At 70.7% G+C, this 56,638-nt stretch carries 51 protein-coding genes (1 of these 51 cut by a window edge); 30 read left to right on the plus strand and 21 right to left on the minus strand.

Annotated elements, in window-relative coordinates; translation table 11 throughout:
- Window positions 1–276: 276 nt before the first annotated feature.
- The 4 genes from ACFU9P_RS25810 (at window position 277) to ACFU9P_RS25825 (ending at window position 3,977) form a co-directional block, all read left to right on the plus strand.
- Window positions 277–1,740: an MFS transporter gene (locus tag ACFU9P_RS25810; protein ID WP_376381517.1), complete on the plus strand. Its 1,464-nt coding sequence runs from the start codon at window positions 277–279 to the stop codon at window positions 1,738–1,740.
- 52 nt (window positions 1,741–1,792) lie between these two features.
- The gene (locus tag ACFU9P_RS25815; RefSeq protein WP_376381519.1) at window positions 1,793–2,272 is read left to right on the plus strand and encodes a DUF2771 domain-containing protein; all 480 of its coding nucleotides are present in this window, start codon (window positions 1,793–1,795) and stop codon (window positions 2,270–2,272) included.
- 68 nt (window positions 2,273–2,340) lie between these two features.
- Window positions 2,341–3,102, plus strand: a complete 762-nt coding sequence (locus ACFU9P_RS25820) for a futalosine hydrolase (protein WP_376381521.1) — start codon at window positions 2,341–2,343, stop codon at window positions 3,100–3,102.
- Complete coding sequence (locus ACFU9P_RS25825; RefSeq protein ID WP_384084979.1) at window positions 3,099–3,977, plus strand: 1,4-dihydroxy-6-naphthoate synthase; 879 nt, start codon at window positions 3,099–3,101, stop codon at window positions 3,975–3,977. The genes ACFU9P_RS25820 and ACFU9P_RS25825 overlap by 4 nt, the downstream gene beginning before the upstream one ends.
- Before the next feature lie 115 nt (window positions 3,978–4,092).
- On the opposite strand, the gene ACFU9P_RS25830 is transcribed toward ACFU9P_RS25825, so the two are convergent.
- Complete coding sequence (locus ACFU9P_RS25830) at window positions 4,093–4,476, minus strand: cold-shock protein (protein WP_046507938.1); 384 nt, start codon at window positions 4,474–4,476, stop codon at window positions 4,093–4,095.
- A 178-nt stretch (window positions 4,477–4,654) separates the two neighbouring features.
- On the opposite strand from ACFU9P_RS25830, the gene ACFU9P_RS25835 reads away from it, so the two are divergent.
- Window positions 4,655–4,912: a hypothetical protein gene (locus tag ACFU9P_RS25835; RefSeq protein ID WP_376381525.1), complete on the plus strand. Its 258-nt coding sequence runs from the start codon at window positions 4,655–4,657 to the stop codon at window positions 4,910–4,912.
- On the opposite strand, the gene ACFU9P_RS25840 is transcribed toward ACFU9P_RS25835, so the two are convergent.
- On the minus strand, window positions 4,891–5,610 hold the full coding sequence (locus ACFU9P_RS25840) for an HAD family hydrolase (RefSeq protein ID WP_384084984.1): 720 nt from the start codon (window positions 5,608–5,610) through the stop codon (window positions 4,891–4,893). The two genes, ACFU9P_RS25835 and ACFU9P_RS25840, sit on opposite strands and share 22 nt — an antisense overlap.
- Before the next feature lie 199 nt (window positions 5,611–5,809).
- Here ACFU9P_RS25840 and ACFU9P_RS25845 point away from each other — a divergent pair, with 199 nt between their 5' ends.
- From ACFU9P_RS25845 to ACFU9P_RS25855, 3 genes are read left to right on the plus strand one after another with little or no spacing between them, the layout of a single operon-like run.
- The gene (locus ACFU9P_RS25845) at window positions 5,810–6,844 is read left to right on the plus strand and encodes a FecCD family ABC transporter permease (RefSeq protein WP_384084987.1); all 1,035 of its coding nucleotides are present in this window, start codon (window positions 5,810–5,812) and stop codon (window positions 6,842–6,844) included.
- A gap of 20 nt (window positions 6,845–6,864) precedes the next feature.
- Window positions 6,865–8,004 carry a FecCD family ABC transporter permease gene (locus ACFU9P_RS25850; RefSeq protein ID WP_384084990.1) on the plus strand — a complete coding sequence of 380 codons (1,140 nt, stop codon included), beginning with the start codon at window positions 6,865–6,867 and terminating at the stop codon, window positions 8,002–8,004.
- Window positions 8,001–8,837 carry an ABC transporter ATP-binding protein gene (locus ACFU9P_RS25855; RefSeq protein ID WP_384084993.1) on the plus strand — a complete coding sequence of 279 codons (837 nt, stop codon included), beginning with the start codon at window positions 8,001–8,003 and terminating at the stop codon, window positions 8,835–8,837. Before ACFU9P_RS25850 ends, ACFU9P_RS25855 begins: the two co-directional genes overlap by 4 nt.
- A gap of 147 nt (window positions 8,838–8,984) precedes the next feature.
- Here ACFU9P_RS25855 and ACFU9P_RS25860 read toward each other — a convergent pair whose 3' ends face one another.
- Window positions 8,985–10,049 carry a hypothetical protein gene (locus tag ACFU9P_RS25860; RefSeq protein ID WP_384084996.1) on the minus strand — a complete coding sequence of 355 codons (1,065 nt, stop codon included), beginning with the start codon at window positions 10,047–10,049 and terminating at the stop codon, window positions 8,985–8,987.
- Window positions 10,050–10,245: 196 nt separating this feature from the next.
- Between ACFU9P_RS25860 and ACFU9P_RS25865 the strand changes: the two genes are divergently transcribed.
- Complete coding sequence (locus ACFU9P_RS25865; RefSeq protein WP_384084999.1) at window positions 10,246–13,119, plus strand: helicase C-terminal domain-containing protein; 2,874 nt, start codon at window positions 10,246–10,248, stop codon at window positions 13,117–13,119.
- Between the two features lie 21 nt (window positions 13,120–13,140).
- Here the strand turns inward: ACFU9P_RS25865 and ACFU9P_RS25870 are convergent, their stop codons facing one another.
- Together ACFU9P_RS25870 and ACFU9P_RS25875 are read right to left on the minus strand one after the other, a co-directional pair.
- Entirely contained in the window at window positions 13,141–14,970 is a 1,830-nt protein-coding gene (locus tag ACFU9P_RS25870) for a pectate lyase (protein WP_384085002.1), read from the minus strand.
- A gap of 128 nt (window positions 14,971–15,098) precedes the next feature.
- Window positions 15,099–15,668, minus strand: coding sequence for a VanZ family protein (locus ACFU9P_RS25875; protein ID WP_384085005.1), 570 nt, complete (start codon window positions 15,666–15,668; stop codon window positions 15,099–15,101).
- A gap of 240 nt (window positions 15,669–15,908) precedes the next feature.
- Between ACFU9P_RS25875 and ACFU9P_RS25880 the strand changes: the two genes are divergently transcribed.
- From ACFU9P_RS25880 to ACFU9P_RS25890, 3 genes are read left to right on the plus strand one after another with little or no spacing between them, the layout of a single operon-like run.
- Window positions 15,909–17,483, plus strand: a complete 1,575-nt coding sequence (locus ACFU9P_RS25880; RefSeq protein ID WP_384085008.1) for a hypothetical protein — start codon at window positions 15,909–15,911, stop codon at window positions 17,481–17,483.
- Complete coding sequence (locus ACFU9P_RS25885; RefSeq protein WP_384085011.1) at window positions 17,480–19,867, plus strand: tetratricopeptide repeat protein; 2,388 nt, start codon at window positions 17,480–17,482, stop codon at window positions 19,865–19,867. Before ACFU9P_RS25880 ends, ACFU9P_RS25885 begins: the two co-directional genes overlap by 4 nt.
- 56 nt (window positions 19,868–19,923) lie before the next feature.
- On the plus strand, window positions 19,924–21,567 hold the full coding sequence (locus ACFU9P_RS25890; RefSeq protein ID WP_384085014.1) for a DNA repair helicase XPB: 1,644 nt from the start codon (window positions 19,924–19,926) through the stop codon (window positions 21,565–21,567).
- Window positions 21,568–21,753: 186 nt separating this feature from the next.
- Here ACFU9P_RS25890 and ACFU9P_RS25895 read toward each other — a convergent pair whose 3' ends face one another.
- A complete protein-coding gene (locus ACFU9P_RS25895; RefSeq protein WP_376381545.1) occupies window positions 21,754–22,977 on the minus strand; it encodes a glycosyltransferase 87 family protein in 1,224 nt (407 codons plus the stop codon).
- 60 nt (window positions 22,978–23,037) lie between these two features.
- On the minus strand, window positions 23,038–23,238 hold the full coding sequence (locus ACFU9P_RS25900) for a hypothetical protein (RefSeq protein WP_384085018.1): 201 nt from the start codon (window positions 23,236–23,238) through the stop codon (window positions 23,038–23,040).
- Between the two features lie 335 nt (window positions 23,239–23,573).
- Between ACFU9P_RS25900 and ACFU9P_RS25905 the strand changes: the two genes are divergently transcribed.
- Complete coding sequence (locus ACFU9P_RS25905) at window positions 23,574–25,826, plus strand: HelD family protein (RefSeq protein ID WP_384085021.1); 2,253 nt, start codon at window positions 23,574–23,576, stop codon at window positions 25,824–25,826.
- A 21-nt stretch (window positions 25,827–25,847) separates the two neighbouring features.
- Here the strand turns inward: ACFU9P_RS25905 and ACFU9P_RS25910 are convergent, their stop codons facing one another.
- Both ACFU9P_RS25910 and ACFU9P_RS25915 read right to left on the minus strand, forming a co-directional pair.
- Entirely contained in the window at window positions 25,848–26,576 is a 729-nt protein-coding gene (locus ACFU9P_RS25910) for an SDR family oxidoreductase (protein WP_384085024.1), read from the minus strand.
- A gap of 141 nt (window positions 26,577–26,717) precedes the next feature.
- A complete protein-coding gene (locus ACFU9P_RS25915) occupies window positions 26,718–27,431 on the minus strand; it encodes a copper homeostasis protein CutC (protein WP_376381553.1) in 714 nt (237 codons plus the stop codon).
- Between the two features lie 298 nt (window positions 27,432–27,729).
- On the opposite strand from ACFU9P_RS25915, the gene ACFU9P_RS25920 reads away from it, so the two are divergent.
- The 5 genes from ACFU9P_RS25920 (at window position 27,730) to ACFU9P_RS25940 (ending at window position 37,654) form a co-directional block, all read left to right on the plus strand.
- Window positions 27,730–30,081, plus strand: a complete 2,352-nt coding sequence (locus ACFU9P_RS25920; protein ID WP_384085027.1) for a heavy metal translocating P-type ATPase — start codon at window positions 27,730–27,732, stop codon at window positions 30,079–30,081.
- Between the two features lie 83 nt (window positions 30,082–30,164).
- Window positions 30,165–30,878 carry an HD domain-containing protein gene (locus ACFU9P_RS25925; RefSeq protein WP_384085030.1) on the plus strand — a complete coding sequence of 238 codons (714 nt, stop codon included), beginning with the start codon at window positions 30,165–30,167 and terminating at the stop codon, window positions 30,876–30,878.
- Between the two features lie 185 nt (window positions 30,879–31,063).
- Window positions 31,064–32,251, plus strand: a complete 1,188-nt coding sequence (locus ACFU9P_RS25930; RefSeq protein WP_384085033.1) for a Cmx/CmrA family chloramphenicol efflux MFS transporter — start codon at window positions 31,064–31,066, stop codon at window positions 32,249–32,251.
- 56 nt (window positions 32,252–32,307) lie between these two features.
- Window positions 32,308–32,688, plus strand: coding sequence for a hypothetical protein (locus ACFU9P_RS25935; protein ID WP_384085036.1), 381 nt, complete (start codon window positions 32,308–32,310; stop codon window positions 32,686–32,688).
- A gap of 13 nt (window positions 32,689–32,701) precedes the next feature.
- Entirely contained in the window at window positions 32,702–37,654 is a 4,953-nt protein-coding gene (locus ACFU9P_RS25940) for a caspase family protein (RefSeq protein ID WP_384085039.1), read from the plus strand.
- A gap of 119 nt (window positions 37,655–37,773) precedes the next feature.
- Here the strand turns inward: ACFU9P_RS25940 and ACFU9P_RS25945 are convergent, their stop codons facing one another.
- The 4 genes from ACFU9P_RS25945 to ACFU9P_RS25960 all read right to left on the minus strand — a co-directional run bounded on the left by ACFU9P_RS25945 (window position 37,774) and on the right by ACFU9P_RS25960 (window position 40,014).
- Window positions 37,774–38,256 (minus strand): hypothetical protein, encoded by a 483-nt coding sequence (locus ACFU9P_RS25945; RefSeq protein ID WP_376381564.1) that lies wholly within the window; start codon window positions 38,254–38,256, stop codon window positions 37,774–37,776.
- Between the two features lie 115 nt (window positions 38,257–38,371).
- Entirely contained in the window at window positions 38,372–39,115 is a 744-nt protein-coding gene (locus ACFU9P_RS25950) for a DUF4328 domain-containing protein (RefSeq protein WP_384085043.1), read from the minus strand.
- A 213-nt stretch (window positions 39,116–39,328) separates the two neighbouring features.
- Entirely contained in the window at window positions 39,329–39,604 is a 276-nt protein-coding gene (locus tag ACFU9P_RS25955; protein ID WP_384085046.1) for a DUF4031 domain-containing protein, read from the minus strand.
- Complete coding sequence (locus ACFU9P_RS25960) at window positions 39,601–40,014, minus strand: hypothetical protein (protein ID WP_384085418.1); 414 nt, start codon at window positions 40,012–40,014, stop codon at window positions 39,601–39,603. The genes ACFU9P_RS25955 and ACFU9P_RS25960 overlap by 4 nt, the downstream gene beginning before the upstream one ends.
- Window positions 40,015–40,140: 126 nt before the next feature.
- On the opposite strand from ACFU9P_RS25960, the gene ACFU9P_RS25965 reads away from it, so the two are divergent.
- Together ACFU9P_RS25965 and murQ are read left to right on the plus strand one after the other, a co-directional pair.
- Window positions 40,141–41,064 carry a MurR/RpiR family transcriptional regulator gene (locus ACFU9P_RS25965; RefSeq protein ID WP_376381569.1) on the plus strand — a complete coding sequence of 308 codons (924 nt, stop codon included), beginning with the start codon at window positions 40,141–40,143 and terminating at the stop codon, window positions 41,062–41,064.
- Between the two features lie 70 nt (window positions 41,065–41,134).
- Window positions 41,135–42,136 carry an N-acetylmuramic acid 6-phosphate etherase gene (murQ, locus tag ACFU9P_RS25970; RefSeq protein WP_384085050.1) on the plus strand — a complete coding sequence of 334 codons (1,002 nt, stop codon included), beginning with the start codon at window positions 41,135–41,137 and terminating at the stop codon, window positions 42,134–42,136.
- A gap of 374 nt (window positions 42,137–42,510) precedes the next feature.
- On the opposite strand, the gene ACFU9P_RS25975 is transcribed toward murQ, so the two are convergent.
- Window positions 42,511–43,155, minus strand: a complete 645-nt coding sequence (locus tag ACFU9P_RS25975) for a nitroreductase family protein (protein WP_384085053.1) — start codon at window positions 43,153–43,155, stop codon at window positions 42,511–42,513.
- Window positions 43,156–43,228: 73 nt separating this feature from the next.
- Between ACFU9P_RS25975 and ACFU9P_RS25980 the strand changes: the two genes are divergently transcribed.
- The 8 genes from ACFU9P_RS25980 (at window position 43,229) to ACFU9P_RS26015 (ending at window position 48,519) form a co-directional block, all read left to right on the plus strand.
- The gene (locus ACFU9P_RS25980) at window positions 43,229–43,909 is read left to right on the plus strand and encodes an IclR family transcriptional regulator (protein WP_384085056.1); all 681 of its coding nucleotides are present in this window, start codon (window positions 43,229–43,231) and stop codon (window positions 43,907–43,909) included.
- A gap of 61 nt (window positions 43,910–43,970) precedes the next feature.
- Window positions 43,971–44,192: a hypothetical protein gene (locus ACFU9P_RS25985; protein WP_384085059.1), complete on the plus strand. Its 222-nt coding sequence runs from the start codon at window positions 43,971–43,973 to the stop codon at window positions 44,190–44,192.
- Window positions 44,193–44,405: 213 nt separating this feature from the next.
- On the plus strand, window positions 44,406–45,056 hold the full coding sequence (locus ACFU9P_RS25990) for a site-specific integrase (RefSeq protein ID WP_384085421.1): 651 nt from the start codon (window positions 44,406–44,408) through the stop codon (window positions 45,054–45,056).
- Window positions 45,007–45,804, plus strand: a complete 798-nt coding sequence (locus ACFU9P_RS25995; protein WP_384085062.1) for a hypothetical protein — start codon at window positions 45,007–45,009, stop codon at window positions 45,802–45,804. The genes ACFU9P_RS25990 and ACFU9P_RS25995 overlap by 50 nt, the downstream gene beginning before the upstream one ends.
- Before the next feature lie 8 nt (window positions 45,805–45,812).
- Window positions 45,813–46,520, plus strand: a complete 708-nt coding sequence (locus ACFU9P_RS26000) for a hypothetical protein (protein WP_384085065.1) — start codon at window positions 45,813–45,815, stop codon at window positions 46,518–46,520.
- A 51-nt stretch (window positions 46,521–46,571) separates the two neighbouring features.
- Complete coding sequence (locus ACFU9P_RS26005) at window positions 46,572–47,414, plus strand: helix-turn-helix transcriptional regulator (protein ID WP_376381584.1); 843 nt, start codon at window positions 46,572–46,574, stop codon at window positions 47,412–47,414.
- Window positions 47,395–47,613, plus strand: a complete 219-nt coding sequence (locus ACFU9P_RS26010) for a DUF397 domain-containing protein (protein ID WP_384085068.1) — start codon at window positions 47,395–47,397, stop codon at window positions 47,611–47,613. The genes ACFU9P_RS26005 and ACFU9P_RS26010 overlap by 20 nt, the downstream gene beginning before the upstream one ends.
- Before the next feature lie 99 nt (window positions 47,614–47,712).
- Complete coding sequence (locus ACFU9P_RS26015; protein ID WP_384085071.1) at window positions 47,713–48,519, plus strand: alpha/beta hydrolase; 807 nt, start codon at window positions 47,713–47,715, stop codon at window positions 48,517–48,519.
- Between the two features lie 22 nt (window positions 48,520–48,541).
- Here the strand turns inward: ACFU9P_RS26015 and ACFU9P_RS26020 are convergent, their stop codons facing one another.
- Window positions 48,542–48,946, minus strand: coding sequence for a VOC family protein (locus ACFU9P_RS26020; protein WP_384085074.1), 405 nt, complete (start codon window positions 48,944–48,946; stop codon window positions 48,542–48,544).
- 18 nt (window positions 48,947–48,964) lie between these two features.
- Window positions 48,965–50,206, minus strand: a complete 1,242-nt coding sequence (locus ACFU9P_RS26025; RefSeq protein ID WP_384085077.1) for an MFS transporter — start codon at window positions 50,204–50,206, stop codon at window positions 48,965–48,967.
- A gap of 56 nt (window positions 50,207–50,262) precedes the next feature.
- Between ACFU9P_RS26025 and ACFU9P_RS26030 the strand changes: the two genes are divergently transcribed.
- Window positions 50,263–50,844: a CGNR zinc finger domain-containing protein gene (locus ACFU9P_RS26030; RefSeq protein ID WP_384085080.1), complete on the plus strand. Its 582-nt coding sequence runs from the start codon at window positions 50,263–50,265 to the stop codon at window positions 50,842–50,844.
- An 86-nt stretch (window positions 50,845–50,930) separates the two neighbouring features.
- Here the strand turns inward: ACFU9P_RS26030 and ACFU9P_RS26035 are convergent, their stop codons facing one another.
- Entirely contained in the window at window positions 50,931–51,524 is a 594-nt protein-coding gene (locus ACFU9P_RS26035; RefSeq protein ID WP_384085083.1) for a TetR/AcrR family transcriptional regulator, read from the minus strand.
- Window positions 51,525–51,585: 61 nt separating this feature from the next.
- On the opposite strand from ACFU9P_RS26035, the gene ACFU9P_RS26040 reads away from it, so the two are divergent.
- Window positions 51,586–52,533 (plus strand): oxidoreductase, encoded by a 948-nt coding sequence (locus ACFU9P_RS26040; protein ID WP_384085086.1) that lies wholly within the window; start codon window positions 51,586–51,588, stop codon window positions 52,531–52,533.
- A 99-nt stretch (window positions 52,534–52,632) separates the two neighbouring features.
- Here the strand turns inward: ACFU9P_RS26040 and groL are convergent, their stop codons facing one another.
- From groL to thrC, 4 genes are all read right to left on the minus strand, one after another.
- Entirely contained in the window at window positions 52,633–54,255 is a 1,623-nt protein-coding gene (groL, locus tag ACFU9P_RS26045) for a chaperonin GroEL (protein WP_046501378.1), read from the minus strand.
- Between the two features lie 381 nt (window positions 54,256–54,636).
- Window positions 54,637–54,840: a cold-shock protein gene (locus tag ACFU9P_RS26050; RefSeq protein ID WP_005315736.1), complete on the minus strand. Its 204-nt coding sequence runs from the start codon at window positions 54,838–54,840 to the stop codon at window positions 54,637–54,639.
- 421 nt (window positions 54,841–55,261) lie between these two features.
- A complete protein-coding gene (locus ACFU9P_RS26055) occupies window positions 55,262–55,537 on the minus strand; it encodes a ubiquitin-like small modifier protein 1 (protein WP_046501379.1) in 276 nt (91 codons plus the stop codon).
- A 58-nt stretch (window positions 55,538–55,595) separates the two neighbouring features.
- Window positions 55,596–56,638 carry the 3' portion of a threonine synthase gene (gene thrC, locus ACFU9P_RS26060; protein ID WP_376381601.1) on the minus strand. Its footprint extends 244 nt past the window's final position, so the window shows 1,043 of its 1,287 coding nt (coding positions 245–1,287); its start codon lies off the right edge, out of view; it ends in the stop codon at window positions 55,596–55,598.

Below are 56,638 nucleotides of genomic sequence, written 5' to 3' on the forward strand. Positions count from 1 at the left end.
TTCTCGCCCCCCCACGAGCAGCTGCCGCGCCCGCGCGGCCCCCCCCCGGGCCGGCAGAGGTCCCGCCCGGCCGGCCTCGCCCCGGCCTGCGAAGGCACCCGGCCCGCCCCGCCGAAGACCCGGCCGACGACCTGCCCCACCGCCGAAGATCCGGCCGACAGCCCGGCCCGCCCCGCCGAAGATCCGGCCGAACGTCCGGCCCGCGCCGGACCCCGGCCCGCCCCACGGCCCCCGCTCACCCTCACTCCTCCGTCATGGCACCGTCACGGCCCCGTCATGCCCGGGATCGGTTCGCACCCCGGGCCCTTGGGGCACTATGACGGGGTGGCAGCCGCAAGGTCGTCCGACGACGCAGCCGGCCCGCTCCGCAGGACGGGGCGGGTCATCGGCCATGCCGTACGCGTGCCGGTCACCGGCACCGCCAAGGGCATCCGCCGCGCCACCCACGCACACGGCGCGGGCGAGTCGGGGCTCGGCAAGCTGATCGAGCTGCACGCCGTGAACGGCGCCGGCGATGTCATGATCACCGTCGCGCTCGCCTCGACCGTCTTCTTCTCCGTACCGACCGACGAGGCCCGCGGCCGTGTCGCGCTCTATCTCGCCATCACCATGGCCCCCTTCACCCTGCTCGCCCCGGTGATCGGCCCCCTTCTCGACCGTCTTCCGCACGGCCGCCGCGCCGCCATGGCCGGCGCGATGTTCACCCGGGCCGCGCTCGCGATCACGATGTCGGCCGCGGTGATCACCGGCGGCCTGGAGCTGTATCCGGCGGCGCTGGGCGTACTCGTCGCGTCGAAGGCGTACGGAGTGGTCCGCAGCGCGGTCGTGCCACGGCTGCTGCCACCGCGCTTCTCGCTGGTACGGGCCAACTCACGCGTCACCCTCGCCGGGCTGCTCGCCACCGGGGTCGCGGCGCCGATCGGTGCCGGGCTGCACCAGATCGGGCCCAAGTGGCCGCTGTACGGCGCGAGTCTGGTCTTCCTTGGAGGAACGTTCCTGGCGTTCACCCTGCCGCACAAGGTCGACTCGGCGAAGGGCGAGCGCAAGGCGCGCCTGGTCACCCACGGGGAGCGCGGAGAGCGCGACCAGCGCAACGGCGACCGGCGCAACGGGAAGAACGGAAAGCGCGGCGAGAGGCGGCCCGGTCTCCGTACCGTCGGCCCCTCCGTCCTGCACGGCCTCCAGGCGAACGCGGCCCACCGCGCCCTCTCCGGCTTCCTGATCTTCTTCCTGGCGTTTCTACTGCGCGAGCACCCGCTCCCCGGCCAGTCCGCGGCCGTATCCCTCGGAGTGGTCGGCGTCGCGGCCGGCGCGGGCAACGCGCTGGGCACCGCGATCGGCGCCTGGCTCAAGGCCCGCGGCCCCGAACTGATCATCGCCACGATGCTTGGGATCGCTCTCAGCGTCGCGATCCTCGCGGCACTGTTCTTCGGCGGCCTGCTGATGGCGCTGCTGTGCGCGACGGCGGGCCTGTGCCAGGCGCTGTCGAAACTGTCCCTGGACGCGATGATCCAGCGGGACGTACCGGAGGAGGTGCGGACGTCCGCCTTCGCGCGCTCCGAGACGCTGCTCCAGATGTCCTGGGTGGTGGGCGGCGCGATCGGGATCGCGCTGCCGCTCAACGGGGTACTGGGCATGTCCGTCGCCGCGGCGATCGTCGGTACGGGGGCGCTGACGGCCGTACGGGGACTGCTCACCGCGGCCAGACACGGCGGCGCCTCGCACCCGCGCGTGGCATGAGCCGCCGTACCCCCTCGCGAGCCCACCCGGTACGACCGATAGCCTTCGGCCCATGACCGTTGCGTTCTTCTCTGGCAGAGCCCGCAGGGCCGGCGTCGCCCTCGGTGCCGTATCCGCCGGGCTCCTCGTCCTCGCCGCCTGTGACAAGCCGACGCCGCTCGCGACCGTGACGGTCGGCGACAACTCGGTCAACACCGAGGCCGCCTGCTACAACGACGGCGGGGCGATCAAGCCGGCCGACATCCAGCCCTGCCTGAACAAGAAGGCCGAGAAGACCGTCGAGGTCGCGATGGACGACCAGGTCCACTTCGGTGTCGACCCGGTCATCGCCGAGCACGGCTGGACGCTGTTCATCGACGGCCAGCAGGCCGAGCAGGAGCCGTACAAGAAGACGTACCGTACGATCCCGGGCAGCGCGTTCTTCTCCAGCCAGACCGGCGAGACGACCAATGCCACGCAGGTCAGCATCGTGGAGACCAGCGGCAAGGAACTGATCGGCATCTGGCAGTTCGAGTTCAAGAAGACCTCCTGACCTCCTGACCGCAAGGCCTCCCGGCCTTCTCCTTCCGTCCCTCGACCGCGCCCCTGGAAGGCCCCCCGATGCGCGTACTTGTCGTAACGGCGGTGGCGGCGGAGGCCGACTCCGTCGTCGCGGGACTCAGCCGGTTCGCCGGCAGCGGTGTCCGCGAACTGACCGGCGGATACGAGATCGCGAGCCACGCCCAGTACACGCCACGCCCGGGCTCCGTGCAGATACCGGTGGTGGACGTGCTGGCCGGCGGGGTCGGCCCGACGGCGGCCGCCGTCGCCACCGCGACCGCGCTGGCGGCCTCGCCGTACGACCCTCCGTACCATCTCGTCATCTCGGCCGGTATCGGCGGCGGTTTCGCGCGGCGCGCCCCGGTCGGTTCGCTGGTGGTCGCGGACTCGATGGTCGCGGCGGACCTGGGCGCCGAGACGCCCGACGGCTACCTGCCGGTCGACGAACTGGGCTTCGGCCGCGGCGTGCACCGGCCTCCGGCGGAACTGGCGGCCCGGTTCGCCAAGATCCTGGACGCCGGACGGGCCGATCCGGAGATCCCCGCGGTCCTCGCCCCCGTCCTCACCGTCTCCACCACGACCGGTACGGCGGCCCGCGCGGCCGTGCTGGCGGGGCGTCATCCGCGGGCCGCCGCCGAGGCGATGGAGGGGTACGGGGTCGCGGAAGCCGCCGCCGTCCACTCCGTACCGTGCGCCGAGATCCGCGCGATCTCCAACGCCGTGGGACCGCGCGACCGCGCCTCCTGGCAGATCGGCCGGGCGCTGGAATCGCTGCGGCACGCCTTCACGCTGCTCACCCCGGTCTTCGAGGAGCCGTCATGACCGCGCAGACACCAGTGCCTGGGGCGACCCCCGTGCCGCCGCTCCGGATCGCCTACTCGCCCTGCCCGAACGACACCTTCGTCTTCGAGGCCTGGGCCCATGGCCGGGTGCCGGGCGCGCCGGATCTCGATGTCACCTTCGCGGACATCGACATCACCAACGGCATGGCGGAACGCGGTGAGTTGGACGTACTGAAGGTCTCGTACGCCGTGCTGCCCTGGGTCCTCGACGAGTACACCCTGCTGCCCTGCGGCGGCGCGCTCGGCCGCGGCTGCGGTCCGCTCGTACTGACGCGGCAGCCGGGCATGGACCTGACCGGCAAGACGGTCGCGGTGCCGAGCGAGCGGTCCACGGCCTATCTGCTCTTCCGGCTGTGGGCGGCGGATGTCGTACCGGACGGGGTGGGCGAGGTGGTCGTCCTGCCGTTCCACGAGATCATGCCGGCGGTACGGGACGGCAAGGTGGACGCCGGACTCGTCATCCACGAGGCGCGGTTCACCTATCAGAATTACGGGCTGCACTGCCTTGCCGACATGGGCGAGCACTGGGAGTCCACCACCGGCCTGCCGATCCCGCTGGGCGCGATCATCGCGAAGCGCTCTCTCGGCGCCGGGACACTGGAGTTGCTGGCGGAGTCGGCGCGCAGGTCGGTACGGATGGCCTGGGACGATCCGGAGGCCTCACGCCCGTACGTCCTGGAGCACTCCCAGGAGATGGACCCGGCGGTGGCGGACCAGCACATCGCGCTGTACGTCAACGAGTTCACCGCGGATCTGGGCGACGACGGTTACGCGGCGGTCCACGGGCTGCTCACGCGTGCCGCGGCCGAGGGACTCGTACCGCCCCTCGGCCGTGACGCGCTGCGTTTTATCTGATCCGACGCCCGATCACCCGGTCCGAAGCCGGAATTGTCCGGCCCGGAGCCCGAACCTGATCCGCAGCTTTTCGAACCTGTTCCGGATTCGGGCGACTTGCTGTGTCATACGTCCGTCATACGTCCAACTGGTCTGCAACCGCTCTCAGCAGGCCCGCGATCTTCGCGCCATGGACCTTGTCGGGGTAGCGGCCGCGCTCCAGCATCGGCGTGATGTTCTCCAGCAGGGTCGTCAGGTCCTGGACGATCGAGGCCAGTTCATCCGGCTTGCGGCGCTGCGCCGCCGCGACCGAGGGGGTCGGGTCGAGGACCGTCACCGAGAGTGCCTGGTCTCCGCGCTGGCCCGCGACCACGCCGAACTCCACGCGCTGGCCTGGCTTGAGCGCGTCGACTCCGGCAGGGAGGACCGACGAGTGCACGAAGACGTCGCCGCCGTCGTCACGGGAGAGAAAGCCGAAGCCCTTCTCGCTGTTGAACCACTTGACCTTGCCGGTAGGCACGTCTGTCCTCGTCCTCGTACTCGTTGGGGCGCTGGGGCGCGCACAAAAACGGCTCTGGATAGCACTACAGCGGGTCCACCGACCCGCCACCCCCAAGGCTAATGGTCCAGAGGCTGGTGACAAGACGTCGCCGGATGGTTCCTGTCCGCTGCTGTCCGCAGGGAACTACCCTGGTGAGGTGACTGCTACTCCTGCACCCCGTACCACGGACGAGCCCGGGCCCGGCGACGGACTGGTCCGTATCGGCGCGATCGTCTTCATCGTCGGCGCGATCGCGACGCTGATCACCGTGGCGCCACTGTTCCTGGGGACGGATCCGTTCCCGTCGTTCGCGTACGCCGTGTGCATGCTGATGGGGGTCGGATTCCTGATCGCCGGGGCGGGGGTGCTGCGTTCGATCGCGGCGCAGCGCCGTCAGGCGAAATCGGTGGCCTGATCAGTGACTGGCGTGACAGGCGTGACCGGAGCGACTGGGGTGACCGGAGCGACCGCCAAGTTGCCGGGCAGCACAGCCGCGTAGCTGTTCAGCCACTCCGGGAACGCTCTCAGGTCCGGGAGGATCACATCCGCGCCCGCCGCCCGTAGTTCCTCCTCGTCGCACGGTCCGGTCGGTACGGCGACCGAGAGCGCTCTCGCCGAACGCGCCCCGCGCACATCGCCGGTGTGGTCGCCGACGTACACCGTCGCGCCATGCGCGCGCAGCGCCTCGCCCTTGGCCTCCGCCCACAGCCAGCCGATCACCTCGTCGGGCTCGATACCGAGGTGGCTCAGATGGAGTCTGGCGTTCGGCTCGTGCTTCGCGGTGACGACGATCGCCCGGCCACCGAGCGCCTGCACCGCCGCGATCGCCTCGCGGGCGCCGGGCATCGCCGGCGTGGGGGCGATGGCGAATGTGGGATAGATCTCCCTGTAACGGTCGCCCACCTCCTCGATCCGGTCCTCGGGGAACCAGTGCGCGAGTTCCTCTTCGAGTGGCGGGCCGAGCCGGGTGATGGCGAGATCGGCGTCGATCGGGACCCCGGTCTCGGCGGAAAGTGCCAGGTAGGCGGCGTGAATACCGGGGCGGGAGTCGATGAGGGTCATATCGAGGTCGAAGCCGACCGTGGGCGCGTGACGGTCCGAGGAGGAAGCCATGGCACCCATTGTGCCCAGGGGGATGGCTTGAACCGGGTGCTTAGACTTAGCCAAGCCTAACCAGCCCCGACCTCAACCGACCCTGCCCGCACGCCCCATTCGTACGCCCGCACTCGCACCAGCCCGCCCCCGTACCCGTACGCCCGCACCCGCACCCGCACCCGCCCGTCAGAAACCGCTCTCGCCCCGATTGGTCCGCATGTCAGCCGCCGCCCCGCCGGTCCCCGGTGTCAGACGCGTCCTGGTCGCCCGCCGTATCGGCTGGACGGCGGCCGCCGTCGTCGCCGTACTGCTCGCGGTCCTCCTCAGCCTCGCGGTCGGCGCGCGCGCCGTCGCCCCCTCCGCCGTCGTCGACGCGCTGCTGCACGGCGCGCGCGGCGACGATGCCGAGGTCATCCGTCAACTGCGGGTGCCGCGCACGCTGATCGGGCTGATGGTCGGCGCCGCGCTCGCCCTCGCGGGCACCGTCCTCCAGGGCATCACCCGCAATCCGATCGCCGACCCGGGCATCCTCGGCATCAGCCAGGGCGCCTCGGCCGGAGTGGTGCTGGCCATCGCCTTCGCCGGCGTGCACACCCTCACCGGCTATGTCTGGTACGCGTTCGCGGGCGCGGGCATCGCCTCGGTGGCGGTGTACGCGGTCGCCTCCAGCGGGCGCGGCGGCGCGACCCCGGTCAAACTCGCCCTGGGCGGTGCCGCGATCAACGCGCTGCTCCTCTCGGTGACAACGGCCGTACTGACGACCGACGCGGCGGCGCTGGACGAGTTCCGTTTCTGGCAGGTGGGCTCGGTGGCCGGCCGGGACTCCGAAGTGGTGGCCCAGGTCTGGCCGTTCCTGCTGGTGGGCACGGTGCTGGTGGTCTCGGTGGCGCGCGGCCTGGACGCGCTGGCGCTCGGCGAGGACGTCGCGAAGGGGCTCGGCCAGAATGTCGCGGCGGTACGGGTCCTGGGCGGGGTCGGCGCGACCGTACTCACCGGAGTCGGCGTCGCGGCGGCGGGGCCGATCGCCTTTGTCGGCCTGGCCGTTCCGCATATCGCCCGCGCGATCGTCGGCACCGACCACCGCTGGGTGCTGCCGATGGCCGCGCTGCTCGGTCCTGTGATGCTGCTGGTCTCCGATGTGGTCGGCCGGATCGTGTTCCCGCCGGGCGAAATTCCGGCGGGGGTGACGACGGCGCTGCTCGGGGTGCCGTTCCTGGTCGCGCTCGTCCGCAGGAAGGCGGTGCCGGCATGACGGCGGGAGGCGGTGCCGGCATGACGGCCCGGACCACGACCGACACGGTGGACGCGACGTCCGCCGCCCGGACGACGGGCGTACGTCCCACCGGCTACACCCGCGTACGGATCGGACGCGGCTCGTTCCTGCTGCACCGGCGGGCGGCCGTGGTGGCCGGCGGGCTCGCGGTGGTGCTGGCGGCGGTGTGCGTCGCGTATCTGAGTGTCGGCGAGAGCTTCGTACCGCCCTCCGAGGTGGTACGGGTGCTGAGCGGGCAGCCGTCCGCGAACGAACTCGTCGTCGGCACGCTGCGGTTGCCGCGCATGATGACCGGGCTGTTCGTGGGGCTCGCGTTCGGCGTGGCGGGCGGGCTGATCCAGACCGTCGCCCGCAACCCGCTGGCCAGCCCGGACATCATCGGCATCAGCCAGGGTGCGAGCGCTCTCACGGTCGGCGCGATGACCTTCGGCGTCACGTCGTTCGCCGTCCTGCCGTATCTGTCGGTCGCCGGCGGGATCCTGGCGGCGGCGCTGGTGTACGTGTTCGCCTGGCGCGGCGGGCTGCACGCGACCCGGTTCGTGCTCATCGGGATCGGTTTCGCGATCGCGCTGCGCTCCGTGACCACGCTCTTCCTGACCAAGGGCGACTATCTGGTCGCGCAGCAGGCGCAGGTCTGGATGACCGGTTCGCTCAACGGCCGCGGCTGGGACGAGGCCGCCCCGCTCGGCTGGCTGCTGCTCGCGCTGGTGCCCGCGATGCTGTGGGCGGCGTACGCGCAGCGCACGGTGTCGGTGGACGACGACACGGCCACCGCGCTGGGGATACGGCTCGGGCGCGTCCGGCTCGGACTGGTCCTGCTCGGCGTGGTGCTGGCGTCGGTCGCGACGGGCGCGGCGGGGCCGGTGGACTTCGTGGCGCTGCTGGCACCGCAGATCGCGCGGCGGCTGACCCGTACCGCACAGATCCCGCTGCTCTGCTCGGCGCTGACGGGCGCGGTCGTCGTCGTACTGGCCGATCTGCTGGCCCGCAAGGTGCTCGCGCCGACGGAGCTGCCGGTGGGCGTGCTGACGGCCGCGGTGGGCGCGCCGTATCTGATCTGGCTGATCGTCCGGAGCCGTGCCGTGGGCGCGGGTGCGGGTACGGGTGCGACGGGGATACGAAAGGGAGGGACCGCATGAGCAGGCTCATGGCCCGCGAGCTGACGCTCGCCTACGAGGACCGTACGGTCGTCCACGAGCTCGAACTGGCCGTCCCCGACGGGCAGGTGACCGTCATCGTCGGGCCGAACGCCTGCGGCAAGTCGACAACCCTGCGCGCGCTCGGGCGCCTGCTGAAGCCGCGCGGCGGCTCGGTGCTGCTGGACGGTACGGAGCTGTCGAAGATCCCGACGAAGCGGATCGCGCGGTCGATCGGGCTGCTGCCGCAGTCGCCGGTCGCGCCCGAGGCGATCACGGTCGCGGACCTGGTGGCGCGCGGGCGCCAGCCGCACCAGCACTGGTGGCAGCAGTGGTCGGACGAGGACGAGCGCGCGGTGACCGAGGCGATGGCCCGTACGGATGTGAGCGCTCTCGCCGACCGGCCGGTGGACGAACTCTCCGGCGGCCAGCGCCAGCGCGTCTGGATCGCGATGGCCCTGGCACAGGAGACGGACCTGCTGCTCCTGGACGAACCGACGACCTTCCTGGACATCGCGCACCAGGTGGAGGTCCTCGACCTGGTGCGCCGCCTCAACCACGAGCAGGGCCGTACGGTCGTGATCGTCCTCCACGACCTCAACCAGGCGGCCCGCTACGCCGACCACCTCGTCGCGATGAAGTCGGGCCGCGTGATCGCGGAGGGCCCGCCGGGCGAGGTGGTGACGGCGGACCTGGTACGAGAGGTCTTCGGCCTCGAAGCAATAGTCATCCCGGACCCGGTAACGGGCTCCCCCCTGGTAGTCCCGGGCGCCCCCTTCAGCCCGGAGGCACCCTCGGCCCCGGCCGCAGGAAAACTCAGCCCGTCCGGCGGTTGAGGACAAGCCCGGGCGGCGGGCATTTTCAGCCCGTCCGGCGATTGAGGACAAGCAAGCCCGGGCTGCGGGCATTTTGAGCCCGTCCGGCGATTGAGGACAAGGCACCAGCGCCGGGCCCAGCGGCGCCGGCCCCTCGCGGCGCCGGCCCTAGCCGCGACGGCGCGCCCGCCAGATCAAGTACAGCGCCGACGTCACCGCCGCCGTGCGGAGTACCACCGGCCAGACCCCTGAGAGCGCTTCCGCCATGCCCGTGTCCGGGATCGGTTCGCCCCAGCGGCCGTCCATGCGGCCCCAGAGCCAGACCAGGCCGCCCGCCGCCGAGATGCCGGGCAGGCCGAAGACCGCCCACTTCGCTTCCGTACGGGAGAGCCTGCGCGAGGCGTACGCGAGGAGCCAGCCCAGGCCCAGGGCGATCCAGGAGCCGATCACCGCGCCCGCGACCAGCAGCACGGCGGCCACCAGCAGGAACGGACTGGAGAAGCCGCTCAGCACCCCGGGCTTCCCGGGCTTCCCGGGCTTCCCGGGCTTCTGGTCCGGCTTCGCCTCAGCCGGCTTCTCGGCCTTCCCGGCCTTCTCGGCCTTCCCGGCCCCGCCCGGCTTCTCGCCGACGCCCGCCACGCGCCGCAGCTTCACCAGCCACCCGCGCGCGCCACCCGCCTTCTCCCCCTCGCCGTCCTCCTTCTTCGTCTCTTCCGGATCCTCCGGCGGCGGTTTCAGTATTTCGGGGACCTCGATCCCCGCCCAGACCCCCCGGTCGCCCGCCGTCGGGTCCATCGGCCCGAGCTGGATCCGCCACCAGTCGGGCTCGCCGAATTCCGGGGACGGCGCCTCGCGCGGAGGCGGTGGCGCCGAAGCCCGCAAGACGTCCGCATCGACAGGTTCCGCCTTGCGCTGCCCCGGCACGGTCGGCCGCTGCGGCCACGGCTCCTCGGGCCCGTCCTCGAACACGGCTTCGTACGCGCTCTCGGAAGCGCTCTCAAACCCGCCCTCGGAAGCCGCCCGTACCACCGCGTCCGGCGTCCCCAGCCGCCCCAGGATCCGGCGCACCGCCGCCGGGCCGCCGGAGCCCGGTCTGCCGCGCTGCCGGTCGATCTCGTTCCGCAGCGTCGACACCAGCCGCATCCGCTCCCCGGAGGGGAGTTGCTGCTGCTGTGCCACATCCCCGACCCGGCTCAGATAGTCAAAGACGAGCTGGTCGCTCTCGATCCCCACACAGTCCTCCGCACCAGCGACAAGCGCTCACCGCCACCCGCGATGGTGTCGGAGTCATCCCCGAACGTCCACCCCGAACACGCGCGCCGTATGTCCGCTCCGGGCAGGGTACGGAGCAGACTCGGCACCACACCCGCCGCCGCCCCCGGGCCCCGCGGCGCGGGTGAAGCGCCCCTCAGGGGCTAACGTGGAACGGATGGGGACCCGTGGAAAGGCCGAGCAGGAGGCGCACGTGCCCGAAGGAACCGGCGGTACGCCACCGCGCACGCTCGCGGAGGCCCTGCGTACCCAGAGCGACAGTTCACTCGCCGCGCTGCTGCGTGCCAGGCCCGATCTCCTCACCCCCGTTCCCAGCGACCTGTCGCAGCTCGCGACCCGCGCGGGCACCCGCGCGTCGGTCGTACGGGCGCTGGAGCGGCTCGACCGGTTCACGCTGCAGGCCGCGGAGGCGCTGGCCGTGGCGCCCGAGCCCGCGCCGTACGGCACGCTGCGCGCGCTGCTGACCGGCGACGAGGGCGATCCGCGGATCGAGGAGGCGCTGCCTGTCGCGGTCCGTACGCTGCGGGACCGGGCGCTGATCTGGGGCGGTGACGACCGGCTGCGGCTGGTCCGTACCGCCCGCGAACTCCTCGCGCCCTCCCCCGCGCACCCCTCACCGACCGGGCTCGGCCCGACCGTCGCCGAGGCGACCTCGGGCATGTCGCCGGGCCGTCTCCAGGAGATCCTCGCGGCGGCCGGTCTGCCCTCCACCCACGATCCGGTCTCCGCCGTCGCCGCGCTGACCGGGCTCTTCACCGACCGCACGCGGATGGCGGCGCTGCTCGACACCGCGCCGATGGAAGCGCTCTCAGTGCTGGACCGGCTGGTGTGGGGGCCGCCGTACGGGGAGGTCACCTCCACACCCACCCCGCCCGTGCAGTGGCTGCGCGACCGGGGGCTGCTGCTGCCCGCGACCACCCGTACGGTCGTGCTCCCGCGCGAGGCCGCGCTGCATCTGCGCGCCGGGCGCGCACACCGTACGCCGGAGCCCTTCGCCCCCGATGTCGCGCCCCGCGCACCGGAGGCCGCCGGCGGGGCGCACGCCGGAGCGCGACCGCAGGTGGTGGACAGCGCGGCCGCCGCCCAGGCGTACACCGCGCTCGCCACCATCGAGGAACTGGCCAAGGACTGGAACGAGGGCGGGCCGAACGTCCTGCGCGCGGGCGGCCTCTCCGTACGCGATCTCAAACGCACCGCCAGTGCCCTCGGCGTCTCCGAGCCGGTGGCCGCGTTCTGGGTCGAACTCGCTTATACCGCAGGGCTGTTGGCCACGGACGGCGAGGCCGACGAGCGGTACGCGCCGACGCCCTCGTACGACGAGTGGCAGGAGCTTCCCTCGCCCGAGCGGTGGGGCAGGATCGCGACGGCCTGGCTGGCGTCGACCCGTACGCCCGGACTGGCGGGCAGTCAGGACAGCAAGGGGCGTACGCTCGCGGCGCTCGGCCCGGACCTGGACCGGGGTGCCGCGCCCGAGGTACGGCGACGGATCCTGGAACTCCTCGCCACCCTGCCCGAGGGCATCGCCCCCGACCCCGAATCGCTGCTGGCGCGGCTGCGCTGGGAGCGCCCGTTGCGCGGCGCGTCTGCCACCGGACGGGCGGACGATCTGCGCTCGCGGCTGGCGGCCTGGACGCTGAACGAGGCGGAGATGCTGGGGGTGACGGGCCGGGGAGCGCTCTCAACACACGGCCGGGCGCTGCTGGGCCCGGTGGCGGGGGCGGAGAGCGGCGGCCCCGGTTCACGTGCGGGCGCCGGAAACACCACCCGCACCACCGGCACCACCCGCACCACCGGCACCACCCGCACCACCGGCAGCACCCACACCACCGGCACCACCGGCACCACCGGCACCACCGGCACCGAATCAGGCGCCGCACTCGCCGCGGCCGCACTCGCCCCAGCCGCACTCAGCCCAGCCGGACCCGGCCCAGCCTCGCCCAGCACCGCCGCCTTCAGCACCACCGCCGCGTTCAGCCCCGCCGCCCTCAGTGCCGCAGGCCTCCGCGCCGCCGTGGCCCTCGCGCCCCATCTCCCCGAGCCGCTCGACCATGTCCTCCTCCAGGCCGATCTCACCGCCGTAGCCCCCGGCCCCCTCCTCCGCCCGCTCGCCGAGCTGCTCTCCGTCGCCGCCGATGTCGAGTCCAAGGGCGGTGCCACGGTCTACCGCTTCACCCCCGGTTCGGTACGGCGCGCCCTCGACGCCGGCCGGTCCGCCTCCGATCTGCACGACTTCCTGAAGGCCCACAGCCGTACGCCCGTTCCGCAGCCGCTCGCCTATCTCATCGACGATGTGGCGCGCAAGCACGGCCATCTCCGGGTCGGCTCCGCCTCCGCGTACGTACGCTGCGACGACGAGGCCGTACTCGACGAGATCCTCGCCGACAAGCGGTCGCAGTCCCTGCGGCTGCGCCGGCTCGCGCCGACCGTGCTGTCCGCCCACGCCGATCCGGCGGCCCTGCTGGACGGGCTGCGCACCATGGGGTTCGCGCCCGCCGCCGAGTCCGCCGAGGGCGATGTGATGATCACCCGCGCCCATGCCCACCGGACCCCGCCCCGGGCCGCGCCCGCGCCGGTCCCGGACGGCCCGCCCGTACCGGACGCGACGCTGCTGGGCGCGGCGGTACGGGCGATCAGGGCCGGGGACAGGGCGGCCACGGTGGCCCGCAAGCCGGCCCAGGCGCAGGTGCCGGAGCAGGTTCCGCCGTCCGTACCGGCCGCGCACGACGCGCCCTCGGGCAACGGAGCGCCCTCGGCCGACGGCGCGTCAATGATCGCGCTCTCACCGGACGGCCGGCTCCCCCGTACCACCTCCGCAGAGACCCTCGCGACAGTCCAGGCCGCCGCCATGACCGGCTCGGCGGTCTGGATCGGTTACGTCAACGCCGATGGCGCGGCCAGCCAGCGGGTCATCGCTCCGGTGCGGGTGGAGGGCGGCTATGTGACGGCGTACGACCACACCGCGGACGAGGTCCGTACGTACCCACTGCACCGGATCACCGGGGTCGCCGAACTGGCCGACGACCCCGCGTAAGAGCGTAAGAGCCCTGCCGTTTCAGGACCCGGCACCCGCCACGTACCCGATCAGCTTCGCCATGTTCGCCACATACGCGGCCGAACTGATGCACAGCGGCGGCTCGGTGGGCCGGTACGGCGGCTCCAGCGGCGGGTCCTTCGGGCTGTACGGCGAGGTGTCGCGCGGGTCGCCGACGTGCTTGCTCATATACGCGCGGCCGTCGTACGGCCGCGTCGAGCCCGGCCCCTGGTACGGGTTGGTGATCTGGTCGACCGGCGTCAGCCAGTGGTCGCGCGTGCCGAGGCCGTCCACGAGCGCCGCCGCCTCGGCGTCCGTCACGGTGGGCAGCGGCAGCGGGGCGTCCCGCAGCAGGTCGGAGAGTTGCAGATCGCGCGGCGAGAAGTAGCGCGGCAGCGGGATCCGGCCGCCGTGCGCGTTGGCGGGCGAGAGCGGTGAACGGGCGCGCAGGGCGGCGATCTGAGCGGGGGTCAGCGCGGCGAGTTCCTCGTACGTCGCGCGCAGACCGGCGAGATCGACGGAGCGGCCGCCGGAGTAGTGGCTGAGGGTGTCCTTGTGGTCGTAGTCGTTGTAGTACGCGCCGTTGCGGATGTTGGAGCCGAAGCGGTGGACGAACCGGGCGCGGTTGGTGCCGAGTTCGACGAAGGTCGGGTGGGTACGGCCGGCCAGCAGCGGGTTCTCGGCGATCTGCTCGCTCGTCAGCGCGCAGCTCTCCAGCCAGGCGAGGGCCTCGGGCACCCGGCGCAGATAGGCGCGGTCGCCGGTCAGCCGGAAGTAGTGGAAGAGTTGCTGGACATTGGTCTGGGTGGTGTGGGTGGCGAGGGCTCGCGGTTCGTACGAACGCGCTCCGGCGGGTGCCCCCGCGGGCCGGCCGCCCTTGGCGCGGGAGAGATGCTGGAGGCCCCAGCCGGCCTGGGGTGCGGGCTGCTGCATCCGGCGCAGACATTCCATGGCCCGCAGGACGGGGTCGATGAGATCGCGGCGGCCGAGGGTCGATATGCACATCAGCAGGAACTTGATGTTCTCGCCGAGGACATCGTCGTTGAAGGTGACCTGCTGGGTGTACTCGCCGTCCTCCATGCCGTGCCGTACATCGCCCGGCAGCCAGGGCGGGCGCTTGTCGGGCCAGGGGGTGCGGCTGACGGATCCGGCGAACGCGGGATAGCGCTGCGGCCAGCCGCCGTCGGCGACACCGCCCTTGAACTGCGAGGCGAGCAGGAAGCCGATGACCCGGTCGAGCGAGCGCTTGAAGCGGGGGTCGCGGCGCTCGGCGTACAGCCGGAGGATGAACTGGGCGGCGGACGAGGTGCCCGCGTCGTCGAAGGTGGCGTTGCCGTAGTAGTGCTGGAACTCCTCCAGCCGCCAGCCGTTGGCGCCGATCGTCTCGTACCAGTCGCGCAGGGAGTCCTCACCGGCGAAGTCATGGATGTAGTTCCAGCCGCCCACCGGGAGCTGGGCCTCGACGAGCGCGAGCCCGGTCCGCTCGGCGGCCCGCCAGCAGACCTCCTCGCCGGTGGCGTGGTACGCGTCGAGCAGGCTGTGGCCGACGGAGGGCGTACCGGGCGGCTGGACCCAGCACATGGTGCGCTTGGCCTCCATCTCGCCCCAGGTGACGGAGAGATCGGGCAGATAGTTCCAGACGTATCCACCTCTGTAGGAGACGGTCCCGTCCATGAACGCGACGGCCCGCTTCACGGCCCGTACGACGGTACTCCGCGACGAGGCAGGCGAGGCTCCCAACGTGGCCTGAGCCACCCCGGGCCGGAGCAGCGCGGGCCCCGCGAGCAGCGGAGTTACGGCGAGTTGACTGAATGTGCGGCGGTTCAAGGGCGTCTTCCAGGGCTTCTTCATGCGAGAAGTGCCTCCCTCGGCGGTGGCTGAACACGGGTGCCGCTGTCACCTCGGGAAGGTAGTGACCCCGTGCACACTCTTCAAGTATGTGGACAGCACTTTCGTATGAGAACGGGCCAGCCCTTGGATCAGTCCTTGGCGGCGCGCTTCTTCGGGGCTGCCCGGAAGAGGCGAAGGCGAAGGCCGCTGAGGCGGGCACGGCGGGTACGAGTACGGGTACGGCTACGGGCGCCGGCACGGCGGGCGCGGCGGCGGCCCACGCGGCGCCCGATCGCGCGGTACGCGGTGAGCGCGATCAGGTACGCGAGCAGCGCGCCGGTCGTGTTGAGGATCACATCGTCGATGTCGAAGGCCCGCCCCTCGACGATCGCCCCCTGGGCCAGCTCCACCAGCACCATCACCAGCGCGGTCAGCAGCACCACCCGCGCCATCCGCATCCTGCGCGGCACGAGCACCGGCAGCAACAGCCCGAAGGGCGCCCCCAGCAGCAGATTCCCGCCGATCTGCCGGCACGCGCCGAGGAACGTGTAGCTCTCCACGTACTGCCGCAGCGAATGCCCCGGCCGCAGATTGGCCCCCGCGATCTCCGCGGAGGCCGGGGACGGCGTCAGCGTGAGTCTCGCCAGTACGGCCGAGAACGCCACCAGCGCCACAAAGGCCACCGCCACCACAATCCCCCGCCCCACCCGGGCACCCACGCTCCCACCACCCATACCCCCCTGATGCCCCCACCCCGCCCCCGTACGCCCACCGACGGCCCCCGAACCCCCTCAACCACAGGGTTCCTCAACCCGCTTGTCGAGGGTTCCCGGGATACCGCAGTCGAGTCCGATGCGATGCGTCATCCTTGCTCCGGGGAGGGCGATGTGGGCAAAGCATCGAGGAAGAAGCAGGAACAGCGGGCACGGAGAGCGGTCTCGGCCACCTCAGCCAAAGCCATGGGCGGTGGCGACCCGCAAGCACTCGGCGAGGAGGCGCTCGGGCGGCTGTTGCGCTCGAACGCACCGGGGAAGCTCAGCCTGGCCGGTGCCTATGCGTTCGGTTACGTGTCGCTGGGGTACACCCAGCGGAAAGGAACCGACCCGGACTGGCACCAGGAGATCGACCCGCTGGACGCGCTCTTCCTAGGAGCGGCCTGGCCCGGAGCCTTTCGTGACGAGTTCGAGTTCGCCAACGCGCGTGACGCGTGGCTGCGCCTTCTGCAAGGCACCGTACACGGGAAGAGCCTCCAGCAATTCGTACGCGAAGTCGTCTCGGCTAGCGAGGAGCTGGAGCTCCCGGTGGACGAGGGGAAACTGATGCTGGCGGTCGCCGGCCGGCTTGAGGCGGCTGGCCTCGACCAGCGCCGTCTGCCCAGGCGGCTGCTGCCCGAGGCCGCCCTCCAGGGCTGCCGCACGGTCTACGGGCCGTCTCTGGACCTGCGGCTCCCCGACCCGCCGAAGGACGCAAGAGAACGGATCAGGCGGTTCTGGAAAAACACGGAGGAGTTGTGGGCCGACGACACGCCTGAGGCCATTCTCCGCGACGGGCTACGCCGGTTCCGCGATGCCGGACTGTCAGTGAAACAGGAATCCCGAGTGTTGTTGCCGGCCTTGTACGCGGCGCTCATGACGAAGCCTGGCGAGCTTCTGGAAGACGTGGTCGAACATGCCGCGGTGTGGGCTCTTTCCCTGGACGAGGCATCGACGCTGGTGCCGCTGCTCGACATCCTCCTTGTCGCTCCCGCGCTGGAGATGTCCGTCGCCGACACCCTCGGGCGTCTCTTCGCAGTGCCCGCCTTCACCGAGTCGATCCCCTCGGAGGCCCTGCTGTGGACCAGCTCTCCCGGCCTCGCCCTGCCGCGCCTGGCCTTTGAGCTGGGCATTCCCAAGGTTTCCACGCGGGAAGCAGTGATCACCCCGGACCTGCTGGACTGGGCGGGCATGCACGCCAGAATGCGCCTGAGCGCGGCCGCTCGCGAGGGCGCCGCCGATCTCGAGGAGGCGGCCAGCGCCGACATCGCGGACGGCACTCATGAGGAACCGGACGAGCGATGGGCCGAGCGGCGTGAGGCCGTGCGCGAGGCAGTGATGCACAAGGTCCGCACGAAGTCCGGCAGGACGGCAACCACGCGTCGCCGGTCCGACCGCCCTGTCGAGCGCATCTGGAACGCGGACGGCAGTTCCGTGATACGGATCTCGACCGACACCCTGCGCGGACAGGAGCTGATGGAAGGCATGGAAGGCCAACTGGACGCCTTCCGGGAGAAGTTCGGCCGTGAGCCGGGGCCGGGCGACCCAATGTTCTTCGACCCTGACGCCGACGAGCCCACCCCGCTCACCAAGGAGTACTTCGACGACATGCTGCTGAACATGGCAGAGCATGCGGTCGAGATGGGCATCGACCCCGCGTTCCTCCACGCCTGGCGCGAGGTCGGGTACGTGGTCACCGAGGAAACCAGAAGCCTGTTCACCGTAGCTGAGGTTCTCGCCTTCAGCAGGGCCGTCGCCCGGCACAGGCAGGCCGGGGAATGACCGGCAGAACCGAGAACCATATCAGCGGAGGAGTGTTCTTCGGCACCGTCGTCCAAGGGCGGACCGTGACCCTGACGCTCCCGGGCCGCCCGGACCCCGCGCTTGCCGGACTTCCCCGGCAGTCGGCGACCTTCGTAGGGCGCGGCGCTGAGCTGGAGCAGGTCCTCGCGGCCTTGGCGCCGACAGCGCCGGACGAGACGGCCGGCACTGTGGTGGTCACCGGGCTCGCCGGCACGGGCAAGACCGAACTCGTTCTCCAGGCCGCCCACCGAGCGCTGCGGGAAGAGGGCTGGTTCCCCGGTGGGGTTCTCTTCGTCGATCTGCACGGCTACGACGCGGAGGCCAAGGTGTCACCGAAGCGGGCCCTCGCCATCCTGCTGCGAGCGCTCGGCATCGCCCAGGAACACATTCCGCCCGGGATCGAGGAACGCGTACTCATGTACCGCTCCGCGCTCGACGCACTGGCCGCTGCCGGGCAACGGGTCCTGGTCGTCCTGGACGACGTACCGGCCACAGGCAAGATCCGCCATCTCCTGCCGAGTGACGGGAGCACGGCCACGCTCGTGTCCTCGCGGCACTCCCTCGCGGAACTGGACGCCCTGGCGCTGACCTTGCGGGAGCTGCCCGCCGACGAGGGGCGGGAGTTGCTGGGCGACGTCCTCCGCACGGCCCTGCCCGAGGACTCGCGGATGGCGGTCGAGCCCGGCGAGGCCGACCGGCTCGTCGCGCTGTGCGGCGGTCTGCCGTTGGCCCTGCGCATCCTGGCGTCCCTGCTCGTGGACGTGCCGCCGCGGCCCCTGTCCCTCCTCCGCCGAGACCTCGAGGACACGCACTCCAGACTCTCCGTGCTGAGCCGGGAGGAACGCGCCGTGACCGCGGCGTTCGAACTGTCCTACCGAAGGCTCACCAAAGACCAGGCCAAGCTCTTCCGGCTGGTGTCTCTCCACCCCGGACCGGACTTCTCCACCGAGGCCACGGCCGAGCTGTACGGCGAGAGCCTCAAGGAAACCGAACGGCTCCTGCTGGACCTGGCACGCCGACACCTGGTCGAGCCACGAGAACCGTACGGCCGCTGGCAGCAGCACAGCCTTGTACGCCTCTACTCCCGGGAGCGGCTCACGTCGGGCAACGACTCCTGGGGCGAGGGCCTCATGCGTCTGCTCGCCTACTTCCACAAGATGGCCACGCTGGCGTGCGAAACACTCTTCGGCCCTGTCGTACAGCGACCGGCGGCGGAGCCCTTCTTCTCCGACCGAACCTCGGCGCTGCAGTGGCTGGAGTCAGAACGGCACACCCTGGTCGCGGCCGCCATCTGGGCTCACAAGGCCGGCGACGATCTGATGTGTGTGGCCCTGGCGGTGCCCATCTCGCAATTCCTGATGGAAATGCGATACGTGGAGGACGCCGGGCGGGTACTGACCGCGGGCATCCGGTCTAGTCGAAGGCGCAAGGACGGTTTTCGCGAGGCATCTTTTCTGAGCTCCTTCGGTGTGGTGCTCCGGGACATGCGCAAGCTGCGAAAATCGGTTCGCACCCACTACAGGGCCGTCAAGATCTGCCGGAAGCTGAAGAAGCGCCAAGCCTTGGCCAGCGCGCTGAACAACCTTGGACTCTCGCTACATGAGCAGCACAAGTTCGAACAAGCCGTGGCGGCCCACACCGAAGCCGCACGGCTGTTCAAGCGCGGCGATCACCGGATCGGGAGGGCCCGCGCTCTCAGCAACATCGGCGAGACTCTGATCGAGATGGGCCGTGCGGAGGAGGCTTCCCGCGCCCTCCGCAAGGCCGCGAAAATCTTCCGGAAACAGGGCGACCTGCGCGGTTACTCCCAGGCTCTGGGCGGCCTCGCCAAGGCGATACGGAATGACGGCAAGGCCGAGCGGGCCATAGCCCTGCACAAACGCGCGCTCAACATGACCGACGGCCTGCTCATGCCCCATGAGAGAGCAATCGAGCTGTCCAACTTGGGTGGCACGCTGACCACCGCCGGGGAGTTCGAAGCGGCCCTCACCGCACAACAGGACGCTCTGGGCATCTTCCGGCGCCTGGGCGACCGCCGCGGCGAGGCCATGACCTTGGGCAACATGGCCCTTGTCCGCCAGGAGCAGGGCAAGTGGAACAAGGCTGTACGGCTGCACACCCTCGCCCTGGAGGCATTCCTCGAAGGCAAGGACGACCACGGTCTGGCCACCGAGTTCACGAATCTCGCGAGCGCGCTCCTTCAGCAGGACCGCAACACCGAGGCTCTGGAGAACCTGGAACTCGCCGCGGATCTGTATCACCAGATCGGCGAGACGGAGAAAGCCGTCCACACGCTCGACTTCATCGACCGGGCGCGAAGGCGGACCGGAGCCGGCATGCGAACCGTCGAGAGCCGGATGTGATCGCTCGTGCATGAGGCACACTGGACGTTTGGCCCGCGCGGAAGGGGTGCAGGTACGTGAACGGACCGCTCATCGTCCAGAGCGACAAGACATTGCTGCTCGAAGTCGACCACGAGCAGGCGGGGGCCTGCCGTCGTGCCATCGCGCCGTTCGCCGAGCTGGAGCGGGCTCCCGAGCACATCCATACGTACCGGCTGACTCCGCTGGGGCTGTGGAACGCGCGGGCCGCCGGGCATGATGCCGAGCAGGTGGTGGACGCGCTGGTGGAGTTCTCGCGGTATCCCGTGCCGCACGCCCTGCTCGTCGATGTCGCCGAGACGATGGCCCGCTACGGGCGGCTCGTCCTCTCCAAGCACCCCACCCACGGTCTCGTGCTGACGTCCACGGACCGTCCGGTGCTGGAGGAGATCCTCCGTTCCAAGAAGATCCAGCCGCTGGTCGGCGCCCGGATCGACCCCGACACCGTCGCCGTGCACCCCTCCGAGCGCGGCCAGATCAAACAGACGCTGCTCAAGCTGGGCTGGCCGGCCGAGGATCATGCCGGTTATGTCGACGGCGAGGCGCACGCGATCGAGCTGGACGAGACCGGCTGGGCGCTGCGCCCGTACCAGAAGCAGGCCGTCGAGGGCTTCTGGCACGGCGGCTCCGGCGTGGTCGTCCTGCCCTGCGGCGCAGGCAAGACCCTGGTCGGGGCGGGCGCGATGGCGCAGGCCAAGGCGACGACCCTGATCCTGGTCACCAACACCGTCTCCGCCCGCCAGTGGAAGCACGAGCTGGTGAAGCGCACCTCGCTGACCGAGGACGAGATCGGCGAGTACAGCGGTACCAAGAAGGAGATCCGCCCGGTCACCATCGCCACGTACCAGGTGCTCACGACCCGTCGCAAGGGCATCTATCCGCACCTGGAACTGTTCGACTCCCGCGACTGGGGTCTGATCGTGTACGACGAGGTGCATCTGCTGCCCGCGCCCGTCTTCAAGTTCACCGCCGACCTCCAGGCCCGCCGCCGTCTCGGGCTGACCGCCACGCTCGTACGGGAGGACGGCCGCGAGTCGGACGTCTTCTCGCTCATCGGGCCCAAGCGGTTCGACGCGCCGTGGAAGGAGATCGAGGCGCAGGGGTACATCGCCCCGGCCGACTGTGTCGAGGTACGGGTCAACCTCACCGACAGCGAGCGCCTCGCGTACGCGACCGCCGAGACGGAGGAGAAGTACCGGTACTGCGCGACGACCGCGACGAAGCGGCGGGTGACGGAGGCGCTGGTACGGAAGCACATGGGCGAGCAGACGCTGGTCATCGGCCAGTACATCGACCAGCTCGACGAGCTGGGCGAGCATCTCGACGCGCCGGTCATCAAGGGCGAGACCAGCAACGCGCAGCGGGAGCTGCTGTTCGAGGCGTTCCGGCAGGGCGAGATCTCGGTGCTGGTCGTGTCGAAGGTCGCGAACTTCTCGATCGACCTGCCGGAGGCGACGGTCGCGATCCAGGTCTCGGGTACGTTCGGCTCCCGCCAGGAGGAGGCGCAGCGGCTGGGCCGGGTGCTGCGGCCCAAGGCGGACGGGCACGAGGCGCGCTTCTACTCGGTCGTCGCGCGCGACACGATCGACCAGGACTTCGCGGCACACCGGCAGCGGTTCCTGGCGGAGCAGGGGTACGCGTACCGGATCGTGGACGCGGACGAGCTGCTGGCGGGGGACTGAGGGGTCTGCCGGCGGGGGACTGAGGCGGTTGCGGACTGAGCTGGTTGCGGACTGAGGCCGGCTGCTGGGGGCCGGCTGCTGGACGTGGTGGCTGCCCGGCTCGCTCAGGCTGCCGGCCTCCCCGGCGGCTGCGGCCCACGGGCCCCCGCTCGCCCGGGCCCTGCCCCGACCGCCTCGCCCGCCCCCTCACCCCGTCCCCGCCGACGTGCTCACGCCCGAGCCCGACTCCGTACGTGGCGACGGGACCAGTACCCCGCCCCGTACCGGCGCCGTGCCCGCCGTGGTGCAGACGCGCCAGACCGCGAAGGCCAGCAGGCCCAGGGCGCACAGCGCGTACGGCGAGGCCAGCGGCTGCTGCCACCAGGGCAGCCGGAGGTCCCGTTCACCCTCGTGCGGTACGGCCCAGAAGCTGCGGGCCGTCCAGACCACCCCGACCAGCGCCGCCGTACGGAACCGGCCCTCCGCGATCAGCACCGCCAGCAGCGGAACGCACCACACCCAGTGGTGCGACCAGCTGATGGGCGACACCAGCAGCGCCGTCAGCGCGGTGACCAGCACGCCCCAGCTCTCCGACCCGGCCCGTACGACCGCCCTGCGGGCCGTCCACAGCCCGGCCACCGCCGTGACCCCCGCCACCACCACCCACAGCGCATCTGTCTCCGGGGTGTGCAGGACACGCGCGAGCAGCCCCTGCAACGACTGGTTGTCGACGATCCACGGCTTGCCGACCCGCCCGGTCTCGAAGAGCCGCCGCGTCCAGAACTCGGCGCTGGCCGCAGGCAGTACGAGCACCCCCAGCAGCACCGTCCCGGTGAAGGCGGCGAGGGCGGTGAGGCCCGCCCGTACCCGCCCGGTCACCAGCAGGTACACGATGAAGACCGCCGGAGTCAGCTTGATGCCCGCGGCCACACCGAGCGCGAAGCCCTTCCCGATCGCGTGCTCCGGTCTCGACAGGTCCCACAGCACAAGACACGCGAGGGCGAGATTGATCTGGCCGAAGAGGACGGTCTGGAAGACGGGTTCGAGCCAGAGCCCGGCCGCGACGGCCACGAGCAGCGGTACGGGACCGGCCGGCAGCCCCGCGAAGCGCCAGGACAGCCGTACGAACAGGGCCAGCAGCGCGACATTCCCGATGACGAAGACAACCTTGAGGGCATCGACGGGCAGCCAGGTCGTGGGTACGAAGAGGATCGCGGCGAACGGCGGGTACGTGGCGGGAAGCTGCCACTGGGTGACCGTGAACCCGTAGAGGTCGGTGCCGCCGACGACCGCCGCGCCTTCCGCCCGGTAGACGAGCGTGTCGGCCATGGGGATCTGCCGCGCGACACAGAGCGTGGCGAACACGGCCAGCGACAGGGCGAGCGCGCCCACTGCGGCGAGTGAGCGGGGGGTCACGGTCGGGTAGGTCACGGCCGCGACCCTAGTGGATCAGGCGCGCCACACAGCGACGGAGACCATCGTAAGCGGTGCTCAGGGGGTACGGCGCCGGATGTCGGCCTCCTCCGCGTACTCCCCGAGGACCGCCACCCGGAACGCGGTGCTCACGAAGACCTTGACCGCGCGCAGCGCGTTGCCGACGTGGTGGGCGGGGTGGGGTGCGGTGCCCGAGGCGGTCGCGCCGGGCGGCGCGCCGTGCGGGGCGTGGGATGGGGTGAAGGCTGCTGTGCTCATATGTCCATGATGGATTCGCTGCACCGGCGTACGCATCGAACCATGGACGGAACCTCCCGGGCGGCGCGTACGACTCGGGGCGCGGTGGCCCGTACGACTCCCGGCATACGGGGTCTCCCCTACGGGACGGACACAGGGGCGTCGCGGGCCCGCCGCCGAGGCCCGCACCGGCACCGGCAGAAAAACCATTCGCCCGTCCCGCCCCCGCTGACTACAATCTCCCCTCTTGCCCGCCTCCCTCTGCGGAGCGCCGCCGTCCGGACGGAAACCGGACGGCCACCGCCATGATGTGATCCACGCCGACCGCCAGGGCCCGTCTGTCGACCGACCGGCTCGTGGCGTTTCGGCGTGCGTACTGCCCGGAGGCAAAGACCGTGCCCGCGTACGACCCCGACCAGACCCCCGACCTCGCCACCCTCACCGAACCCGCCGAACCCGAACCGGCCAGACCAGCCGCCCCTGCGGAAACCACCGGCTCCGACCCCGCCGCCCCCCTCGCCGCCGACCCTCTCTCCACCGAGCGCGCCCACCTCAGCGCCTCCCGCTCCGCCCTCCGCGCCATGCGCGAGGACGTCCAGGCGCTCGACATCCGCGATGTCACCGCGAACTGGGTCAACGCCGCCGTCCTGGAGTCCCAGATCGAGGAGCGCATCAAGGCGCTCGCCGATCTCTCCCACACCCCCCTATTCTTCGGCCGCCTCGACTATCTGCACGCCGTGGGCGCCGCCGAGGCCGAAGGCGCCGAGGGCGACCGCTTCTACATCGGCCGTCGCCATGTGCACGACGCCGACGGCGACCCGATGGTCATCGACTGGCGCGCCCCCGTCTCCCAGCCGTTCTACCGCGCCTCCAAGAAGGACCCGCTCGATGTCGCGCTGCGCCGCCGCTTCGGTTACACCGGCGGCGACCTCACCGCGTACGAGGACGAGCACCTCACCGATCCCGCCGAGGCCGTGCAGATCAGCAAACTGCTCCAGGCGGAAATCGAACGCCCGCGTGTCGGCCCCATGCGGGACATCGTCGCGACGATCCAGCCCGAGCAGGACGAGATCGTACGGAGCGGCCTCGGCGGTACGGTCTGTGTCCAGGGCGGTCCCGGCACCGGCAAGACCGCGGTCGGCCTGCACCGGGTCGCGTATTTGCTGTACGCGCACCGCGAGCGGCTGGCCCGTACGGGCACGCTGGTCATCGGGCCGAACGCGTCCTTCCTCCACTACATCGAGCAAGTCCTGCCCGCGCTGGGCGAGTTGGAGGTGAGGCAGTCGACGGTGGACGACCTGGTCACCGGGGCCGGCGGGGTCGCCGGGGCCACCTCGGCCGCCTCGGTCGAGGTACGCGGTACGGACCCGGCACCCGCCGCGGTGATCAAGGGCGACGCCCGGATGGCGGAGGTCCTGCGCCGGGCCGTACGGGCGCATGTGACCCTGCCGACGGAGGGGGTCGTGGTGGTGCGCGGCTCGCGGCGCTGGCGCGTGCCGGTGTACGAACTCGAAGAGATCGTCCGGGAGTTGCTCGCCCGGGACATGCGGTACGGCGCCGCCCGCGAGGCCCTTCCGCAACGGGTCGCGCACGCCGTGTTCGTACAGATGGAACGGGCCGGCGAGGCGCCCGACGACCGTGTGCAGGACGCGGTGGCACGGAACCCGGCGGTGAAGGCGCTGGTCAAGGCCGTCTGGCCGCCGGTCGATCCGGCGAAACTGGTGCTACGGCTGCTCTCCGACGCGGAGTTCCTGGCCGAGCACGCGGAGGGCCTGCTGACGGACGACGAGCAGCGGACGATCCTGTGGACGAAGCCGGCGCGCGGCCTCAAGTCGGTGAAGTGGTCGGCGGCGGACGCGGTGCTGATCGACGAGACGGCCGATCTGATCGCCCGTACGCACTCGTTGGGCCATGTCGTCCTGGACGAGGCGCAGGACCTGTCCCCCATGCAGTACCGCGCGGTGGGCCGCCGCTGCTCGACGGGTTCGGCCACGGTCCTGGGCGACCTGGCCCAGGGAACCACCCCCTGGGCCACGGCGAGCTGGGCGGACGCCCTGCGCCATCTCGGCAAGGCGGACGCGGTGGTCGAAGAGCTGACGGCGGGCTTCCGCGTACCGCGCGAGGTCATCGCGTACGCGTCGAGGCTGCTCCCGCACATCTCGCCGGGCCTGGCGGAGGTCCGGTCGGTCCGCGAGTCGCCGGGCTCGCTGGAGGTACGGGAGGTGCCCGGCGCGGCCGGCGGTACGGACGCCCTGGACGCGGCGGTCGTGGCGGCCTGTACGGAAGCCCTGGCCCATGAGGGTTCCACCGGCCTGATCGCTGCGGACTCCAGAATCCCGGCCCTGCGCGAGGCTCTCGCAGCGGCGGGCATGCCCTGGCTCTCCCCGGGCGAGGAGACGACGGCGGCCTCCCGACTCACCCTGGTCCCGGCCTCGCTGGCGAAGGGTCTGGAATACGACTACGTGGTCCTGGACGACCCCACGCTCGTCGTCACCGCGGAACCGGACGAACGCACCGGCCTGCGCCGTCTGTACGTGGCCCTGACCCGAGCGGTCTCAGGCCTGACGGTCCTGCACTCGGAGCCGCTCCCGCCCGAGCTTCGGGACTGATCCCCTGGCCGGACGAGCGGTTCAGGAGAGCCAGTCGGCGTAACGGGTGGGGGCGAGGCGGGCGTCCTTGTCGGTGAGGACGTCGCCCTTGACGGCGGCGAACATGCCGGCGGCGGGGTCGGTGACGACCGTACGGCTGTCGCCCCTGTGGGCCAGGGTGATCCGGCCCAGCTCGTCCAGGGAGAAGATCTCGGGGCCCGCGATATTGCGAATACCCCTCAGCGGGCTGCCCGCGGCGACGTCCGCCACCGCGTCGGCCACGTCCGCGGCGGCGATCGGCTGGATCGGCGTGGCGGGCAGCCGGACGGTGTCGCCGTCGGCGGTCCAGGACAGGACCGCGTCGATGAACTCCATGAACTGTGTGGCGCGGACGATCGAGTAAGGGATCGGCCCGGCCGCCAGGATGTCCTCCTGGAGCGCCTTGGCGCGGTAGTAGTCCAGCTCCGGCACCTGGTCCACACCGACGATCGAGAGGATCACGAAGTGACCGACGCCGCTCTTCCGGCCCGCGGCCAGCAGGTTGTCCATCGAGGTCCGGAAGAAGGCCGGGGAGGCCTCGTCGAAGGTCGGGGAGTTCGTCAGATTGACGATGACGTCCACCCCTTCCACCGCCGCGTCCAGTCCCCGGCCGCTGATGACGTCGATCCCGGTGGAATGCCCGTGCGGCACCGCCTCATGACCGGCGGCGTTCAGCTTCCTGACGACCTGCGACCCGATCAGCCCCGTACCGCCGATGACCGCGAACTTCATGACGCGCCTTTCGCTGGGAGTTGAGCGGGACTTCCGTGGGATATGTGCCCGAATATGACACATATCCCCTGCGCGAGCGCGGGAAGCTCCCTGCCGAGTGCCGATCAGGCGGACGGCGAAGCCCGCCCCGAACCGCCCCGATCAGCCGTCCAGCCTCAGCCGCCACTCCCGTACCGCCTCCGATGAAACCGGCGCCTCCCAGCCGCCCGGCCTGGCCGCGCCGCCGATGTGGAAGCCGTCGACGCCGGCGTCGACCAGGACCTCCACATGGTCGAGGCGGAGTCCGCCGCCGACCAGCATGTGGGGGCCGTAGCCCGGTTCGCCGCGGCCCGCCGCGCGGGCTTCCGCGAGGAGGGTCGGCAGGCCGTCGTCCACGCCCGTGGCCGAACCGGCGGTGAGGTACGTGTCGAGCCCCGGCAGATCCGCGAGCTGCTTGCGCAGCGCGTCGCGGTCGGCCGCGCGGTCGATCGCCCGGTGGAAGGTCCAGCGGCAGCCGTCCAGCTCCGCGAGCAGCCGTTCCACCGTCACCAGATCGGGCATCCCGGCATCGTCGAGAAAGCCGAGGACGAACTCGTCCGCTCCCTCCGCCCGCAGCCCGCGCGCCGCCTCCACCAGCGCGTCCGCGTCGCCGGGCGCGCCGGGCTCGGCCACCGTGAACCCGTCGGCCAGCCGCAGCATCACCCGCAGCGGGATGTCGACCGCCGCGCGGATCTCCGCGAAGGTCTCGCGGGGCGGGGTCAGCCCGTCCGCCGCCATGTCGGTGACGAGTTCGAGGCGGTCCGCGCCTCCGCGCCGCGCGGCGACCGCGTCCGCCGCGTCGAGGGCGATCACCTCCAGGACTGCACGCTTGCTCATGGGACCTCATTCATAGGGGGGTGGACTTCGGGGGACGGGCAGGGCAGCGCCCGGACGGGCGGGAACGCAGAAACACGGACAGCTACAGGTCTAGTCCAATGTCCAGCCTAAGGGGAGCCAAACCCCGGCGCACCGGCGCACCCGTACCGTGGGCCCCACAAGAATCGCGGCACACGAATAGAAATACCCCCAAGGGGTATGTTGAACTCATCGCCCGCCCGAGGTATACCTGAAGGGAAGAGATACCCCCAGGGGGTACGATGAAGATGTACGGGCCGACACCGAGGAGCCATCAGCCATGAGCCTCGCCCAGACCACCGGCACACCCGCCGAAGTCGAATTGGTGATCGGCGGGATGACCTGCGCCTCCTGCGCCGCCCGGATCGAGAAGAAGCTCAACCGGATGGACGGCGTCGAGGCCACCGTCAACTACGCGACCGAGAAGGCCAAGGTCGTCTACCGCGGCGCTGACGTCGCCGTACAGGACCTCATCGCGACCGTCGAGGCCACCGGTTACACCGCGCGGGAGCCCGCTCCCGTACGGCCGGAGCCCTCGCCCGGCGAGCCCCGCGACGACCGGCCGAGCGCCGAGGACCAGGCCAAGGACGCCGAGCTGCGCTCCCTGCGCCAGCGCCTGATCACCGCCGTCGTCCTCTCCGTACCCGTCATCGCGATGGCGATGATCCCCGCCCTCCAGTTCCAGTACTGGCAGTGGCTCTCCCTCACCCTCGCCGCCCCGGTCGTCGTCTACGCCGGCTACCCCTTCCACCGTGCGGCCCTCACCAACGCCCGCCATGGCGCGGCCACCATGGACACGCTGATCTCGGTCGGCACCATCGCCGCGTTCGGCTGGTCGCTGTGGGCGCTGTTCTTCGGTACGGCGGGGATGCCAGGAATGACGCATCCCTTCGAGCTGACGATCGCCCGCTCCGACGGCGCCGGGAACATCTATCTGGAAGCCGCCGCCGGGGTCACCGCATTCATCCTGGCCGGCCGCTACTTCGAGGCCCGCTCGAAGCGGAAGGCCGGCGCGGCCCTGCGCGCGCTGCTGGAACTGGGCGCCAAGGAGGTCACCGTCCTGCGCGACGGGCGCGAGACCACCGTGCCGACCGCCAGGCTCCAGGTCGGCGACCGTTTCGTCGTACGGCCCGGTGAGAAGATCGCCACCGACGGCACGGTCGTCGAGGGCTCCTCCGCCGTCGACGCCTCGATGCTCACGGGGGAATCCGTACCGGTCGAGGTGTCCGCCGGGGACGCGGTGACCGGGGCGACCCTCAACGCGGGCGGGCGGCTGGTCGTCGAGGCGACCCGTATCGGCGCGGACACCCAGCTCGCGCGGATGGCCCGGATGGTCGAGGAGGCCCAGAACGGCAAGGCCGCCGCCCAGCGCCTCGCCGACAAGATCTCCGCCGTCTTCGTCCCCGTCGTCATCGCCCTCGCCCTGGGCACGCTCGGCTTCTGGCTCGGCAACGGCGCCGGTCTGACCGCGGCCTTCACCGCCGCCGTGGCCGTGCTGATCATCGCCTGCCCCTGCGCGCTGGGCCTCGCCACGCCGACGGCCCTGCTGGTCGGGACCGGGCGCGGGGCGCAGCTCGGCATTCTGATCAAGGGGCCCGAGGTGCTCGAATCCACCCGCCGGGCGGACACGGTCGTCCTCGACAAGACGGGCACCGTGACGACCGGGAGGATGACCCTGCTGGCCGTGCACACCGCCGCCGGTACGGACGAGACCGAGGCGCTGCGGCTGGCAGGCGCGCTGGAACACGCCTCGGAACACCCCATCGCGCGGGCTGTGGCGACTGGGGCGGCTGAACGCCTGGCCGCCATGGCCGGTGCTGGTACAGCCGGTGCGGCTGGTACAACCGCCACGACCGGCACTGATGGCGCTCTTCCAGTGCCCGAGGACTTCGCCAACGTCCCCGGCCTCGGTGTCCAGGGCGTCGTCGAAGGCCACGCCGTCCTCGTCGGCCGTACCCAGCTCCTCGCCGAATGGGAGATCCGTCTCCCCGCCGCCCTGGAGCAGCGGAAGTCCGAGGCCGAGGCGGCAGGACGTACCGCCATCGCCGTCGCCTGGGACGGCGAGGCACGCGCCGTCCTCGAAGTCGCCGACGCCGTCAAGGACACCAGCGCCGAAGCGATCCGCCGGCTCCGCGACCTCGGTCTGACCCCGGTGCTCCTCACCGGCGACAACAAGGCCGTCGCCGCCTCCGTCGCCGCCGAGGTCGGTATCGACCCGGGCCAGGTCATCGCCGAGGTCCTGCCCCAGGACAAGGTCGACGTCATCAAGAAGCTCCAGGCCGAGGGCCGCAGCGTCGCCATGGTCGGCGACGGTGTCAACGACGCCGCCGCGCTCGCCCAGGCCGACCTCGGTCTCGCCATGGGCACCGGCACCGACGCCGCGATCGAAGCGGGCGACCTCACGCTCGTACGGGGCGATCTGCGCGCCACCGCCGACGCCATCCGCCTCGCACGCCGCACGCTCACCACGATCCGCGTCAACCTCTTCTGGGCCTTCGCCTACAACGTCGCCGCGATCCCGCTCGCCGCCGCCGGACTCCTCAACCCGATGATCGCCGGGGCGGCCATGGCGTTCTCGTCGGTGTTCGTGGTCGGCAACTCGCTGCGGCTGCGCGGGTTCAAGGCGCTCTGACCGCGCCGTACGGAGGCGTATGCGGAGACGGTACGAAGCGGCCCCCGGCTTCCCGGCCGGGGGCTCCCGCCTAAGGTCGTGCCATGCCCGCGCCTGAGCCGAACAGCCCCAGCCACGCCCCGGACCCCGCCCTCCGCGACCGCTTCGCCGCCGCCCTCGACACACTCCGTAACGCGGACGCAGGCGCAGGCGGCGCGCGCCCCGACCCGTACCCCTACGCCGACGACCTGCTCGCCCGCTGGGCCGAACCCCAGCGCCGCTACCACACCACCGCCCACCTGCTCGCCGTCCTCGACCACATCGACACCCTCGCCGAGTACGCCGAGGACCCCGATCTCGTACGCCTCGCCGCCTGGTTCCACGACGCCGTCTACCGCCCCGACCGCTCCGAGAACGAGGAGCGCTCCGCCCGCCTCGCTGAACGCGCTCTCAGCGAGGCCGGGCTGAGCGACGACCGTACGCGCGAGGTCGCCCGGCTCGTCCGCCTCACCACCACCCACGCCGCCGCCCCCGGCGACCGCAATGGCGCCGTCCTCTGCGACGCCGACCTCGCGATCCTCGCCTCGGGCCCGGAGGCGTACGAGGCGTATCAGGCCGCGGTACGGGAGGAGTACGGCTTCGTCCCCGACGCCGACTTCCGGGCGGGCCGGGCAGCCGTACTGGAGCAACTGCTCGCTCTGCCGGGCCTGTTCCGCACCCCCTATGCGGTACGGGAATGGGAGGCGCGCGCCCGCCACAACCTCACCGCGGAGCTGACCGGTCTCCGGGCGGAAGGCGCGGAAGGCGCGGAAGGCTAGGAGGCTCGGGCGGGAAACCAGGAGAAAGCCAGGAGAGAAGCCAGGAACGCGAGCCGGGAATGTAACGCCCAATTCCCGCGTTGGCACCTGTCATGCCGGACGCGCCCGACACCACCGCCCTCCTCGATACCTCCGCAAGCCCAGGCACAGAAGCCGACATACACGGCGGGATACCCCGCCCCCGCATGCCCCTCGCCGTCTACATCCTCGGCCTCTCCGTCTTCTCCCTCGGCACCAGCGAGTTCATGCTCTCCGGCCTCCTCCCGCCCCTCGCCGACGACATGAACGTCTCCATCCCCACCGCCGGCCTCCTCATATCCGCCTTCGCGATCGGCATGGTGGTCGGCGCCCCGCTGCTCGCAGTGACCACCCTGCGCCTCCCCCGCCGTACCACCCTGCTCGCCCTGATCACCGTCTTCGGCCTCGGCCAGGTCGTCGGCGCGCTCGCCCCGACGTACGAGATCCTCTTCGCGACCCGTGTCGTCAGCGCCCTGGCCTGCGCCGGATTCTGGGCCGTCGGCGCGGCGGTCGCCATCGCGATGGTCGCGCCCGGCGCCCGTGCCCGCGCCATGGCCGTGATGCTCGGCGGCCTCTCGATCGCGAATGTCCTCGGCGTACCGGGCGGCGCGTTCCTCGGCGAACACCTCGGCTGGCGCTCGGCGTTCTGGGCGGTCGGCGCTGCCTCGGCGGTCGCACTGATCGGTGTCATGACCCTGATCCCGCATATCCCGCGCCCCGCCGAACGGCCGCGTCTCAAGCGGGAGTTGACGATCTACCGCGACCGGCAGGTCTGGCTGGCCATCGCCGCCACCGCGCTCTCCGCGGGCGGTGTCTTCTGTGCCTTCTCGTATCTCGCACCGCTGCTCACGGATGTGGCCGGTCTGGACAGCGGCTGGGTGCCGACCGTCCTCATGCTGTTCGGGGTGGGCGCGCTGGTGGGTACGGCGCTGGGCGGCCGGTACGCGGACGCGCACCTCTTCGGCGTCCTGATCAGCGGCATCACCGCCTCCGCGGTCCTGCTCGTACTGCTGGCACTCACCGCCGCGAACCCGGTGGCCGTGGTCGCGCTGACCTTCCTGCTCGGCGTCTCGGCGTTCTACACGGGCCCGGCGCTGAACGCCCGTATCTTCAATCTCTCCGCCGCCGCCCCCACCCTCGCGGGCGCGACCACCACCGCCGCCTTCAACCTGGGCAATACGGGCGGCCCCTGGCTCGGCGGCGCGGTCATCGACGCGGACTTCGGCTTCGCCTCGACGGCCTGGGCGGGCGCGGCGATGACGGTGGCGGCGATCGCGCTGACGCTCGTATCGCTGCGGTACCACCGTACGAAGTCATACCCACGTGACACCTCGTTCGCGCCCGTCAGTCGATAGACGCCTTACACCGCACTAGAGTTGAGTCTCCATCAGCTTCAGGGGGCGTTTTCGGTATGACGGAGCAGACGGCGGACGGCATCGCGGACCACATCACAGATCAGGCCGAGGGCCCGACCCTCCCCTTCTGGGTCGACGTGGTCGAAGACGAAGACAGCGGCGACGGCAACGCCATGGGCGGCCTCTTCCGCCACGGCTCCGACGGCGAGACCGTCCTGCGCTCCGTCCCCCTCGGCCCCCTCCGCAAGAACCTCGCGGACACCGTCGACGCCCTCCAGAAGGTCTTCGAGGAGGTCGCGAACCGTGGCGGTACGCTCCCCCTCGCCGAGGCCCAGCTCTCCTTCCAGGTCACCGCGAGCGGCGGTATCCAGCTCATCGGCAGCGGCCAGATCCAGGGCACCCGCGGCCTGACCCTGACGTTCAAGCGCCCGTCGTAGCGGTTCCGCTCTCATGCCGCCGTCGCCCCGGTCATCACCCTCGCCCCGCTCCGGACCGTCGTCACGCCCGCGCCACAAGGCCCTGCTCATCGGCGCCAGTGAGTACGACGAACCGGCGATCCGGTCCCTCCCCTTCATCCGCGACGATCTCCAGCGGATGAACACCGCGCTGTCGGAACGCGGTTTCCAGCCCGTAGAGATCGCCGAGTCGCAGCGCGGCATCACCCCGAACGCCGTCAACCGCCACGTCCTGCGCTTCCTGCGCGAAGCCGGCCGCGGCGACACCCTGTTCATCCTGCTCAGCGGCCATGGCCTGCACTTCGAGGGCCGGGACTATCTCATCCCCGAGGACGCCTACTACGAGGGCGGCTCCTTCGCCGAGAGCTGTATCGAGATCGGCTGGCAGAAGGAGCTCGAAGACTCCCCCGCCGGCCAGGTCGTCTTCCTCATCGACGCCTGCCGCGAAGGAGCCGCACGCAAGGCCAAGGCCGCCCCGCCCCGGATGCCCGGCTGGGAAAAGCCCAAGATCGCGGCGGCCCTGCGCCGCAAGGTCGCCTACGTGTACGCCTGTTCCAAGGGCCAGTACGCGCTGTACGTGGACGAGTCCGAGGCCGTCGTCCGGAGCGAAGACGCTCATGGGACCGACATCGGCACCCAGCCCGGCGACTCCTTCAGCCTCTTCTCGCGCGCCGTCTCCGACATCGTGGCCGGCGTCCAGCACACCCTGCACATCGGCGAGTTCGCCGAAGCCGTCCAGCAGCGGGTGACCGAACTGCACACGGCGTACGGCAAGAAGCCCCCGGTCCAGCGGATCAGGGTCGAAACGGACATCCCCTGGCCCGAGTTCACCGTACTGCCGGGCCCGGCCCGCGACTCCTCCGAGCACCCCTGGGTACGGAGCACCGCCACCCATCCCGTCTGGGAGCGCACCGCCCCGGGCAGCGCCCGCGAAGCGCTCAAGGAGGTCTGCGGCACCCTCGCCGGGCGGCTCGCGGACGGGTACGAGAAGGCCGCGGCGGCCCTCCGCGACGACCCCTGGCACGACAGCGAACTGGCCAAGCGCGCGCAGGACCGTCTCGGCTTCCTCACCGACAAGCTGGCCCCAGGCACCCAGCTCTCGCCCAGCGAAGCCGCGCTGGCGGTCCTGCTGCCCCTGGTCAGCCAGGCCTTCTGGACGCACGAGGCCGCACAGCGCGCGGCCGTGGTCGCCAGAGGCCCCGCAGCCGGCGGCTCTTCCGGAGCCCGGGCCTCAGCTGTAGCCGGAGCCGCAGCCAGGACCGGGACCGGAGCCTTAGCCGGGACCGGAGCCGGAGCCGAGGCCGAGGAGACCACCCCCGAGCGCGACCGCTTCGGCAAGTTCGCCCAGGGCTTCCCGCGCCTCCAGCGCCGCCTCCGTACCCTCGAACAGCGCGGCGTCTCCGACGGTTCGGTGGAGCGCATCCGCTGGTGGCTCTTCCACCGCTGGCTGATCCGCCAGCCCGAGCTGTACGCGTCCCAGACCCTCAAGACCCTGCTCGGCCCGCCGCCCGGCGGCCCCGAATGCCCGGCCTGGGCCGCCGATGTGCTGTCCGGGGAGCGCTTCATGCGCTTCCTCCAGGAGCTGCGGGCGACCCCCTTCGCCGTACCCCGCCGTACCCCCCGGCCCGGCGACCACGACGAGTCCGACCACGATCTCGTCGCCGCCATGACCAGGGACGAGCACGAGCTGCGCGAGCCCCTCGTCGCCTCCCTCGCCAAGACCGCGCAGGCCTTCGCCGTCGACCCGCTGGACCTGCCCGAGATCCTCGTCGAGCACATCGGGATCTCCGACAGCGTCAAGCTCACCGATCTGCTGACGACGATCCGCGGCTCGAACTGGCCCAACTCCGGCCTGGGCCGCTCCCTCAAGGCCCTCTGCGAGCACCCCGCCGTACAGATCGCCCTCCGCGAGCACGCCCAGCGCGTCGACGCCCTCCTCCGCGACATCAACCGCTCCCCGGCCCCCGCCCTCGCCCCGCTGCGCTCCCTCCCGCCGTACGCCGACGCCGACCGCGTCCGCCTCAGCGGCAACACCCCCGCCCACCTCTCCGACGGCATCCGCTTCCAGCTCGCCGAGGACCGGGTGCAGGAGCTGCTCATGGGCGAGGAGCTGTACGGCGAACGCGAGCTGGCAATCCGCGAGCTGTACCAGAACGCCCTGGACGCCGTCCGCTACCGCGACCGCCGTACGGAATATCTGCGCCGGTCCGGACAGCGCCCGGAGGAGCGGTTCGAAGGACTGATCGAGTTCGTCCAGTCCGTGGACGACCAGGGGCGCCCGTATCTCGAATGCCGCGACAACGGCATCGGCATGGGCATCAACGAGCTGAGAAATGTCTTCTCCCAGGGCGGCGCCCGCTTCGTGGACCTCCCCGAGTACATCGAGGAGCAGACCGCCTGGGCCGAACTCGGCGAACCGCGCATCGAGTTGCACCCCAACAGCCGTTTCGGCATCGGTGTGCTCAGCTACTTCATGCTGGCCGACGAGATCGAGGTCACCACCTGCCGCATGGGCCGCGACGGCCGCCCGGGCCGCAGGCTCCAGGTCAAGATCGCGGGCCCGGGCAATCTGTTCCGTATCGAGGACCTGGGTCCGGGCACCGAGCCGGGTACGACGGTACGGCTGCTCCTCACCGAGCACAGAGAGCGCATCTCCTGCGTGGACACGCTTCAGAGAGTGCTCTGGCTGGCCCCGTACCGTACGACCGCCGAGCACGGCTCGCGTACTCACGAGTGGGAGCCCGGGCAGCTCTCCCTCAGCGGTCCTGAGCTGGCCTGGCTCGATGACGAGGAGATGTTTTCGCTCAGCGGCGCGAGCTATCCGTCCGACCACCCGGACGTGTGGTGGGTCGACGGTACGGGCTGGCTACTCAGCGATGGACTGCTTGCTTCCACGGTCAACAACGTGGACGAGCCGTACGGCGCCGTGGTCAACCTCGCCGGGGATCACCAGCCCGAGCTGAGCGTCGACCGCAAGACCATCCGCGTCTTCGACAGCAACTATGTGGACCGGCTGCTGGACGAGGCACTGCCCAGCCTCTTCTCGACCGCGCGCCCCCTGCTGCGGCCGGACTGGCTCGAAAAGGTCAGCACCGTGTCGGTGCGCTTCGCGGACGCCGTGGCCGAGCGGGCGCGGACCAGCGAGGTTCAATGGCCAATGGGGGATGCCGAACGGACTTTCGCGGAGCTGGGGTTCTTCCGCCCGGACCAAGTACTACTGCCGCTGGTCACCGGCCGGTATCCGGCGGGCCCTGACACCCATGTCGCCTCGTACATGAGCACCGTCCCCGCTCCCGTACTGCGCTGGAGGCTGCTCACGCTCTACCGGGCGGACCTCGGTGCCCCCCTCACCACGTCCGCGTGGACCAGTTCCGAACTGCCGTGCGCCCGGCCCTCGGACACACTCCTGCTCATCGACACCGGCTCGCCAAGCAATTGGGCCAGCGAGTACAAGTCCTGGCTGGAGGGGGTGAACGGGCTGCTGAGGTACGGTACCCGCCCCTCCAAGTTCGTACTGAACTCAGGCATTCTCAGCCTCAACGCCCTGCACGAGTGGCGCGACCCCGGAGAGCCGACGCCGCTCGACGAGATCCTGCCGCTGGTCCGAGCGACAAGGCTCAATGTGGGAGCGGTCGCGGGACGCCTGATCTCGCTGGGTTATTCCGTCGCCCCGCTGCCGGAGAGCGCCGAGCGGATCCAGCCGGGCGACCTGCTCCTCCTCCGCCCGCTCGGGCAGCCCGGATGGATCCAACCCGGTGATGAGTTGTCGCTGGCCCAGGTGTGCTACAGCGCGGCCAGGGCCGAATGCTCCCCGCGTGAGGCGGCCGATCGGCTCACGGAGTTGGGCTTCACCGTGCCAGAGGAGTCCCCGACGTACGAGGAGATCACGGCTTGGACCTCGGAGGAGCGCGTGATCCTCTTTACTCTGTGGGACTTCCATGCCGATCCTCTGTCTGCGGAAGAAGCGCAGGAGATAAACCACCCGCAGCTCATCAGTGTGGCGCGGTTTTGCGGTGTCACCCTCGACGCGGTGATCAAACTGCTGAAGCGGACGGGCTTCTCCCTGTCCGAGGAGTGCGCGTCGCGCGAGCACACCCCGCTACCCGACGACGACTGGGACATCATCAGCTACAACGACATCGCCCTCACCGTGGACCGCACGGTGCCGGTGCCCCATCTCGCGGGAGTCGCGTACCGCACCGGCAGGACTGTAGAAGGCGTCGCGGAGAAACTGAGCGCGCTCGGCTTCGAGGTCCCCGAACTCCCCCTAGGCCGGCCGCTGCCGAACAAGCAGGACCTCAACTTCTTGTGCGAACGGTATGTGACCGTCTCGCACGACGCCTGGCCGGATGAGGAGGAACCCCTCTGGGTCCAGGACATCGCCGAGCGGGCCTACTACTCGAATCTGTCGATGACGGAGGCGGCGGCAAAGCTGCGGTCACTGGGCTACGACTGTCCGCAGGACACCGAACTGCTAGACCGTTTCCAACAGTCGGACAGCGACGTGCTGCGGTTTGACACGCCGAGGAAGGTCACGGCGGTGCAGTCGTACGCGGTGGCAGACCATGTCGGACTGAGCCCGACGGAAGTGGCAGAATGGCTCAGCCTTTTCGGGTACGAGGTCGAGCCCGAGTCGGAGGCGGTGCGGCGGGACCGGAATGCGCAAGACCTGTTGGGGGCCGTGCTGGCGGGCGCACGGGAAATCCGCCTGTCCGAGCTTTCTGAGATGGCAGGCACCGAGATCTCCCTCCCCACCCTGGCCTCGGTCGCCATGCACCAGCGGCTGCCCTTCCGTACCGTTGCCCTCAAGGCGACGGAGCTGGGGCTGCGGCACGAGGCGGAGGAGTGGTTCGTGGCGGACGAGCCCGAGGAGAAGGCGGCCGAGGCCGAGGCTCCCGGCACGGAAGCGGCCGGGACCGAAGAGGATGGCGCTCAGCCCGCGGACTGAGCGCCACGCGCCGCCTCTTGGACAGCGGACGGCAGACGGCCCGGCCGGCAGTACGGGGCTGAAGCCCCACAGCCGGACCGGGCCTGCCGATGCGGAAGTGCCAGTGCCGGGCGTGCCGGTCAGTCGCCGGTGTTGGTCGCCCAGACAGGCTTGTTCGCGTTGTTGTAGACGACGACATTGCCGTCGTCCTGGACCGCCAGGTACCGGCCCTTCTGCCACGTCCCGGCGGCCCAGAGCGCCTTGCCGGCCTTGTTGTACACAACGAGGTTGCCGTCGCTCTGCATGACGAGGCGGTCGGCGTTGGGGTAGACGTTCGGGGCCTGCCAGACGGGACGGTTGTCCTTGTAGAGGACGACGTTGCCGTCGCTCTGGACGCGCAGGATGGCGCGTCCGTTGCCGGAGGTCCACGCCTGGTTCTTGCCGAGGGTGGCGGGCGCGTAGAACTTGGAGTCGCTCCGCAGCGTCTCCTGGAGCTGCGTGCTCTCGACGGTACGGACCGCACGGCCGCTCTCCACCGCGTCAGCGGCGGGAACGGCGGCCAGAACGGGCAGGGCTGCGAGGGCGAGCGCGGGAAGGCCGCGCCGCACGAGGTTTTTGATCACAACCCGGTTGTAGGCAGCCCGCGTGTGCCCCGAACAGCCCACCGGCCACGAACTCACCCGTACGGCCCAGCGTTTTCATCGCCGAAACGACTCTGCCTGCCCAGCGACCGTGTTCTTAAACCAACTCGTTCTTCGCGGCCGACTCATCCTTTGCGGCCGCCGTACGGAACGGCCCCTCGACCGCCTTGAGCCGCTGCATGGAGGTCAGTTGGACGGCGAAGTGTACGGCGGCAGCGGCGGCGAGAATGTGCAGCACGTCGGCGGCCATGTACAGCACCACCCCCTCCTCGATCTCGGTCAGCGTCTTGGCGGCCGCGTCATTCCTCCCGGCGTACGAGTTGAGCAGCATGCTGGAGACGAACAGCCCCCACCACAGGTTCACCGGCCAGACCCGCGCCCGGTACCGCTCGCCGTCGGCCGGCAGCGAAGTGGCGGCGCCCCACATGTCGAAGGCGATGCGGTACGGCATCCAGAAATTCGCCAGCGGAATCAGCCAGGCTCCGATGGCCCACCCCGGTCCCCTGCGGAACCGGTCCGGCGCCAGCGGCCCGGTTTTGCGGCGCATTTGGAAGAACCAGACGATGAAGACGATCGCGCAGGGCAGGTACACGACGGCCTGGTACCACGCGGCCGTGTCGTACAGCGAGGCGGCGGCATCCAGTTCCTGCTGCGGGGCCGTGGCGAAGCCGCCGTCTCCGTCGATCACCGACCGGAGCCGGACTTCGGTGAACAGGCTGAACAGATCGCTGAGGGCCGCGAGAGCGAGCCCCGCGACGGCCACGGCCAGAAGTCCGTGCGACGCCGCAGTCGGTTCTCCGGGCAGCGGCGGACGCGGACGCGGATCAGTGGATGCGGACATGACGATGAGAGCCCCCCACAGGCGAGAAACGGAACGGCCTGCGAAGGAACCCGCGGCCGAGTCACGATACGCCGGACATCAGAGTCCCGTCCATGACAATTCCGCAGGTGAGCCGGTGCGTCGACCCGAAACGATCAGTAAGCCTCGGGTCCAGGCCATGCCGCCGGGCCCGGACCCGAGCCGGCCCCGGACGCATGGCGCTCGGCCCGCTGCCTAGGCCGCTGGGGCCGGTCGTCCCTTCGGCCTTCTCAGGCCCGCTTCCGTGAGCCTCCGTACCAGTTCCTTCGAGCCGACCTCCACCGCGCCCCCACGCACCAGATCCCCGTACCGCTCCCCCGGCACGTCGTAGTGGTCGCGCTCGAAGGCCCGGCGCGGGCAGCCGGCCGCCGCCGCGAAGGCGTGCAGTTCGTCGAACGAGACATCGCTGACCAGGTGCGACCACAGCCGCCCGTGCCCCGGCCAGGTCGGCGGGTCTATATAGACCGTCACGAGCCGCCCGCCCCCGTTCCCGTCCCCGTCCCCGTCCCCGCCCTCAGCGCGCCCACCGCCGCGACCACCACGCCCGCCTCCGAGCAGACCCAGTGCGGATCGGGCCCCAGTTCGGGCTCTACATCGAGCGCGTGCGGCTCGGTCTCCACGCCCCCGGTCTCCGTACAGACCGGGCAGAGCGGCCACCGTCCGTACCGTTCCAGCAGCGCGTCCTGCACATCCTGGGCGACCAGCCCCGCCACGAACGCCGCGCCCTCGGGCCACTGCTCCACCCACCAGCGCCGGTGCGAGACCGACTCCTCCACCAGCGACACGACGTCGGCGCGCGCCACCCCGCCCGCCGCCAGATCGGCCAGGACCAGCGCCCGCGCCGAATGCAGCGCGCGCTCCAGCGGATCCACTTCATCCACCTCAAGGTCCGGGTCAGGTCCAAGGCCAGGATCGGGGTCGGGATCGTCGATACGGTCGCTCATTCCGCCATTGTCAGGGATGACCGGGGGTTGACGACCGGCGCGGGCCGAAAATATCTTTCAGAGGTGACCCAAGACGTGAAGGAAATTTTCAGCGGCGATCCGCCGCCCGCCCCCGCGGCACTCGCCGCCAAGGTACGCACCCTCGCGCCCACCATGACCCGCTCCATGCAGCTCGTCGCCGAGGCCGTCGCCGGCGACCCGGCCGGCTGCGCGGCGCTCACGGTCACCGGGCTCGCCGAGCTGACCGGTACGAGCGAGGCCACCGTCGTCCGCACGGCCCGGCTCCTCGGCTACCCCGGCTACCGCGATCTGCGCCTCGCCCTCGCCGGCCTCGCCGCGCAGCAGCAGTCAGGACGTGCGCCCGCCGTCACCGCCGACATAGCCGTGGACGACCCGATCGCCGATGTGGTCGCCAAGCTCGCCTACGACGAGCAGCAGACCCTCGCCGACACCGCCGCCGCACTCGACACCGTCCAGCTCGGCGCGGTCGTCGCCGCTGCCGCCGCCGCCCGCCGGATCGACATCTACGGCGTCGGCGCCTCCGCCCTCGTCGGCATGGACCTGGCGCAGAAGCTGCTCCGTATCGGCCTGATCGCGCACGCCCACTCCGACCCGCACCTCGCCGTCACCAACGCCGTCCAGCTCCGGGCCGGCGATGTCGCGATCGCGATCACCCACTCCGGCTCCACCGGCGATGTCATCGAGCCGCTCAGGGTCGCCTTCGACCGGGGCGCGACGACGGTCGCGATCACCGGCCGCCCGGACGGCCCGGTCTCGCAGTACGCCGACCATGTGCTGACGACCTCCACCGCCCGCGAGAGCGAGCTGCGCCCGGCCGCGATGTCGAGCCGTACGAGCCAACTCCTCGTCGTCGACTGCCTGTTCATCGGGGTCGCGCAACGTACGTACGAGACGGCGGCGCCCGCGCTCTCCGCGTCGTACGAGGCCCTCGCGCACCGGCACAGCCCCCGCAGCGCCACCCGCTGACCCGCCGCCCCGGCCGGCCTCCGGCACCCGCACCCGCACCGGTACCCCCAGCAGAAAGAGCCGCTTCTCCATGACCTCCCAGCACGGCGAGCACAACGGCGCGCAGCGCGGCGCCGATCGGCACAGCGAGGGGCGCGAGGGGTACGAGGAACTCCGCGCCCAGCTCGACACCCTCACCACCGAGGCCTTCCGCCCCGAACTGGCGGAGATCGACCAGCTCCCCACCCTCGACATCGCCCGCATCATGAACGGCGAGGACACCACCGTGCCCGCCGCCGTCGCCGCCCAGCTCCCCCGTATCGCCGCCGCCATCGACGCCACCGCCGAGCGCGCGGCCCGCGGCGGCCGGCTGATCTACGCGGGCGCCGGTACGGCAGGACGCCTCGGCGTCCTCGACGCCAGCGAGTGCCCGCCCACCTTCAACACCGACCCGGAGGACGTGGTCGGGCTGATCGCGGGCGGCCCGGGCGCCATGGTCACCTCCGTCGAGGGCGCCGAGGACTCCAAGGAGCTGGCCGCCGCCGACCTCACCGCCCTGAAGCTCACCGCGGCCGACACAGTCGTCGGGATCTCCGCCTCGGGCCGCACCCCGTACGCGGTCGGCGCGGTCGAGCACGCCCGCTCCCTGGGAGCGCTCACCATCGGTCTGTCCTGCAACGAGGGCAGCGCGCTCGCCGCGGCGGCCGAGCACGGCATCGAGATCGTCGTCGGCCCCGAACTGATCACGGGTTCCACCCGCCTCAAGGCCGGTACGGCACAGAAGCTCGTCCTCAACATGATCTCGACGATCACCATGATCAAGCTGGGCAAGACATACGGAAACCTGATGGTCGACGTCCGCGCCTCCAACGACAAGCTGCGGGCGCGCTCCCGCCGTATCGTCTCGCTCGCCACCGGCGCCCCCGACGACCGCATTGAGAGCGCTCTCACGGCCACCGACGGCGAGGTCAAGAACGCCATCCTCACCATCCTGGGCTCGGTCGACGGCCCCACCGCCGCCGCGCTGCTGGCCGACTCACAGGGGCACCTCCGCGCGGCACTGAAGGCGGCGGCGCAGGAGGCAGCCCGCTGATGAAGCACGAGATCGCCCATATGAAGCGGAACGGAGGCGGCGTCATCGTCAACTTATGTGGAATCGGATGGATCTAGGGCCTGTTGGCTATGTCGGAAGTCACAGTGAGTCCCGGCGCGGGCCTGGCATGTGGGGGACTCCCGGCTGTGAGGGGAATGGGGAACGCGAGGGGAGACGGGATGAATGCAGCCCGGATGGCACTTTTTCGCCCGCCGGCCATCACGACAACTGGCCCGTAAGGCGATCGCCCACAACACCCTTGCCCGGGCTGGCAGGTGTTCGGTTACCGGTCAGGGGCCGGTCGCCTCTTCGCCGACGATCCCGAGTCCATCAAGGCGTCCGGGACCGGCGGAACACGTATGTGCCTGCCCTGTTCACCAGGTGTCCCAGTGCAGCACCTTCTCCCTCGGGATGCGGCGGGCCGGGCGGAAGTCGGTGCCGAGGGTGAACGCCACCGGGATGAACGCCGCCTGCATGACGTCGTCGTAGGGGATGCCGAGGACGCGGGCCGACTCCTTCTCGTGGACGAGGTTGCCGGTGGTCCAGCAGCTGCCGAGGCCGCGGGCGCGGGCGGCGAGCATGAAGCTCCAGACGGCGGGGAGGATGGAGCCCCAAGTGCCGGCCTGCTTCAGGATGGGCGCGTTGTCGGTGCGGCCCTCCACACAGGGCACGACGATCGCCGGGACCTCGTGGATATGCTGGTAGAGATGGGCGGCGCCGGAGTACACCCGCTCCATGTGCGCCACGTCGGCTCGGCGCACGTCCCGTTCGGGGACGGGGTCGGAGACGCCCGGCGTGCGCACGCCGTCGCGCCACACCTCGGCCAGCGCGGCCCGCCGCTCGGGGTCGGTCACGATCACGAAGTGCCAGCGCTGACGGTTGCGGCCGGTCGGTGCCTGGACCGCCAAATCCACGCATTCCTCAAGCAGTTGGCGAGGCACGGGCCGGGTGAGGTCGAGGCGGTGACGGACCGCCCGGGTGGTGGAGAGGAGTTCGTCGGAAGAGAGGTCGAGAGTCATGCGTTGACCTTCGCGGGGCGTGCCGTGCGGCGACAACGCCGGGCTTTCACTGGATGAAAACGCGAGGTGCGAAATGGCCGAGAGCGTTGCCGGGCGGGTCTTCTCGGTGCTGGACGCGTTCGTGGGCGCGCCGGCCACGCTGCGTCTGACGGAGATCGCCCGACGGACCGGACTGCCGGTGCCCACGGCGCTGCGGATGGTGCGGGAGCTGGTCGCGTGGGGCGGGCTGGAGCGGGCGGCCGACGGCTCCTACCGCCTGGGCACCCGCATCCGCGCCCTCGGCGCCGCGGCCCCCTGCCCGCGCGGCCTGCTCGACCTCTCGCTCCCCGCCCTCCGCACGCTCACATCCCGCACCGGCGGCCACGCGGACATCGCCGTCCCCTCCGACGGCACGGCGCTGTGCCTGGTCAGCGGCAAACGCCTGCCACTGCACGCCACATCGGCCGGCAAGATCCTCCTCGCCCACGGCCACGGCCCGTCGGCGGAGGTACGGCGCCACACCCGCCACACGGTGACCGCCCCGGGCACCCTCGGCTCCCAGCTGATCCGCATCAGGGAGACCGGCATGGCCACCGCCCACGAAGAGTACGTACTGGGCGAACTCTCCTTCGCTGCACCGGTGTTGCGGAACAACCGGGCCGTGGCGGCGGTCTTCGTCACCCTGCCCACCAGCACGCCGTACGACCGCGTCGACAGCGCCCTCCGCGAGGCGGCCCGCACCATCGGCCGAGGACTCGCCAACCCACCGCGATAGCCGCACCGACCGCCCTCGACGTGCCACGGCCAACTGTGCACGAGGTCGCTGGCCTGCGGTCATGGCCCCGATCCCGTGGGGCAAGTTCCCCACTGTCGCGGAGCACCAACTGGCCCGCCGGTGGCTGGAGTTCATGGCCAACATCGGGCGAGCACCCAACACAGTCGACGCGTACGGACGTGCGGTCGAGGACCACCTGCGGTTCTGTGCCTCGGCAGGCACGGACCCGCTACTGGCCCGCGCGGACACCGTCGCTGCCTGGATCAGGAACATGCTGGACTGACCATCGCGTCGGACGCCGAAGGCTCCGCACCGGGCCGAGACGGGTCTGGCGAACGCAACCGTCCAACAGCGCCTGGTCGCGGTCCGGTCCTTCTACGAGTACCTGGTCGAAGACGGCCTGCGCGAACAGAACCCAGTCCGCCGAGGACAGGCAGGCCGTGCCGGCCGCAGACCCCGCCAGGGCCTGGTACGGCATATCGAGCAAGCTCCCTGGATCCCCAACGAGGATGTCTGGCAACGGATCCTGGCCGCCTGCACCGCCGAATCACTGCGCAACCGGCTGATGGTCACGCTCGCCTACGACGGTGCTCTGGGCCGCGAAGAACTCGTCCACCTCGACGTCGGGGACTTCGAGCCCGCGCACCGTCTGATCCATCTGCGGGCGGAGACCACCAAATCCCAAAGGGCCCGGGAGGTGGCCTTCGGCACCACGTCCCAGCTGTTCGTGGCCTATCTCCGCGAACGCCGCACGCTGTTCGGCCGCATCGACGGGCCGCTGTTCCGGTCAACGTCGAACCGCAACTGCGGTGCCCCTCCGGGGGCTTCAAGCTGGTCGAAGACCGTCGAACGCATCGCCCGACGCGCCGAGGCCGCCCGGCTGTCCACCCACACCTTCCGGCATCTGCGGCTCACCGACCTGGCCCGGGCCGACTGGACCATCGACCAGATCGCCCAGTATGTCGGCCACCGCGATCTGGCGACCACCATGCGTTGCATCCAGCTGTCCGGCCGTGAACTGGCCGCCCGTTTCCACCGTGCGAACACCACCATCCACGCCGACCGCGAACGACTCTCGCCTCACTGCTGGAGGAGCCATGAACCAAGCCGACACCGGCCGGGCCCCCAACGGGGCGACGACACGTGATGCCCTGCTCGACCTGATGCGCCCGGTCGACGAGGCCGTACGGGATTGGCCCCGCAAAACGGGCCGCGCCGCACGCAACCGAGTCCTCGACGCAGTCCGCGCCCACGGCCGCTCCTACCAGTCATGGGACGAAGCCACCTGGGCGGAGGTCTCCCGCACGGCCGGCGCGGCCCGTCTGCACATCGCGGCCCTCGGGCACCTCCTCGGCGGGCATCACCGCCTGCACCACACTGCCGGAATCAACCAGTTGCACAGGCTGGCGGACCTGATCTTCGGCCCCGGAGCCACCGAGCCCGCACTGCGCGAGGTCGAACAGACGCTGAGCTCCTGGCAGACCTCCCCGCACCTGCTGGAGTGGCAGGTCGGCAACGCGGTCCTCGACGCCCTCCTCAGCGCCGGAAGCCCTCGCCTGGAAGACCTCACCGACACCCTGGTGCGCCAACTGGTCGCCGATTATGACAAGGCGGACGGACTGCACAGCCGACGCCGCGGTCTGATCAAGCTCTCCCGGGTGCTCGCGGGGAAAGGCATCATCCCCGCCCCGCTCCACAGCAACGAGGGCAAGGCCGGCCCCCGTTCCGACATGCTCTCCACTGTCCCGCCGGAATGGGCCGACTGGGCCCTGCGCTGGCGGAAGTTCTCCACGCATGAGCCCGGGAGACCATCCGCTCAACGTTCTCCGTCATCCTCATCGCCGCACGCTGGGCCGCGGAAAAACACCCCGCTGTCATCGCACCGGATCAGTTGACCAGGGACATGGCGGCCGAGTACGTCGCCGACACCATACAGGCCACCGTCGGCCAGTGGGCCGGACACAACCGCAACCGCAGCCGCTTCGGCCAGCCCATCGCCCCCGGCGGCCGGGCGGCACGGATCGGCAGCATCCGCGGATTCTTCTGCGACCTCATCGAATGGGAATGGATCAAACCGCGCTTCGACCCCCGCCGCGTGATGAGCATGCCCCTGTCCCTGCGCGCCCAGATGGGACCCAACCCCAGGATCATCGACGACGCGTCATGGGCCAAGCTCATGGCCGCAGGGCTGACCCTGAACGCCGAGGACCTCAAGCCCTACGGCTCCGGCCGGGCCCGCAAAGCCGGCTGGCAAGCCACCTACTACCCCGTCGAGATGGTCCGCGCGATGGTCGGCGTCTGGCTGTTCGGCGGCTACCGCGTCGACGAGATCCGCCGGCTCGAACTGGACTGCGTCACCTGGGATCAAGGCACCGACGACACCACCGGCGCGCTCTTCACCATCTGCCTGCTGCACATCCCGCAGAACCAAACCTCCCGGCCGTTCAACAAGCCGGATGGACCGCCTCCAGGCGTCCCCACCCTCACCCACCGAAAGGTCACGCTCCTGTTTCGATTCTCAATAACTTGTCACTTCCTCCAGATAGCCATGAGCCGCCATCTCCACGCTATGTATAGGCTTTCACCACACAGAGTGGTCATGGATGGCTAGCCTGGCCAGACAGAGCAGACAAACGCCACCACGTGTTCTGGGGGAGTGCCCATGCCGGTTCAGAAGCCGCTCGACCCGTCGTCGTCGCCACGCGCCATGCTCGGTGCGGAGTTGAGGTACCACCGCGAGAGAAAGGGCATGTCTCAGGGCGAGTTGGGGCAGCCGCTGTTCGTGAGCGGTGCGTTCATCGGGATGTTGGAGGTGGGCGTCCGGAGGATGCAGCCGGAGTTCGCCGTCAAGTTCGACGAGATCTTCGAGACCGGGGAGTACTTCTTCCGCCACTGCGAGGTGCTGAAGAAGTCGAAGTACCCGGACCACTTCGCGGAGGCGGCGGAGGCCGAGGCGACGGCGGTGATGATCAAGGAGTACGCGCCGCTGCTGATCCCGGGCTTGTTGCAGACGGAGGCGTACGCGAGAGCGGTCTTCCGCGCGGGGTTGCCCACGGCAACGGAAGAAGTCATCAACGAGTTGCTGGTCCCACGAGTGGAACGGACCAAGCTGCTCAACGAGCCTGCGGTGCCCACGGTTTGGGCGGTGCTGGACGAAGCCGCGCTGCGCCGGGCAGTCGGCGGCCCCGCGACGATGGCCGAGGCACTACGCCATATCGCCGCGCTCATGCGCCGCCACCGCGTCATCGTGCAGGTGCTTCCGTTCACGTCCGGCGCCCACGCGGCAATGGGCGGCGCCCTCAAGCTGATGGACTTCGACGACGCCCCTCCGCTGGCCTACGTCGACGGGTTGGCATCGGGCCAACTGCACGACGATCCGGCTACTGTGCGGCGTTTCGCACTGACCTACGATCTGATTGGGGCCAGTGCACTGTCACCCGAAGCTTCCTTGGCCCTGATCGAATCAGCGGCGGAGGATTACGCGCATGAAGAGCAGCAGGCATGAGTACGACCTGAGCGGCGCGTCCTGGCACAAGTCCAGCCACAGCGATGCCAGCGGCGGCAACTGCCTCGAAGCCGCCCGCACCCCCACCGGCATCGTGCCCGTCCGGGACTCCAAGATCCCCGCCGGGCCCGTTCTCACCTTCCCGGCGGTGAGCTGGGCCGCCTTCATCAGCCAGGTCAAGGCCGAGCACGCCGCATAGGCCCCGGCTCCGTACCAGCCCCCGCCCCAGCACCCGCACCGCAACCGCCGGGGACGGCCGAAGCCGCCGCCTCCGGCGTCCTCGCCTATCGTGGGAAGCGTGCTGGAGTGGACCGACCATGATGTGGACGGGCTCCTGGTCCGCGAGGCCCGTGACCCCACGGTGACGGAGCGCGGCCGGGTACTGATGGTGCCCGGGGCCATGCACGGCTGGTGGGCGTACGAGCGGTGGATGCCGGTGTTCGCGGAGGCGGGCTGGACGCCGCTGGCGATGTCGCTGTCCAACCACACGGGCTCCCGGTCCCTGCCGGACGCGGAGTTCCTGGCGTACACGCCCGGTGACTACGCGGCCGAGGTACGTACGGTCCTGCTCACCCTCTTCCCCGACCTCGACCCGGATCTGAGGCCGCCCGTCCTGCTGGGCCACAGCATGGGCGGCCTGGTGACGCAACTGGTGGCCGAGGCGTACGTACCGTATGCCCTTGTCCTGGTCTCGACCGTGGGGCCGGGACAGCTCGGCCCGACGCGGGTCGAAGGATTTCCGGCGGACCGCCCGGTGACGTACGGGCGGGAGGAGATCCAGGAGATGTGGTTCCGCCATATCTCCGAGGAGGACCTCGATCATCTGATGGGGCGGCTGACCCCCGAGTCCCCCGCCGTCCTGAACCGCCTCAGGAACGGCACCGTCACCATCGATCCCAGCACCATCCGCTGCCCGGTCCTGGCGGTGGGCCCGGAGAACGACCGCGCGCCGGTCCATGACATCCGTACCGTCGCCAAGCTCCTCGGCGCGACCCCGGTGCTCGTCCCCAACACCGGCCACGACATGATGCTCGAACTCCCGGGCCTCCCCGCCGCCTCCACCATCACTGCCTGGCTCAACACCCTTACCCCGGCCGGTATTTAGGCAGCCGCTCACGCTTCCTGGGCTACGTTCCCTGGGCGGGGGCCGTGATGAGGGAAGCCGCTCGCTCCGCGGCGCTGCGTTCCACGCACAGCTCGTTGCCCTCGGGGTCCGCGAGCGTTGCCCAGCCCGTGCCGTCCGGGCGGCGGTGGTCGGCGAGGAGGGTGGCGCCGAGGGCGAGGAGGCGGTCGACCTCCTCGTCGCGGGTACGGTCCTGGGGCTGGAGGTCCAAGTGGACACGGTTCTTGGTGGACTTGGCCTCGGGCACCGTGATGAACAGCAGCGCCACGCCCTCCGCCGTCACCAATACCTCCGGATCCCCGGGGTGATCGTCCTCGGCGAGCGATCCCCCGAGCGCCTCGGCCCAGAATCCGGCGAGCGCGTACGCGTCGGCGCAGTCGAATGTGATGTGTCGTACGAGCGAAGTCATGCGCGCCACTCTGATTCGTCACGCCCGCCACTGTCCAGGCGATTTCCGCCGCCCGCTGCGCCCGTAACTGAGCGCCGCAAAGGCCTGGATTGCGGCCGCGGCGAGGAGCGTGGCGGGGAGGGAGTGGGGGGCGAGGGGGGCGGTGAGGGTGGCGCCCAGGGCGAAGGCGGTGATCTTGAGGCTGGCGCCGGTGGTGAAGATCTGGGCGCGCAGCCGCTCGGGCGCCTCCCGGTGCCGTACCGCGAACAGCGCCGCGAGCTGCGGCCCTTCGCCCAGACCGGCGATCAGCGCAGCGACGATCAGCGGAACCGGCCGGCCGGTCGCGGCGAGGAGAAAGGCAACCGCCAGTACGAGCGTGCCGCACCGGAGAACGGTGTCGGGCCGCCGCATCAGCCGGGGACACCGGGCGAGCACCGCATTGGCCGACAGCGCGGAGACTGCGACACCGGAGAGCAGCAGGACCCCATGCCCGGCCGCCCCGTACACCCGCTCCCCCAGCAACGGACTGCACGCGACGAACATGCCCTGCCCCACACAGGAAATGACGGACCCGGCGGTGGCCCGGGCGAGGGGCGGGGTACGGACGATGGCCCGGACTCCGGCCCGGATGTCGGCGGCGAGAGGGGTACGGGCCGAGGGCCGGAGCGGGAGCGGAGACAGCGGCGCGGGCGGGGGCGGGGGCTGGAACGGAGGCGGAAGCGACGGTACGGGGAGCCTCCACGCCGCCGGCACCGCCGCGCCGATCAACGTCGCGGATACGATCACGCCCGCCGGCGCCCCCACCGCGCCCGCGACCGCTCCCGCTGCCGCCGGACCCAGCAGGCTTGCCGCGTTGAAGGTCATCGCGTCGAGGGCGGTGGCGCGGGGGAGGCCCTTCTCCCCTACTACGTGCGGGAGTTGGGCGGTCCAGCCGCCCGACAGAGCCGGGCCCAGCAAGCCCGCGCAGGCCGCGATCAGGAGCGTGGCCACCACCGGTACGCGCCCGATGCTCAGCAGAATCAGGACAAGGGCCGACGCGTACGCCCCCAGCGCCACGGCCAGCAGCCGGCCCGGACGGGGCGATCTGTCGAGCAGTACACCGAAGACCGGGCCGCCGACCGCCGCCGAGACCGTGATACCGGCGAGCAGCAGGGTCGCCGTGGACGCCGATCCGGTGATCGCCAGCCCAGCCAGAAGCAGCGCCGGGCCCGACATCTCGTCACCCGTACGGGCCGCGGCGGCCCCTACGACGTACGACCGGAGTGCGTAACGCTTTCGCATGCTCGGCACGTTACGCACGTAACTCAAAACTTGACCAGATGCGTTACATTCGGCCCATGCCACCACCGGCCCCGAACCCGAAGCCCTCGGCCACCGCCCAGCGAACCGCCGCCCTCATCAACGCCCTCACCACCCACGAGAGCCCACCAGCCAACGCGGCCACCACAGCCGACACGGCCGGCGCGATCGTCACAGTCACCGAAGTCCTGCGCGAACACGGCGAAGCCGACCCCATCGAACTCTCCTCCCAGGACATCGCCGACATGCGTGCCGTCGCGCTGAAGCTCCGCGAAGTCTTCGCCGCCGATGACGTCGGCTCCGCCGCCGCCTCACTCAACCGTCTGCTGCGCCTGAGCCCGGGCCCCCTCCGTCTCACCTCGCACAACGGTCTGACCGCCTGGCACCCGCACCTGGACAGCACGGACGACGCGCCGTGGGCCGAGTGGTTCCTCGCCTCGTCGTGCCTCGCGCTGACCGTTCTCGTCTGGGACCGGCAGCGCCCGCCCGGCGGCATCTGCGCGTCGGCCGGCTGCCGGAACGTATACGTCACCCAGGGCAGCGGCCTCCCCCGCCGCTACTGCTCCCGCCGCTGCGCGACCCGCGAACGCGTGGCCGCCCACCGCCGCGCCCACACCTGACCAGCACCAGCCCCGCGCCCCCAAACCCCAAACCCCAAGCCGCAAGCACCAAGCCCCGAGCACCAAGCCCCAGGCCCAAAAAGCCGTCACCGCGGCCGCAAGCCCGCCAGCAGCGTCTCGACCGTCTCCGACACCAGCACCCCGAGCGGCTTCGCGCCGTTCATCCCCGTGGCCGCGAGCACCGCGAGCCCCTGCAACAGCGCCAGCACCGCCATATCGGCCCGCCCCGTCGTATCGGGGTCGATGTCACCCCGCGCCCGGGCCTCCGCGAGCAGCCGTACGGGCGCGGCGAACGCCCTGTCGTTGGCCTCCCGCAGCCGGTCCCCGCGCGAACCCTCCTTCGGGCCGTGCATCAGCCCCAGCAGCTCACGGTGCTCGACCGCGAACTCGACATACACCTGCGCGAAGAGCACCAGCCGCTCGGTCACATCGCCCTCGGCGCCGTTCAGCGCCGCGTCGAGCCTGCGGCCGAGCCGCTCGTACCCCACCTCGGCGAGGGCGTCGAGCAGCGCCCGCTTGTCGGGGAAGTGCCGGCGCGGCGCGGCATGGCTGACGCCGACCTCGCGGGCGAGTTCCCGCAACGAGAGGCCGTCGGCGCCGTGTTCGGCGAGGGTACGTTCCGCCTGCCGCAGCAGCGCGGTACGGAGGTCTCCGTGGTGGTAGGGCCGGGGTGCGGTCACCGGACCACCCTACCTAGATGTTGCCATTGACTACAATGTATCCATTGACTACTTTGCAGCCATGACCAGCTCACCCAGCAGCACTCCCCGCACCACCACCGCCCCCTGGACCCTCGCCGACCTGCCGCCGCAGACCGGCCGTACCGTGATCATCACCGGCGCGGGCAGCGGCATCGGCCTGGAGACCGCCCGTGCGCTCATGTCCGCTGGGGCGCATGTCGTCATGGCGGTACGGAATGTCGAGCGCACCCGCGAGACAGCCGCGGCCATGATGACCGGCAGCGCCGAAATCCTCCCTCTCGACCTCGCCGATCTCGCCTCGGTCCGCCGCTTCGCCGCCTCCTGGGACCGCCCGGTCGACATCCTGATCAACAACGCCGGCGTGGCCAACGTCCCGTACGGCCGCACCGCCGACGGCTTCGAGACCCACTTCGGCACCAACCACCTGGGCCACTTCGTGCTGACCAGCCTCCTGCTCCCCCGGATCACCGGCCGGGTGGTCACCCTCGCGTCCAACGCCCACAAGAACGCCACGCTCGACCTGGACGACCCGAACTGGCGGCGCCGCCCGTACCGCGCCTCCGCCGCCTACGGGCAGTCGAAGCTCGCCAACCTGCTCTTCACCCTCGAACTGCAACGCCGGCTGACCGAGGCCCGCTCCCCGCTCCTCGCCCTCGCCGCCCACCCGGGCGCGGCGGCCACCGGACTGAACCGGCACCTCGGCCCGCTCATGAGCCTGGTCGCCGCGACCGTCGGCCGTCTGGTCATGCAGAGCGGCTCCGCCGGCGCCCTGCCGACGCTCTTCGCCGCCACCCAGGACCTCGAAGGCGCCGCCTACATCGGCCCCGACGGCCGGGGCGAACTCCGCGGTCACCCCACCCGGGCCACCCGCACCCCCACCGCCCAGGACCCGTCCCTGGCACGCCGGTTGTGGACCCTCTCCGAGGACCTCACCTCAACGGCCTTTCCCCGCCTCGGAACCAGCCCCGGAACCAGCCCCGGAAGGTGACCGCACCCACTGGCCGGTCACCCTGGAAACGCCCGAGGGCGGCACCCCCACAGGGGTGCCGCCCTCAGTACAGAAGGACCGGATCCGAGCCGAAGTGGCTCAGAAGTCCATGTCTCCGCCCGGCATGCCGCCCGGAGCCGCAGCCGCGGCCTTCTCCGGCTTGTCGGCGATGACGGCCTCGGTGGTCAGGAACAGCGCCGCGATGGACGCCGCGTTCTGCAGCGCGGAACGCGTCACCTTCGCCGGGTCGATGATGCCCTCGGCGATCATGTCGACGTACTCGCCGGTCGCGGCGTTCAGACCGTGGCCGACCGTCAGGTTCCGGACCTTCTCGACGACGACGCCGCCCTCGAGGCCACCGTTGACGGCGATCTGCTTGAGCGGGGCCTCCAGCGCCAGCTTGACGGCGTTGGCACCGGTCGCCTCGTCGCCCTCCAGCTCCAGCTTCTCGAAGACCGAAGCGGCCTGGAGCAGAGCCACGCCACCACCGGCGACGATGCCCTCCTCGACGGCCGCCTTGGCGTTGCGCACCGCGTCCTCGATGCGGTGCTTGCGCTCCTTCAGCTCGACCTCGGTCGCGGCACCGGCCTTGATGACGGCCACGCCGCCGGCCAGCTTCGCGAGGCGCTCCTGGAGCTTCTCGCGGTCGTAGTCCGAGTCGCTGTTCTCGATCTCGGCACGGATCTGGTTGACCCGCCCGGCGACCTGGTCGCTGTCACCGGCACCGTCGACGATGGTGGTCTCGTCCTTGGTGATGACGACCTTGCGGGCGCGGCCCAGCAGGTCCAGGCCGGCGTTCTCCAGCTTCAGGCCGACCTCCTCGGAGATGACCGTGCCGCCGGTGAGGATGGCGATGTCGTTGAGCATGGCCTTGCGGCGGTCGCCGAAGCCCGGGGCCTTGACGGCAACCGACTTGAAGGTGCCACGGATCTTGTTGACGACCAGGGTCGACAGCGCCTCGCCCTCGACGTCCTCCGCGATGATCAGCAGCGGCTTGCCCGACTGCATGACCTTCTCCAGCAGCGGAAGGAGGTCCTTCACGTTGCCGATCTTGGAGTTGACGATCAGGAGGTACGGGTCGTCCAGGGACGCCTCCATACGCTCCATGTCGGTGGCGAAGTAGGCCGAGATGTAGCCCTTGTCGAAGCGCATACCCTCCGTCAGCTCAAGCTCCAGCCCGAAGGTCTGGGACTCCTCGACGGTGATGACGCCTTCCTTGCCGACCTTGTCCATGGCCTCGGCGATCAGCTCGCCGATCTGGGTGTCGGCGGCGGAGATGGAGGCGGTCGAAGCGATCTGCTCCTTGGTCTCCACGTCCTTGGCCTGCTCCAGCAGAGCGCCCGAGACGGCCTCGACGGCCTTCTCGATACCACGCTTGAGGGCCATCGGGTTGGCACCGGCGGCCACATTGCGCAGGCCCTCGCGGACGAGCGCCTGGGCGAGCACGGTCGCGGTGGTCGTACCGTCGCCGGCGACGTCGTCCGTCTTCTTGGCGACTTCCTTGACCAGCTCGGCGCCGATCTTCTCGTACGGGTCCTCGAGCTCGATCTCCTTGGCGATGGACACACCATCGTTGGTGATCGTGGGGGCGCCCCACTTCTTCTCGAGGACGACGTTACGGCCCTTGGGGCCAAGGGTGACCTTGACGGCGTCGGCGAGCTGGTTCATCCCGCGCTCGAGACCGCGCCGTGCCTCCTCGTTGAACGCGATGATCTTGGCCATGTGAAGTGGTCCTCCCGGACAGGGGTCTCCCCGGGCCGCCAGGCCCAGGGGGCGGGTGGAACGGACCGCGACGGCGCCCGCGACGGACGGCCTGAGAGCCGTGCGGTTCCTTGCCCCACCGGCTCTTCGGGCCTCACTGACCCGGTCCTCAAGTTGTCACTCTCACTTGCAGAGTGCTAACGCCAATGATTAGCACTCGACCCCCGAGAGTGCAAGCTCCCCCGGCTCCCGCGACCCCTTCGAGGCACGGGTACGGGTACGCCCGCGGGCACCCCGAGCGCGTACCGCGCGTGTGCACGCACGAGGGGCCCGTATCCCCATCTCTGGGATACGGGCCCCTCGCGCGTGAGCTGAGTGCGTCGGTGGCCGATCGCGCCGGGATCAGACGGCGAGCTTGACCATGTCCGCCTGCGGACCCTTCTGGCCCTGCGAGATCTCGAACTCCACTCGCTGACCTTCTTCAAGGGTGCGGTAACCGTCCATCTGGATCGCGCTGTAGTGGACGAAAACATCCGCACCACCGTCGACCGCGATGAAGCCGTACCCCTTCTCCGCGTTGAACCACTTGACGGTGCCCTGAGCCATGCCTAACTCCCCTATTACTGGCCCTTCCAGGGGGCCACACTTCGCGCCGGAACGCGTCGACCGCGGCTGAATGTATCTGCCCAACTGCCCTCTGCAACAGGTCAATCGGACGAGAATTCTGGGCATGGCTGAACACGCATAGCGACGAATTCGCTGCGTTCCCGGGCAAGTCGGGCCGGGCAAAGCGCACCTATAGCGCAAACAACACCAGGACTTTGCCCCCATGTTGTCGCGTTCTGATACACGCGCGGCAGGGGCGGCGGAGGGGCGTTCCCATACTCTATCGCGTTCAACCATAGAGAATGGCTCCCTCCGCTTGCTTCGCGGAGGGAGCCATCGGGGGACCATCGGGGGACCATCGGGGGAGCCGTCAGAACGAGCCGCACCGGCGGGGCATAGGGCTCCGGGGGCTCGGGGAGGCTCAGCCCCCGGCGACCGCGGGGATGATCGACACGCCCGCGCCCGCCGGGGTGACGGTCTCCAGGCCCTGCTCGAAACGGACATCGTCGTCGTTCACGTACACGTTCACAAAGCGGCGCAGCTTGCCCTGGTCGTCCAGGACGCGCGCGGCGATGCCGGGGTGGTTGGCCTCCAGGGACTGGATGACCTCGGAGAGGGTCGCCCCCTCGGCCGGGACCTCCGCCTGACCGCCGGTGTACGTACGGAGAATGGTGGGGATGCGGACATTGACGCTCATAGTGGTGTTCTGCCTTCCGTCTTCCGGCTTTCCGTAACGCCGGTAACGTCGTCGGGATTCAGCGGGCCAGGCCGGCTTCGCGGAACGCGTCCAGGCTCGGGCGGATCGTCGCGGTCGGCCCCGTCGTCGCCGCCACGGCGTCCAGGGTCTTCAGTCCGTCACCCGTGTTGAGGACCACGGTCGTCAGCGCCGGGTCGAGCAGACCGGCGTCGATCAGCTTCTTCGTCACACCGACCGTCACCCCGCCCGCGGTCTCCGCGAAGATCCCCTCGGTGCGCGCCAGCAGCTTGATCGCCTCGACGATCAGCTCGTCGTCGACGTCCTCGACCGCCCCGCCCGTACGCCGGGCGATGTCCAGGACGTACGGTCCGTCCGCCGGGTTGCCGATCGCCAGCGACTTGGCGATCGTGTCCGGCTTCTGCGGCCGTACGACATCGTGCCCGGCCTTGAACGCGGTGGACACCGGCGAACACCCCTCGGCCTGGGCGCCGAAGATCTTGTACGGCCTGTCCTCCACCAGCCCCAGCTTGATCAGCTCCTGGAGACCCTTGTCGATCTTCGTGAGCTGCGAGCCCGAGGCGACCGGGACGACGATCTGGTCGGGGATCCGCCAGCCGAGCTGCTCGCAGATCTCGTACGCGAGGGTCTTGGAGCCCTCGCCGTAGTACGGGCGGAGGTTGACGTTGACGAAGCCCCAGCCCTCGCCCAGCGGGTCGCCGATCAGCTCCGAGCAGAACCGGTTCACATCGTCGTACGTGCCCTCGATACCGACGAGTTCACCGCCGTACACCGCCGCCATGACGACCTTGCCCTGCTCCAGGTCGTGCGGGATGAACACGCAGGAGCGGAAGCCGGCGCGGGCTGCGGCGGCGCCGACCGCGCCGGCCAGATTGCCGGTGGAGGAGCAGGAGAGGGTGGTGAAGCCGAAGGCGCGGGCGGCCTCGACGGCGATGGCGACGACCCGGTCCTTGAAGGAGTGCGTCGGGTTGCCGGAGTCGTCCTTGACGTACAGGCCGCCGGTGACGCCCAGTTCGCGGGCGAGGTTGTCGGCCTTGACCAGCTTGGTGAAGCCGGGGTTGATGTTCGGCTTGCTCGCCACAT

This window comes from Streptomyces sp. NPDC057617, assembly GCF_042800555.1.
Classification (GTDB): domain Bacteria; phylum Actinomycetota; class Actinomycetes; order Streptomycetales; family Streptomycetaceae; genus Streptomyces.

Excerpts from the sequence above, each read along its gene's own strand:
- ACFU9P_RS25810 (WP_376381517.1), top strand. The coding sequence starts at position 277 with ATGCCCGGGATCGGTTCGCACCCCGGGCCCTTGGGGCACTATGACGGG.
- ACFU9P_RS25815 (WP_376381519.1), top strand. The coding sequence starts at position 1,793 with ATGACCGTTGCGTTCTTCTCTGGCAGAGCCCGCAGGGCCGGCGTCGCC.
- ACFU9P_RS25820 (WP_376381521.1), top strand. The coding sequence starts at position 2,341 with ATGCGCGTACTTGTCGTAACGGCGGTGGCGGCGGAGGCCGACTCCGTC.
- ACFU9P_RS25825 (WP_384084979.1), top strand. The coding sequence starts at position 3,099 with ATGACCGCGCAGACACCAGTGCCTGGGGCGACCCCCGTGCCGCCGCTC.
- ACFU9P_RS25840 (WP_384084984.1), bottom strand. The coding sequence starts at position 5,610 with ATGGCTTCCTCCTCGGACCGTCACGCGCCCACGGTCGGCTTCGACCTC.
- ACFU9P_RS25845 (WP_384084987.1), top strand. The coding sequence starts at position 5,810 with ATGTCAGCCGCCGCCCCGCCGGTCCCCGGTGTCAGACGCGTCCTGGTC.
- ACFU9P_RS25850 (WP_384084990.1), top strand. The coding sequence starts at position 6,865 with ATGACGGCCCGGACCACGACCGACACGGTGGACGCGACGTCCGCCGCC.
- ACFU9P_RS25855 (WP_384084993.1), top strand. The coding sequence starts at position 8,001 with ATGAGCAGGCTCATGGCCCGCGAGCTGACGCTCGCCTACGAGGACCGT.
- ACFU9P_RS25865 (WP_384084999.1), top strand. The coding sequence starts at position 10,246 with ATGGGGACCCGTGGAAAGGCCGAGCAGGAGGCGCACGTGCCCGAAGGA.
- ACFU9P_RS25870 (WP_384085002.1), bottom strand. The coding sequence starts at position 14,970 with ATGAAGAAGCCCTGGAAGACGCCCTTGAACCGCCGCACATTCAGTCAA.
- ACFU9P_RS25880 (WP_384085008.1), top strand. The coding sequence starts at position 15,909 with ATGGGCGGTGGCGACCCGCAAGCACTCGGCGAGGAGGCGCTCGGGCGG.
- ACFU9P_RS25885 (WP_384085011.1), top strand. The coding sequence starts at position 17,480 with ATGACCGGCAGAACCGAGAACCATATCAGCGGAGGAGTGTTCTTCGGC.
- ACFU9P_RS25900 (WP_384085018.1), bottom strand. The coding sequence starts at position 23,238 with ATGAGCACAGCAGCCTTCACCCCATCCCACGCCCCGCACGGCGCGCCG.
- ACFU9P_RS25910 (WP_384085024.1), bottom strand. The coding sequence starts at position 26,576 with ATGAAGTTCGCGGTCATCGGCGGTACGGGGCTGATCGGGTCGCAGGTC.
- ACFU9P_RS25915 (WP_376381553.1), bottom strand. The coding sequence starts at position 27,431 with ATGAGCAAGCGTGCAGTCCTGGAGGTGATCGCCCTCGACGCGGCGGAC.
- ACFU9P_RS25920 (WP_384085027.1), top strand. The coding sequence starts at position 27,730 with ATGAGCCTCGCCCAGACCACCGGCACACCCGCCGAAGTCGAATTGGTG.
- ACFU9P_RS25925 (WP_384085030.1), top strand. The coding sequence starts at position 30,165 with ATGCCCGCGCCTGAGCCGAACAGCCCCAGCCACGCCCCGGACCCCGCC.
- ACFU9P_RS25930 (WP_384085033.1), top strand. The coding sequence starts at position 31,064 with ATGCCCCTCGCCGTCTACATCCTCGGCCTCTCCGTCTTCTCCCTCGGC.
- ACFU9P_RS25935 (WP_384085036.1), top strand. The coding sequence starts at position 32,308 with ATGACGGAGCAGACGGCGGACGGCATCGCGGACCACATCACAGATCAG.
- ACFU9P_RS25940 (WP_384085039.1), top strand. The coding sequence starts at position 32,702 with ATGCCGCCGTCGCCCCGGTCATCACCCTCGCCCCGCTCCGGACCGTCG.
- ACFU9P_RS25950 (WP_384085043.1), bottom strand. The coding sequence starts at position 39,115 with ATGTCCGCATCCACTGATCCGCGTCCGCGTCCGCCGCTGCCCGGAGAA.
- murQ (WP_384085050.1), top strand. The coding sequence starts at position 41,135 with ATGACCTCCCAGCACGGCGAGCACAACGGCGCGCAGCGCGGCGCCGAT.
- ACFU9P_RS25975 (WP_384085053.1), bottom strand. The coding sequence starts at position 43,155 with ATGACTCTCGACCTCTCTTCCGACGAACTCCTCTCCACCACCCGGGCG.
- ACFU9P_RS25980 (WP_384085056.1), top strand. The coding sequence starts at position 43,229 with ATGGCCGAGAGCGTTGCCGGGCGGGTCTTCTCGGTGCTGGACGCGTTC.
- ACFU9P_RS25985 (WP_384085059.1), top strand. The coding sequence starts at position 43,971 with ATGGCCCCGATCCCGTGGGGCAAGTTCCCCACTGTCGCGGAGCACCAA.
- ACFU9P_RS25995 (WP_384085062.1), top strand. The coding sequence starts at position 45,007 with ATGAACCAAGCCGACACCGGCCGGGCCCCCAACGGGGCGACGACACGT.
- ACFU9P_RS26000 (WP_384085065.1), top strand. The coding sequence starts at position 45,813 with ATGGCGGCCGAGTACGTCGCCGACACCATACAGGCCACCGTCGGCCAG.
- ACFU9P_RS26005 (WP_376381584.1), top strand. The coding sequence starts at position 46,572 with ATGCCGGTTCAGAAGCCGCTCGACCCGTCGTCGTCGCCACGCGCCATG.
- ACFU9P_RS26010 (WP_384085068.1), top strand. The coding sequence starts at position 47,395 with ATGAAGAGCAGCAGGCATGAGTACGACCTGAGCGGCGCGTCCTGGCAC.
- ACFU9P_RS26020 (WP_384085074.1), bottom strand. The coding sequence starts at position 48,946 with ATGACTTCGCTCGTACGACACATCACATTCGACTGCGCCGACGCGTAC.
- ACFU9P_RS26025 (WP_384085077.1), bottom strand. The coding sequence starts at position 50,206 with ATGCGAAAGCGTTACGCACTCCGGTCGTACGTCGTAGGGGCCGCCGCG.
- ACFU9P_RS26030 (WP_384085080.1), top strand. The coding sequence starts at position 50,263 with ATGCCACCACCGGCCCCGAACCCGAAGCCCTCGGCCACCGCCCAGCGA.
- ACFU9P_RS26040 (WP_384085086.1), top strand. The coding sequence starts at position 51,586 with ATGACCAGCTCACCCAGCAGCACTCCCCGCACCACCACCGCCCCCTGG.
- groL (WP_046501378.1), bottom strand. The coding sequence starts at position 54,255 with ATGGCCAAGATCATCGCGTTCAACGAGGAGGCACGGCGCGGTCTCGAG.
- ACFU9P_RS26050 (WP_005315736.1), bottom strand. The coding sequence starts at position 54,840 with ATGGCTCAGGGCACCGTCAAGTGGTTCAACGCGGAGAAGGGGTACGGC.
- ACFU9P_RS26055 (WP_046501379.1), bottom strand. The coding sequence starts at position 55,537 with ATGAGCGTCAATGTCCGCATCCCCACCATTCTCCGTACGTACACCGGC.